The 57,671-nt window shown below is 44.7% G+C and carries 43 protein-coding genes, 4 tRNA genes and 1 riboswitch (1 of these 48 running past the window's edge); of the genes, 32 read left to right on the top strand and 15 right to left on the bottom strand.

Annotation, left to right across the window (positions count from 1 at the left end; translation table 11 throughout):
• From L4D19_RS27420 to L4D19_RS27365, 12 genes are all read left to right on the top strand, one after another.
• A protein-coding gene (locus L4D19_RS27420) for a pyridoxal phosphate-dependent class III aminotransferase (protein ID WP_428455035.1) crosses the window boundary here: on the top strand, positions 1 to 1,945 show its 3' portion. 944 nt of this gene lie to the left of the window's left edge; only the last 1,945 of its 2,889 coding nucleotides appear in the window; its start codon lies off the left edge, out of view; its stop codon occupies positions 1,943 to 1,945.
• 100 nt (positions 1,946 to 2,045) lie between these two features.
• Positions 2,046 to 3,290 carry a carboxynorspermidine synthase gene (locus L4D19_RS27415; protein WP_428455034.1) on the top strand — a complete coding sequence of 415 codons (1,245 nt, stop codon included), beginning with the start codon at positions 2,046 to 2,048 and terminating at the stop codon, positions 3,288 to 3,290.
• A 207-nt stretch (positions 3,291 to 3,497) separates the two neighbouring features.
• Positions 3,498 to 4,631, top strand: coding sequence for a carboxynorspermidine decarboxylase (gene nspC / locus L4D19_RS27410; RefSeq protein WP_428455033.1), 1,134 nt, complete (start codon positions 3,498 to 3,500; stop codon positions 4,629 to 4,631).
• Positions 4,632 to 4,895: 264 nt separating this feature from the next.
• Positions 4,896 to 4,969, top strand: a tRNA-Cys gene (locus tag L4D19_RS27405).
• A gap of 3 nt (positions 4,970 to 4,972) precedes the next feature.
• Positions 4,973 to 5,063: transfer RNA gene (locus tag L4D19_RS27400), tRNA-Gly, on the top strand.
• 227 nt (positions 5,064 to 5,290) lie between these two features.
• Positions 5,291 to 5,377, top strand: a tRNA-Leu gene (locus L4D19_RS27395).
• A gap of 11 nt (positions 5,378 to 5,388) precedes the next feature.
• Positions 5,389 to 5,462: transfer RNA gene (locus L4D19_RS27390), tRNA-Cys, on the top strand.
• A gap of 323 nt (positions 5,463 to 5,785) precedes the next feature.
• Positions 5,786 to 6,649 (top strand): hypothetical protein, encoded by an 864-nt coding sequence (locus L4D19_RS27385; RefSeq protein WP_428455032.1) that lies wholly within the window; start codon positions 5,786 to 5,788, stop codon positions 6,647 to 6,649.
• 160 nt (positions 6,650 to 6,809) lie between these two features.
• Positions 6,810 to 8,018 (top strand): hypothetical protein, encoded by a 1,209-nt coding sequence (locus L4D19_RS27380; protein WP_428455031.1) that lies wholly within the window; start codon positions 6,810 to 6,812, stop codon positions 8,016 to 8,018.
• Between the two features lie 153 nt (positions 8,019 to 8,171).
• Positions 8,172 to 8,483, top strand: a complete 312-nt coding sequence (locus L4D19_RS27375) for a hypothetical protein (protein ID WP_428455030.1) — start codon at positions 8,172 to 8,174, stop codon at positions 8,481 to 8,483.
• 209 nt (positions 8,484 to 8,692) lie between these two features.
• On the top strand, positions 8,693 to 9,538 hold the full coding sequence (locus L4D19_RS27370; RefSeq protein ID WP_428455029.1) for a sulfotransferase family protein: 846 nt from the start codon (positions 8,693 to 8,695) through the stop codon (positions 9,536 to 9,538).
• A gap of 330 nt (positions 9,539 to 9,868) precedes the next feature.
• Positions 9,869 to 10,225: a nuclear transport factor 2 family protein gene (locus L4D19_RS27365; RefSeq protein ID WP_428455028.1), complete on the top strand. Its 357-nt coding sequence runs from the start codon at positions 9,869 to 9,871 to the stop codon at positions 10,223 to 10,225.
• On the opposite strand, the gene L4D19_RS27360 is transcribed toward L4D19_RS27365, so the two are convergent.
• Positions 10,201 to 11,136, bottom strand: a complete 936-nt coding sequence (locus L4D19_RS27360) for a LysR family transcriptional regulator (protein ID WP_428455027.1) — start codon at positions 11,134 to 11,136, stop codon at positions 10,201 to 10,203. The two genes, L4D19_RS27365 and L4D19_RS27360, sit on opposite strands and share 25 nt — an antisense overlap.
• Positions 11,137 to 11,231: 95 nt before the next feature.
• On the opposite strand from L4D19_RS27360, the gene L4D19_RS27355 reads away from it, so the two are divergent.
• Complete coding sequence (locus L4D19_RS27355) at positions 11,232 to 12,167, top strand: DMT family transporter (RefSeq protein ID WP_428455026.1); 936 nt, start codon at positions 11,232 to 11,234, stop codon at positions 12,165 to 12,167.
• Positions 12,168 to 12,170: 3 nt separating this feature from the next.
• Here the strand turns inward: L4D19_RS27355 and L4D19_RS27350 are convergent, their stop codons facing one another.
• Positions 12,171 to 13,109 (bottom strand): LysR family transcriptional regulator, encoded by a 939-nt coding sequence (locus tag L4D19_RS27350; protein ID WP_160648327.1) that lies wholly within the window; start codon positions 13,107 to 13,109, stop codon positions 12,171 to 12,173.
• Between the two features lie 176 nt (positions 13,110 to 13,285).
• Here L4D19_RS27350 and L4D19_RS27345 point away from each other — a divergent pair, with 176 nt between their 5' ends.
• Genes L4D19_RS27345 through L4D19_RS27335 form a run of 3 tightly spaced genes read left to right on the top strand, consistent with a single transcriptional unit; the run spans position 13,286 to position 18,124 of the window.
• Entirely contained in the window at positions 13,286 to 14,536 is a 1,251-nt protein-coding gene (locus tag L4D19_RS27345) for an efflux RND transporter periplasmic adaptor subunit (protein ID WP_428455025.1), read from the top strand.
• 12 nt (positions 14,537 to 14,548) lie between these two features.
• Entirely contained in the window at positions 14,549 to 17,740 is a 3,192-nt protein-coding gene (locus L4D19_RS27340) for an efflux RND transporter permease subunit (RefSeq protein ID WP_428455024.1), read from the top strand.
• Positions 17,741 to 18,124: a hypothetical protein gene (locus tag L4D19_RS27335; RefSeq protein WP_428455023.1), complete on the top strand. Its 384-nt coding sequence runs from the start codon at positions 17,741 to 17,743 to the stop codon at positions 18,122 to 18,124. It begins immediately after the preceding gene.
• 59 nt (positions 18,125 to 18,183) lie between these two features.
• On the opposite strand, the gene dapA is transcribed toward L4D19_RS27335, so the two are convergent.
• The 3 genes from dapA to L4D19_RS27320 all read right to left on the bottom strand — a co-directional run bounded on the left by dapA (position 18,184) and on the right by L4D19_RS27320 (position 21,909).
• Positions 18,184 to 19,077: a 4-hydroxy-tetrahydrodipicolinate synthase gene (gene dapA, locus L4D19_RS27330; RefSeq protein ID WP_428455022.1), complete on the bottom strand. Its 894-nt coding sequence runs from the start codon at positions 19,075 to 19,077 to the stop codon at positions 18,184 to 18,186.
• Between the two features lie 133 nt (positions 19,078 to 19,210).
• Positions 19,211 to 19,382: riboswitch (Lysine riboswitch) on the bottom strand.
• Positions 19,383 to 19,545: 163 nt separating this feature from the next.
• Positions 19,546 to 20,727: a DUF3103 domain-containing protein gene (locus tag L4D19_RS27325; RefSeq protein WP_428455021.1), complete on the bottom strand. Its 1,182-nt coding sequence runs from the start codon at positions 20,725 to 20,727 to the stop codon at positions 19,546 to 19,548.
• Between the two features lie 258 nt (positions 20,728 to 20,985).
• On the bottom strand, positions 20,986 to 21,909 hold the full coding sequence (locus L4D19_RS27320; protein WP_428455020.1) for a helix-turn-helix domain-containing protein: 924 nt from the start codon (positions 21,907 to 21,909) through the stop codon (positions 20,986 to 20,988).
• 1,149 nt (positions 21,910 to 23,058) lie between these two features.
• On the opposite strand from L4D19_RS27320, the gene L4D19_RS27315 reads away from it, so the two are divergent.
• Positions 23,059 to 24,420 carry a diguanylate cyclase domain-containing protein gene (locus L4D19_RS27315; RefSeq protein ID WP_428455019.1) on the top strand — a complete coding sequence of 454 codons (1,362 nt, stop codon included), beginning with the start codon at positions 23,059 to 23,061 and terminating at the stop codon, positions 24,418 to 24,420.
• 725 nt (positions 24,421 to 25,145) lie between these two features.
• Here the strand turns inward: L4D19_RS27315 and L4D19_RS27310 are convergent.
• A complete protein-coding gene (locus L4D19_RS27310; protein ID WP_428455018.1) occupies positions 25,146 to 26,003 on the bottom strand; it encodes a LysR family transcriptional regulator in 858 nt (285 codons plus the stop codon).
• A 99-nt stretch (positions 26,004 to 26,102) separates the two neighbouring features.
• On the opposite strand from L4D19_RS27310, the gene L4D19_RS27305 reads away from it, so the two are divergent.
• From L4D19_RS27305 to L4D19_RS27280, 6 genes are all read left to right on the top strand, one after another.
• Positions 26,103 to 27,167: an HlyD family secretion protein gene (locus tag L4D19_RS27305; RefSeq protein ID WP_428455017.1), complete on the top strand. Its 1,065-nt coding sequence runs from the start codon at positions 26,103 to 26,105 to the stop codon at positions 27,165 to 27,167.
• 10 nt (positions 27,168 to 27,177) lie between these two features.
• Entirely contained in the window at positions 27,178 to 28,233 is a 1,056-nt protein-coding gene (locus tag L4D19_RS27300) for a DUF2955 domain-containing protein (protein ID WP_428455016.1), read from the top strand.
• Positions 28,234 to 28,648: 415 nt separating this feature from the next.
• A complete protein-coding gene (locus tag L4D19_RS27295; protein WP_428455015.1) occupies positions 28,649 to 30,637 on the top strand; it encodes a methyl-accepting chemotaxis protein in 1,989 nt (662 codons plus the stop codon).
• A gap of 196 nt (positions 30,638 to 30,833) precedes the next feature.
• Positions 30,834 to 32,534, top strand: coding sequence for a methyl-accepting chemotaxis protein (locus L4D19_RS27290; RefSeq protein ID WP_428455014.1), 1,701 nt, complete (start codon positions 30,834 to 30,836; stop codon positions 32,532 to 32,534).
• A 120-nt stretch (positions 32,535 to 32,654) separates the two neighbouring features.
• Entirely contained in the window at positions 32,655 to 33,131 is a 477-nt protein-coding gene (locus L4D19_RS27285; RefSeq protein WP_428455013.1) for an NUDIX hydrolase, read from the top strand.
• A gap of 155 nt (positions 33,132 to 33,286) precedes the next feature.
• A complete protein-coding gene (locus L4D19_RS27280; protein WP_428455012.1) occupies positions 33,287 to 33,757 on the top strand; it encodes a GNAT family N-acetyltransferase in 471 nt (156 codons plus the stop codon).
• A gap of 107 nt (positions 33,758 to 33,864) precedes the next feature.
• Here L4D19_RS27280 and L4D19_RS27275 read toward each other — a convergent pair whose 3' ends face one another.
• Genes L4D19_RS27275 through L4D19_RS27265 form a run of 3 tightly spaced genes read right to left on the bottom strand, consistent with a single transcriptional unit; the run spans position 33,865 to position 36,863 of the window.
• On the bottom strand, positions 33,865 to 35,115 hold the full coding sequence (locus L4D19_RS27275; RefSeq protein WP_428455011.1) for a sensor histidine kinase: 1,251 nt from the start codon (positions 35,113 to 35,115) through the stop codon (positions 33,865 to 33,867).
• Complete coding sequence (locus L4D19_RS27270) at positions 35,109 to 35,792, bottom strand: response regulator transcription factor (RefSeq protein ID WP_428455010.1); 684 nt, start codon at positions 35,790 to 35,792, stop codon at positions 35,109 to 35,111. Before L4D19_RS27270 ends, L4D19_RS27275 begins: the two co-directional genes overlap by 7 nt.
• 18 nt (positions 35,793 to 35,810) lie before the next feature.
• Positions 35,811 to 36,863, bottom strand: a complete 1,053-nt coding sequence (locus L4D19_RS27265; protein ID WP_428455009.1) for an agmatine deiminase family protein — start codon at positions 36,861 to 36,863, stop codon at positions 35,811 to 35,813.
• A gap of 360 nt (positions 36,864 to 37,223) precedes the next feature.
• Here L4D19_RS27265 and L4D19_RS27260 point away from each other — a divergent pair, with 360 nt between their 5' ends.
• Both L4D19_RS27260 and L4D19_RS27255 read left to right on the top strand, forming a co-directional pair.
• The gene (locus L4D19_RS27260; protein WP_428455008.1) at positions 37,224 to 38,192 is read left to right on the top strand and encodes an Imm49 family immunity protein; all 969 of its coding nucleotides are present in this window, start codon (positions 37,224 to 37,226) and stop codon (positions 38,190 to 38,192) included.
• 114 nt (positions 38,193 to 38,306) lie between these two features.
• Entirely contained in the window at positions 38,307 to 39,155 is an 849-nt protein-coding gene (locus L4D19_RS27255; RefSeq protein WP_428455007.1) for an immunity 49 family protein, read from the top strand.
• Positions 39,156 to 39,254: 99 nt separating this feature from the next.
• Here L4D19_RS27255 and L4D19_RS27250 read toward each other — a convergent pair whose 3' ends face one another.
• The 5 genes from L4D19_RS27250 to ocd all read right to left on the bottom strand — a co-directional run bounded on the left by L4D19_RS27250 (position 39,255) and on the right by ocd (position 46,054).
• Positions 39,255 to 42,302, bottom strand: a complete 3,048-nt coding sequence (locus L4D19_RS27250) for a molybdopterin dinucleotide binding domain-containing protein (protein ID WP_428455006.1) — start codon at positions 42,300 to 42,302, stop codon at positions 39,255 to 39,257.
• A 2-nt stretch (positions 42,303 to 42,304) separates the two neighbouring features.
• A complete protein-coding gene (locus L4D19_RS27245) occupies positions 42,305 to 43,018 on the bottom strand; it encodes a 4Fe-4S dicluster domain-containing protein (protein WP_428455005.1) in 714 nt (237 codons plus the stop codon).
• The gene (locus L4D19_RS27240; RefSeq protein ID WP_428455004.1) at positions 43,011 to 43,802 is read right to left on the bottom strand and encodes a formate dehydrogenase subunit gamma; all 792 of its coding nucleotides are present in this window, start codon (positions 43,800 to 43,802) and stop codon (positions 43,011 to 43,013) included. The genes L4D19_RS27245 and L4D19_RS27240 overlap by 8 nt, the downstream gene beginning before the upstream one ends.
• Before the next feature lie 463 nt (positions 43,803 to 44,265).
• On the bottom strand, positions 44,266 to 44,838 hold the full coding sequence (locus L4D19_RS27235) for a TetR/AcrR family transcriptional regulator (RefSeq protein WP_428455003.1): 573 nt from the start codon (positions 44,836 to 44,838) through the stop codon (positions 44,266 to 44,268).
• A 172-nt stretch (positions 44,839 to 45,010) separates the two neighbouring features.
• Complete coding sequence (gene ocd / locus L4D19_RS27230) at positions 45,011 to 46,054, bottom strand: ornithine cyclodeaminase (protein WP_428455002.1); 1,044 nt, start codon at positions 46,052 to 46,054, stop codon at positions 45,011 to 45,013.
• Between the two features lie 168 nt (positions 46,055 to 46,222).
• Here ocd and L4D19_RS27225 point away from each other — a divergent pair, with 168 nt between their 5' ends.
• From L4D19_RS27225 to L4D19_RS27205, 5 genes are all read left to right on the top strand, one after another.
• Positions 46,223 to 46,651: an Lrp/AsnC family transcriptional regulator gene (locus L4D19_RS27225; RefSeq protein WP_428455001.1), complete on the top strand. Its 429-nt coding sequence runs from the start codon at positions 46,223 to 46,225 to the stop codon at positions 46,649 to 46,651.
• A 376-nt stretch (positions 46,652 to 47,027) separates the two neighbouring features.
• Positions 47,028 to 51,185 carry a response regulator gene (locus L4D19_RS27220; protein ID WP_428455000.1) on the top strand — a complete coding sequence of 1,386 codons (4,158 nt, stop codon included), beginning with the start codon at positions 47,028 to 47,030 and terminating at the stop codon, positions 51,183 to 51,185.
• Positions 51,185 to 52,024 carry a CheR family methyltransferase gene (locus L4D19_RS27215; protein ID WP_428454999.1) on the top strand — a complete coding sequence of 280 codons (840 nt, stop codon included), beginning with the start codon at positions 51,185 to 51,187 and terminating at the stop codon, positions 52,022 to 52,024. The genes L4D19_RS27220 and L4D19_RS27215 overlap by 1 nt, the downstream gene beginning before the upstream one ends.
• Before the next feature lie 11 nt (positions 52,025 to 52,035).
• The gene (locus L4D19_RS27210) at positions 52,036 to 52,617 is read left to right on the top strand and encodes a chemotaxis protein CheB (RefSeq protein WP_428454998.1); all 582 of its coding nucleotides are present in this window, start codon (positions 52,036 to 52,038) and stop codon (positions 52,615 to 52,617) included.
• Between the two features lie 2 nt (positions 52,618 to 52,619).
• The gene (locus L4D19_RS27205; protein WP_428454997.1) at positions 52,620 to 53,633 is read left to right on the top strand and encodes a GGDEF domain-containing response regulator; all 1,014 of its coding nucleotides are present in this window, start codon (positions 52,620 to 52,622) and stop codon (positions 53,631 to 53,633) included.
• A 106-nt stretch (positions 53,634 to 53,739) separates the two neighbouring features.
• Here L4D19_RS27205 and L4D19_RS27200 read toward each other — a convergent pair whose 3' ends face one another.
• Positions 53,740 to 55,173, bottom strand: coding sequence for a coiled-coil domain-containing protein (locus L4D19_RS27200; RefSeq protein WP_428454996.1), 1,434 nt, complete (start codon positions 55,171 to 55,173; stop codon positions 53,740 to 53,742).
• A gap of 616 nt (positions 55,174 to 55,789) precedes the next feature.
• On the opposite strand from L4D19_RS27200, the gene L4D19_RS27195 reads away from it, so the two are divergent.
• Both L4D19_RS27195 and L4D19_RS27190 read left to right on the top strand, forming a co-directional pair.
• Complete coding sequence (locus tag L4D19_RS27195; protein WP_428454995.1) at positions 55,790 to 56,470, top strand: FMN-dependent NADH-azoreductase; 681 nt, start codon at positions 55,790 to 55,792, stop codon at positions 56,468 to 56,470.
• Between the two features lie 248 nt (positions 56,471 to 56,718).
• Complete coding sequence (locus L4D19_RS27190; protein WP_428454994.1) at positions 56,719 to 57,030, top strand: copper chaperone PCu(A)C; 312 nt, start codon at positions 56,719 to 56,721, stop codon at positions 57,028 to 57,030.
• Positions 57,031 to 57,671 lie beyond the last annotated feature (641 nt).

The following is a 57,671-nucleotide window of genomic DNA, read 5'->3' as shown; positions in this document are numbered from 1 at the left end:
ATTTGATAAGTCGATTGATACCTGGCGTCCGGGTGAGCACACAGGCACATTCCGAGGCAACCAGTTGGCGATGGCGACCGGTGCCAAGGCGCTGGAGATTATTCGTCGTGATCACCTGGTAGAGCATGCCGAGAAAGCTGGCCAATACCTGCGAGAGGGCTTGGAGCGCATTGCCGGATATACCGATTGTATCGCTGAAGTACGCGGCAAAGGTTTGATGCTGGGTGTTGAGATTGTTAAGCCAAACAATCAGAAGAACAAGTTCGGTGAGCCTGAAGCCGATCCGGAAATGACGGCAAACATCCAGCGCGCTGCGTTGGAGCGTGGTCTGATCATCGAAAAAGGCGGGCGTCAAGGTGCTGTGCTGCGTTTTCTGCCACCGTTGATTATTAGCTACGAGCAAATTGATTTTGCACTTGATGCGTTGAGCAAGGCCATTCTTGCTACAGCTGGGCCGGCAACAATTTCAGAAGCCAATGCTGAGTCGGAGCAGGAGCAGTGGCGTTCGTACTTCATCCACACTGGTGAAGGCGGTGCCGATGAACTTGAAACGGCGTTAAACCAGACCACACAAGTTCTGAAACAAGTTTTCGAAGCCGCTGATGCACCGTATTCCGGGTTGGAGCCGCTGGTACTGAAAAACCTGATCAACAATATCGAGTTGGATGATCAGCAGTTGCCGCTGGAGACAGTCATTGAGCAGACAGGTGAACTGATCGCCAAGAACTCGATCATGGTCCAGCATCCAAGCTGCATTGCGCATCTGCATACACCGCCTTTATTGCCAGCAGTTGCTGCCGAGGCATTTATTAGCTCATTGAACCAGTCAATGGACTCATGGGATCAGGCAAGTTCTGCAACTTATGTGGAGCAGAAGGTTGTTGATTGGCTCTGTGGTGTTTATGAGCTTGGCGAACAGGCCGATGGTGTGTTCACCAGTGGCGGTACTCAGAGCAATCTGATGGGCTTGTTGCTGGCACGTGACTGGGCGGCAGATACGATTTCTGGCCATAACATCCAAAAAGAAGGTTTGCCGGATTATGCGGGCAAACTGCGTATCCTATGTTCTAAGAAGTCTCACTTTACAGTACAGAAATCCGCATCGCTGCTTGGACTGGGTGAGCATGCTGTGGAGTGTGTCGATACCAATCCAGATGGCACAATCAAGCTGGCCTCGCTGGTGACGACCATTGAGTCGATGAAAAGCGAAGGCTTGATGCCGTTTGCCCTTGTGGGTACAGCAGGGACGACCGATCACGGTGCGATTGATGATTTGGCCGGTCTGGCGGATGTTGCCCAGCAGCACAACCTGTGGCTGCATGTCGATGGTGCCTACGGTGGCGCGTTGATCCTGAGCCGTCATAAGACGCGCTTGCACGGTATAGAGCTCGCAGACTCGCTCAGTGTGGACTTCCATAAGTTGTTCTATCAGCCAATCAGCTGCGGTGCGGTATTGCTGAAAGACAAAGAGCACTTTAAATACCTGCTGCACCATGCTGATTACCTGAATCGTGAAGATGATCTGCTGCCAAATCTGGTCGACAAGTCGATTGCTACCACCAAGCGCTTTGATGCACTGAAAGTGCTGATGACGATGCAGTGTGTGGGCACCCAGGCGCTTGGCGCGATGTATGATCATTTGCTGGGACAGGCGCAGCAGGTTGCCGATTTGATCAATCAGTCTGCTGACTTTGAGTTGTTGGCCGATCCCGCATTGTCGACGGTATTGTTCCGCTCTCTTGGCGATCAAACAGTCGATATCGATCAGTTTAACAAGCAGCTCCGTATTGAAGCTCTGGTGAAAGGTGTTGCCGTATTGGGCGAAACGGTAGTAGAAGGCAAAGTGGCACTTAAGTTCACGATTCTCAACCCGTGTCTGACGATGGCTGATTTCGAAACCTTACTTAACGATATTAATGACCTGGCCCGTACGCTGGTTGATTAATTGATTTACTGACAATAGGTGCTGCTGCGCACTGGCTGGAAACAGTTGTGGCAGCACCAGCGTTCTATAACGTATTGATTATTAACGGAAGAAAATAACGATGGCTATTCTACAAATTGGTGCTGGTGGTGTTGGCTGGGTAATTGCGCATAAAGCAGCTCAAAACAACGACGTTCTTGGTGATATTACGATTGCATCCCGTACTGTTTCTAAGTGCGAAAAAATCATTGCATCGATCCAGAAGAAGAACAACCTGAAAGATCCATCAAAGAAGCTGGAAGCACGCGCTGTAAATGCTGATGACGTTGAAGCTCTGGTTGCTCTGATCAAGGAAGTACAGCCTGATCTGGTTATCAACGCCGGTCCTCCGTGGGTGAACATGGCAATCATGGAAGCGTGTTACCAGGCCAAGGTGTCTTACCTGGATACATCTGTAGCGGTTGACCTGTGCTCTGAAGGCCAGCAGGTTCCACAGGCATATGATTGGCAGTGGGGCTACCGCGAGAAATTCAAAGAAGCGGGTATCACAGGTATTCTTGGTGCCGGTTTCGATCCGGGCGTAGTAAGCGTATTTGCCGCTTATGCGGTTAAACACCTGTTTGATGAAATCGACACTATCGATGTGATGGATGTTAACGCCGGTGACCACGGTAAGAAGTTCGCAACTAACTTCGATCCAGAAACAAACATGTTGGAAATCCAGGGCGACTCTTTCTACTGGGAAGATGGTGAGTGGAAGCAGGTACCATGTCACACCCGTATGATGGAGTTTGACTTCCCGGAAGTAGGCAGCCACAAAGTTTACTCAATGGCGCACGATGAAGTTCGCTCAATGAAGGAATTCATTCCTGCCAAGCGTATCGAGTTCTGGATGGGCTTTGGTGACAAATATCTGAACTACTTCAACTGCATGCGTGACATCGGCCTGCTAAGCCCGGATCCTGTAACGCTACAAGACGGTACTGTGGTTGAGCCGCTGAAAGTACTGAAGGCTATTCTGCCAGATCCAACGTCTCTGGCACCGGGCTACACCGGCAAGACCTGTATCGGTACTTGGGTTCAGGGTAAGAAAGACGGCAAAGCGCGTAGCGTGTTCATCTACAACAATGCCGATCACGAAGTGGCTTACGAAGATGTTGAGCACCAGGCGATTTCTTACACCACCGGTGTTCCGGCTATTTCTGCTGCGCTTCAGTACTTCCGCGGTACTTGGGCAGAAGCTGGCGTGTTCAACATGGAACAGCTAGACCCGGATCCGTTCCTGGAAACAATGCCGGGTATCGGTCTGGACTGGCATGTGCAGGAGCTGGAAGTAAGCCAGCCTTTGATCAACATCCTGAAGTAACAACTTAACTCCCTCCCGGCCTCCCCCTTGAAAAGGGGGAGGAGTACTAAAGAGTAACTATGATCATTGCTTTTAGTGCTCTTGGTTCCCTCTCCTTTTCAAGGGGAGGGTTAGGGTGGGGTTAGAGTGACAAATTAGTATTGATAAAGCTGGTATTCCGATACCAGCTTTATTTAGTTTACGGATCTGCAATACACGGACCGAACAATGAACAAGACTGATCTACAAACCCCTTTCTTCATGATTGATGAAGAAAAGCTGATTGCCAATCTGGAGAAGGCCAAGTTGCTGAAAGAGCTGTCTGGCGTGAAGCTGGTATTGGCTCTGAAGTGTTTCTCGACCTGGGGTGTATTCGACATCATCAAGCCTTATTTGGACGGTACGACCAGCAGTGGTCCGTATGAAGTGAAGCTGGGCTATGAAACCTTTGGTGGCGAGACACACGCATACAGCGTTGGCTACAGCGAAGATGACGTCAAAGAAGTGGCTGATATCTGCGACAAGATGATTTTTAACTCGCAAAGCCAGCTGGCGGCTTACCGTCATCTTGTTGAAGGCAAGGCGTCGTTAGGGCTTCGTTTGAACCCGGGCGTGAGCTATGCCGGTCAGGATTTGGCGAACCCGGCGCGTAAGTTCTCGCGCTTGGGCGTTCAGGCAGACAATATTGACCCGTCAGTGTTTGAAACGCTGGACGGTGTGATGTTTCACATGAACTGTGAGAACAAAGATGTTGATGCCTTTATCACCTTGCTTGACGCCATTTCTGAGCAGTTCGGCTCGTATCTGAATAAGCTAGACTGGGTGAGCCTGGGCGGTGGAGTGTTCTTTACCTGGCCGGGTTACCAGCTTGAAAAGCTGGCTGCGGCATTGAAGGCTTTCTCTGAAAAGCACGGTGTTCAGCTGTATTTGGAGCCGGGTGAGGCTATCATCACCAAGACGACGGATTTGGTCGTTACTGTGGTTGATATCGTTGAAAACGAAGTCAAGACCGCGATTGTAGACAGTGCGACGGAAGCGCATCGTCTTGATACCTTAATTTACGATGAGCCAGCCTCTATCGCAGAAGCAAGCGAGAGCGGTGATTATCAGTATGTGATTGGTAGCTGTTCGTGTCTGGCGGGCGATCAGTTCTGTGTGACTCAGTTTGAGCAGCCTCTGGAGATTGGTCAGCGCCTCCATATTATGGACAGCGCAGGCTATACCATGGTGAAGTTGAATTGGTTTAACGGTTTGAAGATGCCGTCGGTATACTGCCAGCGTCAGAATGGGGACATCGAAATACTGAACGAGTTTGGCTACGACGACTTTAAGCGCTCGCTGTCACAATGGAGTGTCAGCTAGTTCAGTTCCGTTTTTGAATCATAAAGGCCGCATTGCGGCCTTTATTGTTTTAAGCTGTGCGTCTTCAGTGCAAACAGGCTGTGTTGTGTTATTGATCAGTTTTTGCATGGTTTATCGCTGCTTTTGTTGCTTTTTGAGCAGTTGAAAGAAAATCGACATTTTTTCATTGACTCATTATTTAAAATCAGTAAATTACACCACGTACCGCAGCGGGGAGACTTGTTAAGCGGTAAGTCGAAAGACTGCTTTTATATGTAACACGAAGGCGCGTTGGCAGAGTGGCTATGCAGCGGATTGCAAATCCGTGGACCTCGGTTCGACTCCGGGACGCGCCTCCATTTGTGACACTAGCTCAGCTGGTAGAGCGCAACCTTGCCAAGGTTGAGGTCACGCCTAGTTCCTCGAAGATCAGGAACCTCGTGTGTCGCTCCAATTTAAAATTCATTGCCTCTATGGTGATGAATGCAGTGAAACATGTAGGTCAAGCTGGTAGAGCACAATCTTGCCAAGGTTGTGGTCACGCCTAGCTCCTCGAAGATCGGGAACCTCGTGTGTCGCTCCAAATTTTGCGATATTGATGTAGTCAGTATCAAAGATGGTGTCTAACCGCTTTTTTTATAAAGCACATTGGTTAGGAGCATCGCAATCAAGAATTGCGTGCCCTGGTGGTGGAATTGGTAGACACAAGGGATTTAAAATCCCTCGACGTTCGCGTTGTGCCGGTTCAAGTCCGGCCCGGGGCACCATCTAAATATAAGGCGCGTTGGCAGAGTGGCTATGCAGCGGATTGCAAATCCGTGGACCTCGGTTCGACTCCGGGACGCGCCTCCATATTTATGGCTAAGCCATACAAATCAAACCAGCCTAGTGCTGGTTTTTTTGTGTTTAGAATTCAGTGGCACTACGCTCTGAAATTTACCTTCCATTTTATCTCTTGTTCTTCGTGTTATTTTCCTGTGCTTACCTGTATGAAATATCAATGACCAAGGCTTATATGATGCTTGTCACGAATTATGGGTTAAATTTTGTTGAGCATTCCATTGCTTTATCATATTCAGAAACGGGAGTAGTTGTGTAGTGATGGGCGGAGTAGACTGAGCCTCTTAATAAATATATAGACTAGATTAACAATGTTCAGAATATGTTATAAGTGTTTGGTAAGTGCTGTTTTATGTTTTATTCCGGTTGTCAGTTTTGCCGGAGTTAAGATTGACTGGGAGACTGTCGAGAATAGAAACCTAGAAGTAATTATTGAGCGACACAAAGTTCAGGATTTTGTTTTTAGAGAGCTGTTGCCCTCCGATGCGAAGAAGTTTCCTACCGAACTTGAACAATTACACTCGGAAGATTGGGCGGTAGTGACAACAAATGTTAAGACCGGCTTTGAGGGGAATGATAAAGCTATTCCTATATGGATTAATTTTATCAGTCAGGAACATCGTATTTCAGACGATACCTCTGAAATTCTTATACCAAGTATTAAGTCGCATGCTAAGGACTATTCTGGTATTAGCATGAAAGGTGAGATAAGTAATCAAGGTAAGACAGTTTTTCATACTGTAAGTCCTGATGAAGTGTCTACAGAGACCAAAGAATCTCTGAAACTGGTATTTGCAAAGCTGATGAATATGCAGCCTAGAATAAGTTTGGATTTAGAATATGGTAAGCCTTATGTGGTAAAAAATGCGTTGGATGAGGATTTTTTCGGTGTGATGGGAATGCGCGGTGAGTTGGTGACCACTTACACTTTAAATGGAACTAAAGATGGCATTGCTCAGATCAGTTATGTCAGTGATATTCAGATAGATCTTACAATTACTTCAGAACAGAGTGAATTAGGTACAGATATTTCTCCTAAGGCAACTACTAAGGGGGAAATTTTCTATGATATACAAAACAGGCTGGTACGAGTTCATAAGATGACAACTTTAAGTGAAGGTGTGATCCCTTATGCTTCTGCAAAAGTTGATATGAAACTGATCCAAACGGATATTATCCGAAATAAGCTACTGCAATGAGTGTGTTGACTTATTCCTTGGAGGGGCTGGCTGCTTTTTTGCTTTTGGAATGTGGACTTACATCTCCATACACAGCAACTGGCTATTCATACACACCCGTACTTAACGACTGAATGAAAATGGCATACTTGTCATAAATCCTTCGAAGAAGAAGTATGTTGTGAATAAAGTTATTGCTGGCTCCTTGGCCATAGTTGTTGCCGCTATTTCAGGCTGTAAATCAAGCTCTGTATATCAACCTAATACTCATCGTGAGCTATCGGCTCAAACTCTGGCACTTGGAATAAACTATGTGCCTGAAGAGCTCTCTGAAACCTATAGCAGCCGACTTGGCTTTAATCGCTATACCAAGGTGACAGCGCCAAACGGTAAGGCTATTCATATCATTGCGCAGGATAAGCTTTCCGATAATCAGATTATCAGGGCGCGTTCGGTGCTCGAACACTACTTGATGCCATATCCCGGTGCAGAGTACGGCGCAGATAAAACAGCCGTAGCCAATAGGATGGCAGAGAACAAGGCGATATTACTGCTGCTAAATGGCAGTGATGATGGCACTAATCGTGCGGTTGAACTTGACGGACAACCGTTATATCAGGATGAAATTCAAGTTGAGGGGCATCAATGGTACATAGAGCAAGACTATGACCACCGAGATGCGACGTACGAAGAAATACTCCACTTGGTTCATGATACCGGTATTGGTGTTGATCAGTACGAGAGCTTTATAGGTGTTTTACCTGCTTATCAGGCGGCAATACGCAATGCTCAAGTATCAGCGCTTGCTGGTGGAATTTGGGGGATTGGTTCAGAGAGCCATGACTGGATTGAAGAGCTGAGGAATGAAAATAGCCTGTCACAGGAATATTTAGCTTCTGTTGTCGATTCCTATTATGGTCTGTGGGGCGCATGGACGGAAAGTAAGACTCATGGTATGTGGGGCGTGTATATTGCTAAAACGCGCGATGAGATTATGTCAGAGGACAAATTGGGTACGCAGTTAATGCGCAACAAATTCTTTCATCCATACCTCACTTATAATGCCAGAATCGATGACAGTTTCAGCGGTGATTTTAGTTTGCATTTTGACCCGAAGAAACCCTATACCCATCATTCTCAGTACCTGAAAGATATTACCTTGACGGGAAACAACGATGTTAATGTGATTGTGAATCAATTGGATAATAACATCACGGGTAATAATGGGAAGAATACGGTTATTTTTTCTGGGGACTTCTCTCAATATCATATATCGAGTAATCAGGACGGTAAGGTAATGGTTTCCGATCTGATTGACGGTCGGGATGGGGTAAATACCCTTAGCAATGTCGAGCAGGCTGAATTTAAAGATAAGATTGTGTCTCTGTAATGCGAATCTCTTTTGATTTCTATCTTCATGGCCATGGAGATAAGTACATACGGCTACTATTAACGATATGTTCGGCTAACACCATGTAATGCCATGGAGCGCATTTCACGTGGTGGAAGTAGCCAGTGTGGTTAAGAGTGATGGAGAAATAAAATGAGAAAGACACATCTTATTCTAGCGGCCATGGCCATGACGTTTTCGTCAGTCTCTCTGGCAGATCTCAGAATTTCGAGTATGTCGCATGGCGCTTGGGTAACAGTGACCGAACAAGGTCAGCCAGCTGCGAACGCAACTGTGTCACTGGTGAATGTGCCCCAGGTACGACAAACGTTCCAGACTGACGAAAATGGACGGGTTTTTCTTCCTATCTCGATCAACAACTCAAGATCAATCAAGTTTAAGGCCGTAACTGAAGAAGGAAATGTGTATAGCCGTTTCGCCTTCCACAGTGACAAAAGACAATAATCCTTTACTTCATATCTAACGGTTCTAGTGCTGGCTAAAGTTTAAGCTAGCACTGGCACTCACCATAATACCAAGCCTGATATTCTCTAAACTTTAGTACCATTTATAGTGGGCTAAGTGATGATTTTGACTAATTGACCCGTTTGATTGATATGACACTCTATACTGACAGTCAGTTGACTTTTACTTGCCAGGGAAGAGTGATTGCTATGAAAACCATTATCACGTCAAGGTCGCGCATTAATAACTTGTTTAAACCGTGGTTTCAGCGAGTACGTTATCACTCACATCAACAGAAAGTCATCTTTATTTTTGGCTGCCAGCGATCGGGGACGACGTTGTTAACCCATGTGTTTGATCAGCTCCCATACTCTTGTGTTTTTGGTGAATATAGCCCTCTTAGTAGCAAGGATCCTGAACGATTACGCCTGAACCAACTTGATAATGTCAGGGCAATAATAGACTCTTCACCCGCTCCGCTTATTGTTTGTAAACCCTTGGTTGAGAGCCAGCGCGCATTAGAGATCATGGAATATTTTGAAGATGCGCACGCAATATGGCTTTATCGAGATTATAGAGATGTTGCGTGTTCTAATTTGAAGAAATTTGGCCCCGATGAAGGCGCTAGAGATAATATCAGGCCTGTCTGTGATCCAGATTACGCTGTAAGTTCGTCAAGAACCTGGTTGTCAGAGAATGTATCAACAGAGTCTCAAAAGTTAATAGAGCAATATTACCATCCTGAAATGAACCCTGCCGATGCTGCCACACTTTTTTGGTACCTTCGAAACGAGCATTATTTTTCCCAGAAACTGAATACTCACAATAGGGTCCACCTGCTTAACTACGATCAGTTTGTTAATCAACCTTCTGACATGTTGGAGAGTTTGTTTCGACAAATGAATCTTCCTTTCACGCTCCCAGATTACATCTACCGTGACATACATACTGAGTCGGTTCGAAAAGGAAACACCTTGGAGTTATCTCCGAAGGTCTCAAGCCTAGCTGATGGGATGATCGAGAAGCTATTGGTAGATACCCAAAACGCTTGCTGACTTAGTTAACATACCTAATTTGCAGCCTTCAGTGTGGTCAAGAACACTTGACCACTATTTTCTGAAAGTTCCACCTTATATTTTCGATTTTCTTTACGTTACTAAACTGATTATATATATGTCTGAGGTGAATAGTTTAAAGGTAATTAAATCATTGGCTTATGTTGACGTATAATCAAATGTAATAATTATGATAGAAATTATCAAATTTTAATAACCCCTACCAATGTATAGAGTTACTAATAACAAGCGCTCAGTGGTGATTATCAATAGATTAACATTTCATCTGATTAATCTATGAAAGCCTAAATTATATATGAGGATATTAAAATGAATAGTGTTAATGATTATATGAACAAGCTATATCAAATAGTCGATAATAGGGATGCCGATAGCTTAGCAAATTTTCTGGATGAAGATGTTTGTTTTAAATTTTCCAATGCAGAGCAAGTGACAGGGAAAATGGCTGTTCTTGATATTAATCGTCATTTTTTCCACTCTATTGAAAAAATGTCTCATACGCTCGAAGGAGTCTGGCAACAGGGTACTGAGAGTATCTGCAATGGGACAGTCGATTATATCAGGAAAGATGGTAGCCACTATTCTGCTCGGTTTGCCACTATTCTTACAATTAAGGATGGGTTAATAACCAAATATCGTATTTATGCAGATGTGTCTGGACTTTGATTAGTCATAAAACTGGATGCCAACTTCGCTTTCCAGTCAAATACATGCTGGATAAAAGCTTTAACTCTTGCTGGTTGCTTATCTTTATCTCTATACATGAGAAAGACATCAATCGCTTCGCCTGTCCATTCGGGTAGCACAGGTACTAAAGCGTGGCCTTGCTGCTGTGCATCGTGAACATAATAAGGAGGCATCCAGGCGATCCCAAGTCCTTGTTGGGCCGCGTCTCTTATCAGCAGTACATCGTTGGACTGAAAGGGAGAGTTAACGTTTACAGAGAAACTATCACCGCTGTGCTGGTGATACATTTGCCAGACCTTCGAAGGGCTGATAGATAACAACCGATGCTTTGATAGCTCCGACGGGTGAGTAAGCGGAGGGTGCTGCTCCAGGTAAAGGGTAGAGGCACAAAGTGCGAATGGGATTTGCCACAGCTTTCGCGCAATCCAGTCGGGTTCAATAGGATCCCCTACACGAAAAGTGACATCGACTTGCTCCGAGATCAGGTCGATTTTTTCGTTTTGCACTTGCAGGTCAATCTGGATGGCCGGGTGCTTGAAGGCAAAGTCATATATGCACTGTTTGAGCCACACTTGAGTCATGTTGATAGGTGCTGAGATCTTGATTTGGCCTGTGAGTTCTTCGCGGTCAAGCTCAATCAGATCTTTCACGTTATTGAGACCGGTAATGAAGGGCTGACTGAGTTGGAAGTAGCGCTCGCCGTCGGTGGTTAAAGCAAAATGGTGGGCGCTGCGATCGATCAGGCGACAGTTGAGTTGCTCTTCAAGCTTTTTAATTCTCCGGCTCAGCGTAGCCAGAGGCATTCCAATCTTCGCTGCAGCCTGCGTCAGGCTCTGATATTGGGCTGTAAGTACAAAGAGGTGTAAATCATCCAGGGAGTGGCCTCTCATAATTGATAGCTACACTCTTGTTATTGGCTATTAATAATCAATTATGCAATCTATATCCTGCCATGACAATGTAAATCCATTCGGTAGGTAATTCTATGAGACATACAACTAAAATCTGGCTTGGGGTGCTATTTGCCATTTTCTTTTGGGGGAGCAATTTCAATGCTATTCAGGGGCTTAGCCCATCAATGACGCCTATTGTCGCGGCAACTATTCGCTTTGGAGTTGCATGTGCTTGCTTGCTGCTTCTTAGGTTATCGCGACGCACTCCGGAATCTAGCCTTAGCCGACGTGACAAAATCTATTTATTGCTACTGGCTTTTATTGGTGTGCTGGTGCAAAACTGTGCAATCTTTATCAGCTTGGATCATACCTCTGCGGTGAATGCCTCTATCATTATTGCCAATATGCCATTGGCCGGTTTGTTATTGTCTGCATTGATTTTGAACACGCAAACTACGCGATATCACCTTATAGGGGCTGCGGTTAGCCTTGTCGGTGTTTTATTGGTGCTTACCAAGGGGAATTGGCAGCAACTAACACTTCAATCCGGGGATGTTCTGGCTTTGTTAGCTTTGGTCAGTGGCTGTTTGTATACGGTATTGGCGAAGAAGTGGGTATCGCATATTCCGTTGAGCCAATTTTTGCGCTGGACACTGGGAGCTGGGTTTATCCAAATGGCGTTAATTGCTTGTTGGTTAGAGCACCCGCTTGTTGCCATCCAGTCGATGACTCAAAGCGATATGATGATAATTCTATATATGGGGATATGCGGCACGCTGGTGGCTTATTATTTCTGGATGCAGGGTACGCAGGTGATCGGGCCACGAAAAGTGACCTCGATGTTTAATCTAATCCCTGTTTTTACGCTTGTGATCAGTATGGCATTGGGAACAATGCCATATCTTACTCAATTGGTTGGGATTGTGCTGGTAACAGCTGGTGTAGTGATAGCAAATAGCAACGATCGTATTAAGTCGTTTGTTCAAACTAAGATGAATCTCTCCAGTGCCGTGACAAGAGAGTTATAGCCGTTACGAGCACACGCACTCAAACACTTCTCGCAGGTTTTGGTTCCAGCGAGTAACAAACTTCTCCTGGATGTGATCTCTCAGCCACTGCAGGCCTGCATCTTCGTCCTGGCGTTTGTGCCACCACATCGACACAGAACCGCGCGGGATTTCAACCGGACTGTGAGTGACTGATAGCTTGCCGCTGGCAACGTGTTTATAGGTTGCGGCGGCAGGCAGGATTGCGACGAGATCGCTATCGATGAGAAGCGGTGCGGCCGAGGCAAAATGGTTAACCGTAACAGCAACGCGGCGTGTCATGCCTAGCTGATGAAGAGCTCTGTCCGTAGCGCCATAACTGTCACCGGATAATGACACCAGCAGATGGTCGGCACTGGCAAATTCTTCAATGGTTAAATCCGGTTTAGCCAGCGGATGGTCTTTACGCATGGCGCAGACATGACAGATATCGAGAAGGTGGGTCGAGCGGATACTTTCCGGCACGGGAATCGTTTCTCCCATCACCAGATCGACTTCCGCATCATCCAGTACTTGCTGGGCATTGGTAATGGTATAGGGCACAGCATGCAGGTTAATGCCCGGTGCATGGGCTTCAAAATAACGGCGTAAGTCGAGCCATACGGTATCTACAACAATATCACTGACAGCAATCCTAAATGTGCGTTTGGCTGTTTGAGGATCAAACACATCAGGCTCAATGGCTTGATTGAGATTGTGCAAAGGATCGCGGATTTGGTCCCAGAGATTCTTGGCATACGTTGTCGGCTGGATGTTACGGCCGTCTTTGACAAACAAATCATCCTTCCATGCTGCCCGCATTCTGGCGACAGCATTAGAGATCGCTGGCTGGGTCATTGATAATCGCTCGGCAGTACGAGTGATCGATTTCTCGGTCATGATGGCATCAAAAATCACCAGCAGGTTCAGTTCTTGTGGGCGCATACTGTCGTTCTGTTTATCAATTGAGGTGCGATACATCATAGTATTTTATGTATTTAATGGCTAGTCCTGCTCAATACATCACAATAAGTTATACGTGTGATAAAGATTTAAAATTATTTGTGATGTATTAATCGACATAGAATGCCTCCAAAGAACGACATTCCATGGAGAAAAAAATGAAAACCCAACAAGGACTACGCAATCTGGTTCTCGCCACAGTCGCTGCCAGCGTGCTGATGGCCTGCCAACCACAGCGCGAAGAACAGGCCGGGATGAATCAGCCGCCTGCACCGCAAATTACGGTAGCGCAAGTGATCAGTGAAAGGGTTACCGAATGGGATGAGTTCACTGGTCGCCTTCAGGCTCCGCAGACCGTAGAGCTGAGACCAAGAGTATCTGGCTATGTTGAGCAGGTTGTCTTCGAGGAAGGGGCACTGGTCAAAGCTGGCGATGTCTTGTTCATGATTGATGCCAAGCCGCTTGAAGCGCAGGTTAACCGTTTGAAAGCCGATCTGATTGATGCAGAAAGCCAGGCGCTACTTGCTCAGCGCCAGCTTACTCGCGGTAAGAAGCTGATTAAGAAGAATGCGATTTCTCAGGAAGAGTTAGATAACCGTGCGGCAAGTTTCCAGCAAGCTAATGCCAGAGTACAGTCTCGCAAGGCGGCGCTGGATCAGGCAAAACTGGATCTTGAGTATACAAAAGTTAAAGCACCGATTTCCGGCCGAGTGTCTAGTGCACTGATCACCAAAGGTAACTATGTTACGGCAGGGCAGAGCCTGCTAACAACGCTGGTCTCGACGGATACGATTTATGCCTACTTTGATGCCGATGAGCAGACGTACCTGAAGTACAAGCGTTTGGCGCGTGAAGGTAGCCGCCTTGATTCCCATGACAACAAATCACCGGTCATGATGGGATTGGCTGATAATAAAGGTTTCCCTTACTCCGGCCATATCGATTTCATGGATAACCAAATCAACGAGCAGACCGGTACTATTCGTGGCCGCGCCGTGTTTGAAAATACTGATGGTCGATTTACGCCAGGCCTGTTTGCACGGATCAAAGTGGCAGGCAGTGCCAGCTATCAGGGCGTTTTAATCGATGACAAAGCTGTTGGTACCGATCTAAACACCAAATTCGTGTTGGTATTGGATCAGGATAACAAGGTTCAGTATCGCCCGGTTAAGTTGGGTAAAAAACACAACGGCTTACGATTGGTCAGCGATGGCCTGCAGCCTGGCGATACGATTGTGCTGAAAGGGCTGCAACGTGTTCGTCCGGGAGCCGCTGTGAACCCAACTCCGGCAGCAATGGCCAGCGAAGAGGCATTGGCACAGATAAAACGCCAGCAACAACGGGTTGATGAGCTACAGGCAGAAGTCACGATAGCCAGCAGTGATCCGCTTGCAGGTAAGCGCGGCTAAGGAACAGTAACAATGAAGTTTTCTCAATTTTTTATATCACGGCCGATATTCGCAGGGGTCATCTCTTTGATGATCATGATTGCCGGTGCCATCGCCGTCTTTCAATTACCTGTTACCGAATATCCGGAAGTGGTTCCACCAACAGTGGTGGTAACGGCCAGCTATCCTGGAGCCAACCCGACGGTGATCGGTGACACGGTAGCAACGCCATTGGAGCAGGCCATTAATGGTACTGAAGGCATGTTGTATATGTCTTCGCAGGCCACGTCGGACGGGAACCTCAGCCTGACGGTGACGTTCGAGCTGGGAACCGATATTGATGATGCGCAGGTGCTGGTACAAAACCGGGTAGCGCGTGCATTGCCGCGGTTGCCGCAGGAAGTACAGCGTCTGGGCGTAGTCACAGAGAAGTCATCGCCGGATCTGACGATGGTGGTGCACTTAACCTCGCCTGATGATAGTCATGACATGCTATACCTGTCGAACTACGCCAACCTCAATGTAAAAGATGAGCTGGCGCGTGTTGAAGGGGTGGGTAGCGTTCGTCTGTTCGGTGCCGGTGAGTACTCGATGCGAATATGGCTCGATCCGCCTAAACTCGCTGCCCTGAATATGACGGCAATGGATGTTGTTAATGCTATCCGCGAGCAGAACCAGCAGGCTGCAGCCGGTAGTCTTGGCGCCCAGCCTACGGCCGAAAATAACTTCCAGTTGCTGATCAACCTAAAAGGCCGTCTGAGCACGGAAGATGAGTTCCGTAATATCGTGATCAAAGTCGGTGAACAAGGGCAAATTGTTCGTCTGAGCGATGTTGCACGTGTTGAGCTGGGTGCCAATAGCTATTCATTACGTTCGCTGTTGAACAACAAACATGCTGTAGCTATTCCGATTTTCCAGCGTCCGGGTTCAAATGCCATCGAGATCTCTGATGGTGTCCGCGCCAAAATGGCCGAGCTCAAAGAGAACTTTCCACAAGGCGTTGATTACTCAATTGTCTATGACCCGACAGTGTTCGTCCGTGGTTCTATCGATGCGGTAGTGAAGACACTATTTGAAGCCTTATTGCTGGTTGTCGTAGTGGTGGTACTGTTCCTGCAAAACTGGCGCGCGGCGATCATTCCTCTTGCAGCTGTTCCGGTTTCGCTAATCGGTACCTTCGCTATTATGCATGGTTTGGGCTTCTCGCTTAATGCGCTCTCGCTGTTTGGCTTGGTACTGGCCATTGGTATTGTGGTCGATGATGCGATTGTGGTGGTCGAAAACGTTGAGCGGAATATCGAAAACGGCTTACCGCCGATAGCGGCATCCAGGCAGGCGATGAAAGAAGTAACGGGTCCGATCATTGCAACTACCCTGGTGTTGGCTGCGGTATTTATCCCGACAGCATTTATGTCGGGCCTGACCGGCCAGTTCTATCGCCAGTTTGCCCTGACGATTACCATTTCGACGGTGATTTCGGCACTGAACTCGCTGACCCTGAGCCCGGCGTTATCTGCATTGCTCCTGCGCAGTAAAACAGCGCCGAAAGACGGTTTGAGTAAGCTGATTGATTGGCTGTTCGGACGCTGGTTGTTCGTTCCGTTTAACCGTTTCTTTGACTGGGGCAGTAATGCCTATTCCGGTACGGTGAAGCGAGTGATCCGTGGTGCGGGTATTGTCATGGTGTTGTATGCCGGACTATTGGCTCTGACAGGCTACCAGTTTGTTGAAACACCAACTGGTTATGTACCATCGCAGGATAAGCAGTATTTAGTCGCGTTTGCTCAGTTGCCTGACGCATCGTCGCTGGATCGGACTGAAGATGTGATCCGTGAAATGTCGAGCATTGCGCTGGCGCATCCCGGTGTTGAATCGTCGGTTGCCTTCCCTGGCCTGAACATCAACGGCTTTACCAACAGTCCAAGTTCGGGGGTAGTCTTTGTTACGTTGAAGCCTTTTGCGGAGCGTCAGGAAGAGCACCTGTCGGGGAATGCCATTGCCTGGGCGCTTAACGGTAAGTTCTCGAGCATTCAAGATGCCTTTATTGCGATCTTCCCGCCGCCACCGGTGAATGGTTTGGGGAATATCGGCGGCTTCCGGCTACAGATCCAAGATAAAGGAAATCTGGGGTACGAGGAGCTCTATGCCGTCACCCAGCAAGTGATCATGAAAGCCTGGCAGGCGCCGGAGCTGACAGGTGCATTTACCAGTTTTCAGGTGAATACGCCGCAAATTGATGTTGAAGTGAACCGTGAAAAAGCGAAAATGCAGGGTGTCTCGGTGGATGACATATTTGCCACGATGCAGATTAACCTTGGCTCACTGTATGTGAATGACTTCAACAAGTTCGGTCGCAACTATCAGGTTAATGTCCAATCACAGGATAGCTTCCGACAGGAGCCCGAGCAGATTGCTCAGTTGAAAGTGCGCAATGCCAGTGGCGATATGATCCCGCTGGGATCGTTTATTTCGGTTCATCATTCAGCTGGTCCGGATCGTGTCATGCACTATAACGGATTTACGACCGCAGAGGTGAATGCGTCTCCGGCTCCAGGATTCAGCTCCGGTCAGGCTCAGGCCGCAATGGAGAAAATTCTGGCAGAAACACTGCCACATGGCATGAGCTATGAGTGGACGGAACTGGCCTATCAGCAACAGCTGGCTGGTAATACGGCGATGTATGTTTTCCCGTTGGTTGTACTGTTGGTCTTTTTGGTGCTGGCTGCACAGTACGAGAGCCTGAGCTTGCCGCTGGCCATCATTTTGATTGTACCGATGACCTTATTGTCGGCTATTACCGGCGTGATCATCTATGGCGGTGACAACAATATCTTCACCCAGATTGGCTTTATTGTTCTGGTGGGTTTGGCTACGAAGAATGCGATTTTGATTGTCGAATTTGCCCGCGAGAAGGAACATGAAGGGTTTACCGTAAGGGAAGCTATCCTTGAAGCCAGCCATCAGCGCTTAAGACCGATCCTGATGACCTCGATAGCCTTCATTATGGGGGTACTGCCGATGGTGATTTCGACAGGTGCCGGTGCAGAAATGCGCCAGGCGATGGGGGTTGCGGTGTTCTCCGGCATGATTGGTGTCACTATCTTTGGTCTGTTGCTGACGCCGGTATTCTATGTGCTGATACGCAAATATTTAGGAAGGGCCTCCCTGAATAAAGCAGAAGAGAAAAGTAAAGTTGGGCCTGACGGAGTGATTGAGGCGAGCTAAATGGATATGTTCAGATACTGTTTGATTGCATCGGCATTGTTACTGACAGCATGTAGTTGGGTAGGGGGTGATTGTGATCCGCCTGAGATATTTGCGAGTGATTTGGCCCGCATTCAAATGCGCTCGTTAGAGCAGCACTTGTGGCAAGTTGGTGATATTGAAGCCGGCACGTTACCGAACCAGCGTATTGATGGTGGACCTCAGGATTATCGACTACTGCAGGTTGGTATGAGAGGGCAAGTACATGAGGATGATAATTGCCAGAGTGACACGCCAGTTCAACTGACGGTTGGTTCAGGGTGGATTATTGAACCGATTGGAACCAGTTTGTGTGACTATGATCCTAACAGTACTGAACACCTGGCGAGTGTCGATAGCTTATAACGGCTAGATTTTTAATCAGCAACGGGGAAGCTCCTTTATAGGTGCTTCCCCGTTTTTTATTAGATATTTGCTACCCACCGATTAACAGCAGCATCTGCTTCCAGAAGCGGGGTTAGCTCCTGTAACTCTTCACTGTAAAGAGGAGGGCGAAGCTCAGCACTCGCAATGCGCCCCTGACGTTTCATTAATGCTTTCACCGGAATTGGGTTTGCGGCGCAAAACAGGCTATTCCCCGCTTGTTGCCACAAGGTTTTGAAACTTGGTTCGGATTGGTTAGCGTCGCTAGCAAGATCAAGGCTCTGTCTGACATAGCGTGCAGTGGCTTCTGGCCAGGCATTGGCAGCCACAGAAACGAGGCCGCATGCGCCTTTGGCAATAAAATCAACGAGCAGGCCGTCATCACCACAGAAGAACTCGAGCGATGGTGCAGAGTGGTAATAGCGACTGAATATATCGGCACTCCCGCTGGCTTCTTTCACAGCCCAGGTATTGGTATGCTCTGCAAGCTGCCCCAGTACTTGCTCATCGAGAGCGACACCGGTACGAGAAGGCACGTTGTAAATCATACACGGCCAGTTGCTGGCATCAAGCAGGCTGCTAAACCATTTTCGCTGACTGGTTGCGCCGGGCTTTGCATAAAGTGGCACGGGTAAGAGCAGGGCATCAATTGGATAATCTTTCAGGAAATCCAGCCACTGTAGCTGCTGGTGTAGCTGAAAACCGCCGACACCAACCATTAAAGGTACAGAAAGTGACATATCACAAACATGCCGGACAATGGCTTGTTGCTCGTCTTGGGTCATTGCCAGTGCTTCGCCGGTACTGCCTAGCAGTAGGATCCCGTTCCCGGCGGTGTCTTGTTCCTTGGCGAGTTGGCTCAGGGTTGCAAAATCAATAGACTCGTCAGGCAGGAACGGAGTGATGAGGGCCGTCCATAATGTAGTCTGTTGCAAGCGTTCATTCCCGTAAGCGGGAGTTGTAGTGTGATTAGGCATCTCTTGTCCGAACTTGTTGCTATCCGTAAAGAGAGCTTGGTATTGCGAAGGCGCCAGGGGCTAGAGGCCACAAGAAAGGCGATAAAACACAAACACCAGAAGCTCTCCACCATAGGTGACAGTCCTGGGGATTCAGCCCCAGCAACCGATAAGTATTACTTCCAAACGCAAACCTATCTCGGCGTTAATCCCCCCTTATCTGCTGTCATTGGTATTTGGATACCTCGAACAGACTCCCTGGTTAACGCACCTCTTCTGATCCCATCATTTCGGGATGCCTTGATTCAAACATCTAACATGGCAATGTGTCAATAATGTTGTGAATATTTATGCAGAAAGAGTTTGATAAGCCGTCAGGGTGCTCGAATATACAGACTAAGAGGGCACAAAAAAGGCGCTACGTACTCGGTAGCGCCGATGCATATATTAAGGACGGGTAGGTGAGATAGTCAATGGTTCAAATGTGGCAATGGCGTTTCCACCAGCTCCCGGATGATCAACATACGAGGTATCTTGCATTAACGTATAGTAAACATCGACATAGTCATCATCATTAACTAGCAGGCCATCAGGAATGGCGGCAATGATCTTGCCTGTAATTTGCGGAATGATGGCATAAGCCTGAACCTCAGGATCCGGGATCATTTTTAGCACTTCTTCCGCTACTTTTACGAGTAATTTAGCCAGTTCTTTATAATCCGTTCCGTCATCCTGCTCCATTAAAATCATGTCGGCAGCGCCCCAGCGGTAGCGAGACCAGTGGATGGCAATCTGGTTCGGATAGTAATCCTTGTTGTCATAATCGAGGTACGGCATTTCAATCAAGTCGAGTGTCGGTTCGTCTCGGCTTGGGTTAACACCGGTAACAATGGCATAGACTTCGGCCTTGCCGGAAATCCATGGTTCCTCATCATCCGCCAAGCGAATCTTTTTGATTGCGGTTGTTGAGATTGGCGACGCTGAGCTGGTTCCAAAACTGGACTTAAGCTGTGTTTGCTGGACGGTATCGCTGTCACCCTGTATTACAGCAGGCTGACCCAGTTTTTGCATCTCAGCTTGCATTGCCTGCAGACCTGCTTTTAGCTCTTTAGCACTGTTGTTGTCGACAACAAACACAGGCACGTCAGGCATTTTGTACGCATCAAGCTGATGAAGCTGCCCGTAGATGTCGTAGGCTTCGATATATTGCCATGATTCATCATCACCTTTTGGCTCAAAGGCGAACAAAGGGCTCATGCCGTCTTTCCATTCTTGTACCATGGACTTGTCAGCAAGTCTTACTTCAAGTAGTTCATCTGTATAGGCAGAAACGCCTTTCATCGTCCTTATACTGGTATCGGCTTTGTACATTTGCTGGGTAAAAGACGACTCAGGTTCTTCGATTAGCAGTGTTGATAGCGAAATTGTTAGGTTCTGATCAGAGATTTGAGATTTAAGGGTTTGTTCAATATCTGCGTAACTGGTACTCAGCTGTTTAGCCAGCCCCTGTTTGTGCTGTGCAATGACTTCGGCATTTTGATTGGGAGATTGATTGGTAGCCTGTTCATCAGACTGGCACCCAGCCACAGTCAAAGCGAGTAATAAGCATATTGGTGTTATTTTTTTCATTGTATGCCTCTGGATAGTTTCTATTGTGTATAGAGCTAAAGCTCTATGGTTAATAGTCCGTCATGGCATAGGTCAATTCAATATAATCTCAAAAACAAAGCAAATTATTGCTGACAAGATCAAATACAGCGCCCTTCAATGGCTGGTTCTTCACCCAGATGTCACACTGAGCGTGGTTTGGCAAAACCGTTGTATTCTTTAAGGGCAGGAAGCCTAAAGGCTTTAGGCTTCCTGCTATATCTTTGAGCTGAAGGTGGATTATCGGGACTTTAATGTGTTCTTAGGATACTCGCCAAACATTCTAAAGTAGTCTTTGCTAAATCGACCTTGGTTAACCACACCATACAGACTCAATAGTTGAGCAATGTTATTGCAATTTTTAGAGGCAAGATCTTGCCTGATCATATACAAGCGCCGAATTGTCAAATATTGCTTAGGTGTAACGGAAAGCAGCTGCTTAAAGGCATATTCTAATGTTCTGATACTGCAAAAACATTGTTCAGCGATATCTGGTATTGATACATAGATGTCATGGCTGCTGTTGATATATTCAAGTGCTCTTGTGACAATGGCATGTCGTTTGTTGTATGGAATGCCTGATTTTTTTAACTCGTTGCTATCATCTATAAAGAGTATTCTTATCGCGTTGGCAATATAGCATTGTATGTCCAATACGGCCATTTCAGACAGGCTGTCGCAGTGTTTGAGCGAATAATCAATGTTTCTGAATAGCTGGTTTTTGAAATTTTGGTATGAATTTAAATTCGCCTTCCCTGATCTTACAACCTCAGACTTTTGTATCAAAGTTGAATGTAGTTCATGGCCGATATGTTTAGCCAGGAACTTGCTCTCAATACTAAAGTGGTAGCCGTTTAACTCTTGTTCAAATAAAGCGACGATTTCTTCTGATGGCGGCATAATGTACAAGCTATCATCGGCATTAACCTGTATGCCATTAACTCTTATTGCTGTGTTATTACTAGGGATCGTAAATGCGAAATGATCACTATGGCAAACACCATGAAACATGGCTTGCTTCCCTATATGAATTCTCGACAGCATAGCTTTGGGGAAGAGAACTAAATCATTGGAAAAATTGAACGTACGTCCAGATAATTGTTTCACAGTCTGATCAAGATGAGCTAAAGAGGCGGCAAACTGCTCTATATCATTATGATTCAACGAATCCTTTGTAATCATATTGGTATATTGTTATTAATGCTGAGGTCTGTTTTTGGAATGAGTATCACACTCTCATATGTAAAATGTATTGTCTATTACTAAGTTAGCACTTTGTGAAATGCGGAGCAGGAATTTTCTTGCTTATCAACAGTAAGCATATATTAACGTGTTGTTTTACTGGAAAAAACCAAGTGAAACCTCTATTTCTTGGATAAATTGTACAAAACACGCAAATTTGAGTGTCACTAATTTACTATAGAAGTTAACTGATAAATCAATTGTATATGATTATTTGTGTGATGATATTGCTCACCTCTAGTCATATTTGTCATACTTTTAAGGGTTGAATAAATAATGAACTATTAATGTTTGATGTATTTTGGATTATTTTTGGCATGCGATGGATGTCTGGATTGTTAATATTCAAACCTACAGTTTAATATGTGTGAGGAAGTACAGCCTCCATAAGTATTGTACAAAAGACGCAATTATACTTTGAACCATATATTGCCCGTAAAATATATGCTAATGTGATTGGCGTTATGATACATAAATCATACAGAGTAATGTATGTTTATGAAGGTTAAGGACAGCTATGAGTGTTGATATTACTCAATTTATTTTTGATACTTTAGAAGTGTTTTTGATTTATTGTTTTCTAGGTTATTCATTTATCGAAATTCTTTAGAGTAGCCTAGTTTGTATCTCTCCTTATTGGGTATATTTAAGATACTTAACACTCCACGCGTGATCATTTTTTAACAGTCTAATAGTATCAGTGTTTAATTCTGTCTTTGACTTTACCTGTCTATAGGTGCAGTCGAGATGATGTCGGATAGTCAGCAGAATAGCACATCTGATAGTCGGCAAACCGTTCAGGTGGAGAGGTGTAAGAAAACAAATTAATCGGATCATGGTTAAAATGACCATGAAGGAAATTGGTAGACTGTTAGGGCGGTTTCTTGTTTGTTACCTACATGATCGTGACTAATATGTGGTAAATGTTGAGCTATATATGCAAGTAGTTGCTCTTATGAATAGCTTCTATTAAGCCTGTTAGCTGATAAATATATCAGTTATAATGCGGTTATTTGTTGTCTATCTATACGACAAGCGGCGCAATCTACGAATTAATCGCTCAGGAGTTTCATGTTTTCTGGCTCAAGCCCAATAGAAAAGTTTCTATTCATGTTGCTGACTGCGATTTTCGTAGCTGCTTCTGTATTTGTCGTGAACACGGTAACTGATTTTTTTGTTGAACTGGAAATCAGTAATGAGAAGGAAAGCATTCACCAGAATCTGGCTCTAGTTCGCTCCAATATAGAAGCAGGCATTTATAAAGATACTTACCTTGCCGATAGCCTTGCAACAGTGGTTTCTATTGATTCTGATTTTGCGAAAGAGAACTGGACGACTATTGCAGGAAAACTTCTTGATAAAGCTCGTTATGTTCGTAATGTCGGCCTTGCTCCTGACAATGTTATCACTCATGTTTACCCTCTAGAAGGGAACGAGGCTGCCGTTGGTTTCGACTTCAGAACTCGTTCCGAGCAATATAAAACAGTGATGTTTGCTAAAGAGTTACAGAGTGTCTACATTGCTGGTCCTGTTGAGCTAGTACAAGGAGGCGTCGCGATAATAGCCCGTTATCCAATTTTCTCAGATTATCCTACGAACGGAGATTATTGGGGGAGTGTGAGCGTGGTCATGGACTATGAGACAATACTCGATGACTCTGGACTATCAAGCTTTGAGGGTGCAGAGATTTCGCTTCGAAAACAGAGGTTAGATGCTTCTACCGGACCGGTATTTTATGGAAAAGCAAGCACATTTGGTAATTCTGATATGGAGTTTCCAATTAACTTACCGACCGGTAAGTTGCTTTTAGCAGCAAACTATCAACTTAGAAATATTGAACAGATTCAATTTACAGAAGCTGTCGTCCGATCTATTGGCGGCTTCGTGGCTCTAATTTGCTATTTCTCAGTCGTCCTTTTGTATCGAAGCTATAAGAGTGCACACAAGGATTCGTTACATGACGAATTGACACGGATACCAAACCGTCGATTTGTTATCACACTGTTGGAGCGATTAATGGCACCTGCTGATAATAAACAGCCTTTCGCTTTGCTGTATATTGACTTAAACGGTTTTAAGTTAGTGAATGATAATTTAGGTCATGAGGCTGGAGATGAATTATTAAAGTATGTCGCAAATCGGCTTGTTGATACTGTACGTGCTTCGGATACAGTATCGCGGTTTGGAGGTGACGAGTTTATGGTAGTCCTTCGAGGGGTATCTAAACAAGAGCAGATTAAAAAGATTGTTAAGCATATATACCAATCAGTTGAGTCAGATCCTCTTGTATGGTGTGGCAATCAGATTAAACCTTCTTTAAGTATTGGCTACTCTATTTATCATGGCCAAGATATTAGTATTCAACAGATGCTTGCTAATGCAGATAAATACATGTACGAGCAGAAAAAAAAGCTTAAATATCTGACAAAGTGATTAATCGGTATAGTTCAAGCGCATGGACGATCAATTAGTCGTTATTTAGTAACTTTGCTTCTCTTTGCTCGACTAATTCTTAGTAATATACCTATTATGAGGTAGGGTGAAAGTAGAATGAGTAAGTAGTTGGCAAATATTACTAATATCTCAACAACAAGCTGATATATGTCAATTCTCATGAAAACCCCAGTCCTTTCCCAATTTTTGTTAGTACAACATTGGATTTTATTGTCGTTAGTTACATCATGATCTCGCCAATGAACTGAACACTTCACGACTCACAAACCCTTGTATTAATACCAATCTACATAAGTATTTGATCATTCTTGCTGGTTAAAATCACTTTTAACTGCGTTATGAATTTTGTCATTAGAGTAACTAGTTAGCTGCAATTCATGCCTTGTTCTAAGTGATTTTTCCTGCGCAACTATCTGAACAACTACTTATCCAGATTGGTATAACTGTCATGAAGATGAGTAGTGGTATCATCAGAAAGAATTCTAATTATAGAGATCTTCACTCTCTATCTGTAGCGCGAATAATCCAACACATGCAACCTAAAAATAGGACGGTGAATGTACCTTAGTGGTATTTTGCATGTCTGTTGAAAAGGGAATATGGCATTGACTAGGCTTCGATTAGCAAGGTAAAGAGAGACTAGCAGAGTAGAGCGAGCCTTGCAGGCTGAGTGCAGTAGACTGATGAGCACCAAGCACCGACGACTAAAAATATTCCCTAAACAGTTCAATCAGAATTTTAATTTTCTCTGGAAGAAAAAAAGCTGATGGGTAGATTAAAGTGATTTGGTGATCTGGATACTCAAAGCAAGGCATCACTTCTTCGAGTAGTCCAGCTTCAATAGCTTTTCTTGAATGAGCTTCAGGAATAAATGCAATCCCATTACCGTCGATGGCCATGGTTCTTAGCAGGTTTAGGTCATCCGATTTGACTGAAACATGGAGTTCTGAAGGAATAAGATTGGCGTTATAGCGGTTGGTCAATAGACGGTGACTTTTCAGATCTTCCATTGATGTAATTGGGAGATGTTCTGATAGGTAGTGCTTTGATGCAACCAGATGACTGCGGTAAGAAAGCAGGCTAAATTGGATATAGCTATCATCGCTCACTTTAGCGACACTCGGTAGTAGTTGAAGATCAAAGGCTTGTCGTTTCAAGTCAACACTTTCCTGGTGGTTTTCAATCTCAACGCTTATGTTTGGAAAACGGCTTGTGTATTTGGTTATGATTTCTTTGAAAGCTGACAGAGTCATGATAGCCGTCGGAATTGCAATTCTAACTGTGCCAGTGAGGCTTTGCTGCTGCTCGCTAAATACGCCTATCCCTTGTTCTAACTTGGCGATGGGCTGTGATGCCAGTTCGTACAGTTGTTTACCTTTCTCTGTCAGCTCAATGGTTCGAGTGGTGCGAATGAGGAGCTGACATCCCAATGCAGCTTCAAGTTCTTGTAATCGGCGACTGATTTTTGAACGCTGGATCTTATTGGCAGCCGCCGCTGAACTAATACCACCATGCTCCACGGTTTGAATAAACAGCCTGAGGTCGTTGAAGTTTACTTTCATTGTTCTGATTTTAGGTCATAAGTGTGCTAAATGTCATTCTACTGAATCTCAATAGCTTTCTCTATAATCGGCCGAAAATTTATATTTATGGAATTCATAATGAATGCTGATCAACAGTTTAAAAATTGGATGCGTATTCTCATTGTCTGCTTTATTCTAGTATTTGCTTATATCATTGTTGCTGATCGTCATGCCCCTTTAACAACAGAAGGTCGAGTCCTGGGGTATGTTGTTCAAGTAGCACCTGAGGTAACAGGTAAAATTACTCAGGTTTATGTTCGGAACAATCAAAAAGTAAAGCAAGGCGAGGCATTATTTGAAATAGATGATCGTAAATATACCATTGCGCTGGATAAAGCTAACTTGTCTCTAAAGTCTGCATTTGAGAAAGAAGAGACGTTATATTCGCAAAGAGAGGCTGCACAGGCCAATATTAGCCGAGCACTTGCCAGCTATAATAATGCACACCGCGAGTATCAGAGACTTGAAAAGCTATCGCAAAAAAACGTGATCTCGCAATCTAAGGTCGACAATGCTGCGGCTCAGGATCATATTGCAAGAGCGACCCTTCGAGCACAGAAGCAAAATCTTAAAGTGATTGAAGCACAATTGGGGGATGGGAAAGGTCAAAGTACGGCGGTATTGTTAGCGAAAAATATGGTTAATAGAGCGCAGTTGGATTTATCGCATACTGTTGTAACAGCACCAAGTGATGGTGTGGTTACCAACCTGCAGCTTGAAGTGGGAACGACGGCGAGGGTGAATTCACCTTTGCTCACATTTGTTCCGACAGGCTCTTTGTGGGTCGCAGCTGATTTTCGTGAAAAGTCCGTTGCAGATGTTGATGCGAACTATTCTGCGTTAGTCACCTTTGATGCAAACCCGGGAAAGGTGTATCGCTTCTCTATCGTAAGCCGAGATTACGGTGTGGCTGCAGCTCAGCAGCAACCCAATGGTTCGCTAACGCAAGTAGAAAAAAACAACCGGTGGGTGCGTGATGCACAGCGTACTCGGGTTAACCTAGATAATAATGAACGTCTGCCAAATTCACTGTTTGTTGGCTCAAGGGCAACCATAGTTCTATACCCATCAGGTAATACTTTCTGGTCACTGATGGCAAAAACTCAAGTGTATCTGGCCAGTTGGCTTCACTTTATATACTGAGTTTGGTTCTATGAAGACACTACGTATATGGTTTGGCTGTTCTTTGGGGTTGGCTCTCAGCATAATATTTGATTGGTCATATGGTTTTTTTACCATCATGTTACCGTTATTTGTGCTGGGAAAACTGGAGCGCTTTAATCTACCCATGTTGCTTATGGTGGTTGCTTCCGCTATTTGGACAACATTACTTGCTACATTCCTGATCGAGCTACTTCAGCCATATCCCATTTCTCTGACAGTTGGTGTTGGCATCATGATGCTTGTCTATTGCATTGCGATGATGAAGCCCCAAACGTATCTATTTGGCTTTATGGGGTTATTGGTCGGCTCAATTGTTCTGAATTTTGCAAGTTATGACTTTATCGATATTGAAGACTTCAATGTCAATTTATGGGTTATTACGTTGGCAAATATTGCGATATGTGCACTGGCATTTTGGTTGTTTCCTGCGGATGAGAAAGATGTTGGTTTAAGTGAAATGAGTACGCCAGTAAAGCAGGATATCGATTATATCGCACAAGTTGCTTTAGGGTGGGTTGTGTCTATGGCCGCTTTCATCGTATTTCAGGTAGCCGATCTCTACGATTCGCTATCGGCACTGGCATCGATCATTATCATTATTGCACCGATGACCCTTGCTGGTTCGATGGCTGTGGCAAAGGTGAGAATAATTGGTACTGGCTTGGGGTGTATTGCTGGGTTGGCCGTGCAATTAATATTGGGGAATTGGTTTGGTCACGGAATCATCTATTGGTTAGCATTTACTATTGCAATGGGGCCATTCTGCCACTGGCAGACCAAGGGACAAATTAAATCAGCAATAGCTTTCTCTGCAATGTCGGCACTTTCAGTTCCACTTACAACAGCTGTAATACCGGAACAGAAAGATGCTTTCTTTTCAATTTTATATCGATTTAGCTCAATCTTTATCTCGGTAACCATGACTGTAATGCTGATCTGGGTTGTTCATCATGGGATCCGCCATCTGTTATTAAAACCAGTTGGAAAAAAGTACTCTGGTATGAAAAATAATCGGTATTCACGGTGTAAGGTGAGCGCTGATTAATAAATGATCGAATAGTGTGTCCATTAATTTAACCATCGCATTGAAACCAGCCGAGAGCTGGTTTTTTTGCCAGAAATTCAGATAACTGTACCCTCGAAGCTCACTTTTTTCTTCCTATCTCTTGTTCCTTGTACTGATGCGTCGTGCGTAGTTGTCTCTGGGGAATTATCAGAGTTTAAATTATTGGTTTTCACAATTTTTTTGCCTTAAAAAGCAACAAATTGTTTCAAATTATTTCTAAGAAAGAATATATTATGTGCGCAAATGAGTGGTGGTGCATAACCATTACGAACGATAGAATAAATGCCTTTATTATCAGAGGGTTAGGAAAATTAAACTTACAATTAAAAACAAGCTAACCGCCGCAATATGCATTCCGGTGCTTATAATGAGTGGTTTTTTCATTGTAAATCTTATGAACACAGAAAAATCTGTGGTTGAGACAGAGAGAGACAATGTTAATCATAAAGTTACAAGCTTATTGAATGATAACCTAAGCGGACAGGTCGACACTGTAACCCGTTCGATAGCGTATTATTATGAGAATTCGAAACAAGAAAACATCAAGAAAGAGCTGGCTGCTGAGATAACTACGTTTAGAGGTGCAATTGAGCGAATTTATAACAACAGCGCATCACCTATTGATGGAGAAACAAGTGTTATCGCGTTTATTAACGGATACCGTTGGGATAATGGTCGTTATATCTTCGCGTATGATGCCGATACGATCATTAACAAAGCAAATGGTGCTAACGTAACGATTATCGGTACGAGTGCTTACAATGAGAAAGATACTGACGGCAAGTTTTACGCTCGAAATATTGTCAATGCAGCCAAGGCCGATACGGTTGGTTTTACCAGTTATCACTTCTTGAATCCGGTAACCCATGAAGCCGAAGAAAAGCTGACGGCATCCGTTTACTTCAAGCCTTTAAATCTCGTTATAGCAACGGGTGAGTACATCAGTACTCTCAAGCAAGATGAAATTGAGGCGGCACTTCAAACTATCAATTCCTCTAAATATGGCCAGAATGGCTACTTTTGGATACAGGACAGAAACGGGAAGATTCTGGCTCACCCTAAGGCGGCTGTTGTCGGGAAGACTATTGCTAACACAACCAAGATTGCAAATAGTATAAAAAGCAAGTCCGAGGTTTTTGTAAAAATTGAGTATGAAAACCCGACGACCCAAAAAACTGAAAACAAGCTGGCCTACGCCAGGAATATTTTCCCTGAGTGGGGATGGACTATTGCCACCGGCACTTATGAGAGTGACGTAATAAATATTCAAGAAGGCTTGACGAGCGCGACAGAAGAGATATTTACCGAAAAAGTGTACATGAGCATAACGATTGTTGCTGTACTGCTCGTGCTCTCTTTGCTGGTGGGTGTATTGGCACTTAACGCAATAGTTAAAAGCCTAGTGGTGCTTAAAGAGCGCATTGATACCTTATCTACCGGAGAAGCAGACTTAACCTCTCGGATTGACATTACGTCCAATGATGAGTTGGGAGACATCGGTCAATCGGTAAATAATTTCATTATATACTTGCAATCTATGCTTCTGGAGATATCACAAGCAACAGACCATATTACTGACGGTATCAAGCAACTTAATTCTCAGTCTGAGCAAAACAATCAAGCCTTAATTCAACACGCCTCTGAGACGGAGCAAGTAGTAGCAGCCATTACTGAAATGAGCGCCACGGCCGATACGGTCGCTCAGAGCGCCACGGATACGGCCGTTAATACCCAGAAGGCCAATGACGAAGCTGTGATGGCAAAAAATGATGTGTTTGAAGCGTCTGGAAGTATGAAGGTTCTGGTTGAAGAAGTAGGTACTGCATCGTCAAGCATTAATACAATGAACGAGAATACGCAGCAGATTGTCAGTGTATTGGGGGTGATTGGTGAAATAGCAGATCAGACTAACCTGTTAGCTCTGAATGCCGCTATCGAAGCTGCACGGGCTGGTGAGCAGGGGCGCGGTTTTGCCGTGGTGGCCGATGAGGTCCGCTCGCTTGCTGCAAGAACCCAAACCAGCACGGCTGAAATTAATGAGCTTCTGACCAAGCTGCGCCAAGACACCACCAGTGCGGTTGAGGCAATGGAAGTGACGAAATCAAGCTGTGAACGTACTGCTGAAAACGCGGAAAGGGTATCAAACAGCCTGGATGCGATGACCGGCTCAATTGTTGAAATCAATGACCTCAGTAGTCAAATAGCAACAGCGTCTGAAGAGCAAAGTTCGGTAACCGAAGAAATTAGCCGTAACATGAACAACATCCGGGAGATGGTGTCGGCACTGGCTCAGAACGGACAAGCAACCGTGGACAGTACGCAAAGCCTCTCTGCTGCTAACGCTCAACTGGGGGCACTGGTTAGTAAGTTTAAATTGCATTAACCCATTGCATGCAATTTTGTTTACCGACGACAAAACACACACTCACTATCCCTCATTAAATAATGAGGGATTTTCTGTGCAGATACGACATGGGTTGAGCCAATAAATAGCACCTTTAACCGAATGAGGGGCTTACAAGCGCTAAATACGAACCCGAATAACATAATAAAAGTGATAATTATTCACTGAGGCTAGTATGCAATTTATAAAAAATTTGAAAATTGCGACCAAAATGCTGATTTTGGTCAGCACCCTACTTGTGCTTATGATGTGTATAGCGGGCTATGGATATCTAAAGCTGTCGCAAATTGGGGAAGAGCTGAAAGGCATTACTTCTGAGGATATTCCCCTTACAGATATTGCCACCATTATTTCAACTCAGCAGTTAGAATCTGCCGTGTTGGTCGAGCGGACGCTAAGGAATGCGGGACTAAAAGATGCTGATACAGAGAGTAACCTGACATATTTCAGGCAGGCTTTCGCAGCCATGAACGCTACGATTAATAACAAGATAGATGAGGCGGAAAAGCTGTTGGCACAGGCCATGACACACGCCACATCAGAACGGTTAAAGGACGAAGAAAAGTCGCTGAGCGCTAGTTTACGGCAATTGCGCTCCCAACACTTGCAATACGAGCAGTATGTTGATGATTTGATTAAGCAGGTTGAGCGAGGCAATCTTGTCGAGGCTGAAAGTCGGCTTGCTGCTCTTGAGTCGACCCAGAAGAAACTTAACCATAATCTGGAGTTGTTTCTTGTTGATGTAGAAGTGATGACTGAGGATGCGTTGCTCATTGTTGAAGAACATGAGCATGCAGCGATCACTGGTATGATAGCTATTGGTGTGATTGCTATTCTTTTTGGTGCCGCATGCGGGTACGGCTTTACCATCACGATTACTCGTCCTCTGAAATATGCTGTAGACGCGTCAGATAAAATGGCTAATGGTGATCTTCGAGTCATTATTGATGCAGATCACAGTGATGAAACCGGTCAACTATTAAAAGCCATGAATAATATGGCCAGAAAAATGGAGATGACCATTGTACGAATTCTTCAGTCTTCTGATCTTATTGCAACTTCTGCGGCAGATATGGCTGCTGCCACGGAGCAGACCACGCAGGCAATGAATGCCCAACAACTAAACACTGAACATGTCGTTTCAGCAATGACCGAAATGTCAACAACTGTTCAGCAGGTCGCTGACAATGCGTTAAATACATCTCAGCTGACACAGACAGCCAGTGAAGAAGTGCATAAAGGAAGCCAGATAGTCGCTGAGAATCAACAGGCTGTGACTGGACTGGCAAGCCAGGTCCTAGATGCATCTGGCAAGCTCGATGAGCTAAAACTTGAAAGTAATAATATTGGTGATTTTGTTACCAGTATTACTGAAATAGCGGATCAGACCAACCTTTTGGCACTGAATGCCGCTATTGAGGCCGCTCGGGCTGGAGAGCAGGGAAGAGGATTCGCCGTTGTTGCAGATGAAGTTCGTTCCCTGGCTATGCGTACGCAGGACGCGACTTCTCAGATCCACAAACTGATAGAACAGTTACAGAATAGGGCCACATCAGCGGTAGAGGTGATGGAACTTAGCCGCCAGATGGTAGAAGAGAGTTCAGACAAAGCCGTCATTGCCAGTGAATCTCTGCAAATGCTCAATCAGTCTGTTGATGAAATTAATCATAAGAATATTGAAGTTGCCACAATTTGTGAGCAGCAGTCGGTTGCCTCTGAAGAGATTAACCAGAGCATTGTCAGTATTAGCCAGTCAGGCAGAGAAGTGCTTGGTGGTGCAGAGCAGACAGCAAACTCGGGGCAGCAATTAGCTGAGTTGGCCGAAGAGCTAAGAGAATTGATGCAGCAATTTAAAGTAAGAAAGCAGGTAGGTTAAGAGCAAAAGAAGAGATAAAACCCAGCAGAAGAGCTGGGTTTTTCGTTTGAATTGGGTTAGTCAGCATGCTGTCTATCAGTTCCCATACCAGAATGTGGCGGTATGCTGCTAGGAGTCAATATGTTGAAATTTGATCAAGGGAATGTTTGTTTTATCTTCCGAAGCGCTGCAGTAATAATTCATGATAACCATGTACTGCTCCATAGAACTGTTGGAGACTCTTTTTGGGCACTTCCCGGTGGAAGGGTGGAGTTTTTTGAAAACTCAGATGACACATTAAATAGAGAGTTGTTCGAAGAGTTGGGTGTTACAGCTTTTGTAACCCGTCACCTCTGGTACGTTGAAAACTTTTTTGAGTATTCAAATAAAAAGTTTCATGAAATTGCTAATTACTTTTTCGTCCAACTTGAGGAACCTCATCAATTTCCAATGAACGAGGTCTTCAGTGGTATCGAGTCAGACGCAGATCTTGAGTTTAAGTGGTTCCCTTTAAGTGAATTGTCGGATGTAAGGTTGAAACCAGAGTTTTTGCAGGTTGGACTTATAGATTTACCTTCAGAGACAAAGTACATCAAAGTCTGTGAGATCGTAGCATAACAAGCTGTTTAAGAGTGATTCACAACGCGTGGGATTTTCAGTTTGCGCTGGTTTTAGTGTTTAAAGTGATAGCAGCGGCTTCGGTATTTCGTTTGCTAATCGCTTAACAAAACGTTAGTTTCCCGGCACAAGTTTACAATTAAGGTTAAAAAAGAATGGTTTCATACAGAAATATGACCCAAGCAGAGTTTGTGGAATATAGGTCGTATTCAAATGAATTTAGAGGTCAAGAGCTAGCTGGCGCAAAGCAAGTATCTTATAGGGAGGGCTTACAGCTAGCGAATAAGGAACTCGATGAATGCTTACCTCTTGGGTTACAGACGGAGAACAATGTTCTTCTTTGTCTTGAAGCTGAAATGGGTGATGTTACCTATGTAATCGGCTATCTCTGGTACCTTTTAGGTGATAGCTCAGTATTTATTTATGATTTTCAAATCTTACCTGAGTATCAAGGAAAAGGTTATGGGCGCCGAATTTTTCAAGCGCTGGACAACTCATGGACCGATAGTGGCATCGAGCAAGTAGAACTATTGGTCGGGTATGATAATGAGCGAGCATTCAAACTCTATAAGGAGCTTGGTTTCAAAGCCACAGGTATTAATATGGCCAAGCAAGCAAAAAACTAACAAGCTGTATAAGAGTGATTCGTAAACCGTGGGGTTTTCTGTTTGAATCAGTTTTAGAGTTTACTGCACAATGGATTAGGTGTACTAATTCAGACCTGATCTGACAGCTACCTTAGTTTCTTGATATACACCTGAAACTGTTCCATATCTTGCTGAATTTCACATTCCCAGTTCATCTTCTCGCAGAGAGTTGATACCAGATACAGTCCGATACCGTAACCATAATCATCGGGTTCATTTATCGAACTATCTAGGCTGGCGATTGGGTTGATGAGTGTTAAGCCAGAATCCGGTTGGAAATCAATGCTGATATTGCCGTCAGCACTGTATTGCAGCGCATTTCTTACCAGATTTCTTACCAACAACTGCACCAGTACAGGGTTTGCTTCAATAAACGCCTCGTGTTTAAACAGGCTGACATTAACATTTTTTTTAGCGGTCAAATATTGATTGTTTTTTATTTCCTGTTTGATGATTTCATTCAGATTGACCTGTTGAGTGTTAAATTGGGTTAAATCATCAGACCATAACCACAGCAGGACTTCACTGGTGGCACACATATTGGTATTGGCCCGTTCAATCTTGTTCAGCTTATTGGCGAGCTTTGGATCTAACTGTGGTTTGGTTTTGTTGATTAACTCTAATGAGGCTTTGGTAATTGCTAAAGGGGTCCTTAGTTCGTGGCTTAAAACCCGTAGAAACTGTTTTTCTTTATCGTTACGCTGATTGATTTCTACTATTGAGTGACGTATTTGTTCTGCCGTTTCATTCAACTCATTAAAGCGAAAATCGGGCATTGGATCTGCGCTGGTGAAGGTCTGTTTTGTTGCCGAGATCTGACGGTTCCATTCGTGTAATGCATTGATCGGTTTTATCAATGACCAACCTAAGTTGCGTATGACTCCGATGGTGAGTATGACTATGGTTAAAGCTAATAGTGAGGCGATTTCACCAACGGAAAGCCCAACCATTTCGTTATTGGACAATTCATAATTAGTATGAAGAACAAAAACTAGCTGGTCAGCACTGGAGTTGTAGTAAGGCATTAAATAGAAGAACTGATCGTCTTGAGATTGAAAGTACAGCTCTTCCTCTTCCCAGACCTGATTTCCAAATACGTGTTGGACAGGTTGGGGGAGTGACTCAAATGTAGGATATACCACGATAGATGCATTGTTGGCAGCAGGATTGCCGTGTTCAATGTAGCTTTCTGCCTCTAATGTCATGAAGTAGTGGACGGAATCATCGAGCCCCCAGTCGTATACCACAGTGATCATATAGTAAAACACGAGCAATATGACTGAGATTAGCAAGGCAATCTGCAGTGAGATATATCGGCTTATACTACTGCTTAACATTGAGCTTGATCCTCTGGTGACGCTAACATCACGCCACGTCCCCGAACGGTAGTAATTAGCGGGCTGGCCTCAGGTAAGTCGACTACTTTGCGTAATCTGTAAATCAACATTTTGAGTGCGTCTTTGGAAGGCGCCTCGCCACCCCAGATATGGTTCTCAATATCGACTTTAGATACAACGGCCGGGTTATGTTTAGCAAGTATTTCAAGCAGCTGCCATTCGGCAGCGCTTAGTGCTAATAGTTGTCCAGCCCGGTAAGCTTGGCGTTCCTTCAAATCGAGAACTAAATCGGCAATTTCTATTTTATGGCCCGGCGGTTGAGTACGCTGTGCCAAGACTTTGATGCGCGCAGTTAGCTCAGCCAGTTCGAAAGGTTTGACGAGATAATCATCGGCCCCTTTTTCAAATCCAGTGAGCTTGTCTTCGAGTTTGTTGCGCGCGGTAAGCATCAGGCAAGGTATCTGAATGTTCTTGTTGCGCAGTTTTTCCAACAGCGTAAAGCCGTCCATTTTTGGCATCATTACATCAGAGACAATGACTTGATAAGTATTCTCTTCAATGAGGTTGAGCGCCATGGAGCCGTTATATGCGATATCACATTCGATGGCTTCAGCTTCAAGATACTCGATTATCAATTCTGCCAAGTCCATATCATCTTCGACAAGTAATATCTGCATTGTTGCGGCTCCGTTTGATTAGATGACAGGTTGGTCGTTGGTCACACAGTGAATACCACCCCCGGCGTTAGCAATATCGGAGGTCTCGATGAGGAAAACATCCCGCCCCGGATAGAAAGATTCAAGCTGGGTTTTAAGGCTAGCATTGTACTGTGTTTGCTCATCGGCCATGGCGGCAACAAACCCATTTCCGACTAACCAGTTAGGGTTGCCATCATAGCGCAGTACGTTGAGCCCGGCAGCCTCTGCGTCGCTAACCAACAGGTCATCAGTCTTGCTGTCATCAAGAACGGTTACTACAAGGGTGTTGTTATTGACAAACCTTGCCGTGCCGTCAATGTGGCCAGTGGTCCCTTCACCGGGGTAGTGGCCGAAAGCCCAGATGATCGTATGCACCCCCAGTTTTTCCTTCAGAATAGCTTCATGCTCTTGCTGAGTCATACCTGGGTTGCGATTATCCTGACAGTCCCAGTTGATCACCAGAATACCATTTCCGTTAACCTCGACATTACCTTTTTCCAATATGTAATCAAGGTATTGTTCAGATTTGACATTGAGCTGCTCGGCGACATAGTCGGGAATGAGGTTATCTTTGGTATAACCGACGTCGCCGCCAAAGTTGCCGCCCCAGGCGTTAAATCCCCAGTTCTGGATCCAGGTGCTAGTGCCGTCAGTGACATAAATTGGTCCATTGTCACGCATCCAGGCATTGTCGATGGGAACGACATGCCATTCAAGGTTTGTTTCTGCAACGCCGAGGCTGGTCATTAGCTGCTGGGCTTGGTCATTTTCTTCTTGTGTACGGGTAAGCATATGCACTGGCTGATATTTCTGAATAACTGAAACGATCCGTGCAAACGCCGGGCGCATATTGGCTTCCCAATGATCTGGGTACTGCATCCAAACGGCAGCTTGCGGCTCCCATTCTGCAGGGACTCTTACATTCGTCGTTTTCGTTGAATTCGCAGTGGAATTTGATGAGGGTGTCGTTGAGTCGGCTGAACATGCGACCAAGGTGGCCGAAGCACACAAAATAGCGATATTGAGAAGTTTGCGTGGAGAGTTGAACATAAGCCTTTCCTTGTGTTTGTACCCAATGGACAAGGCTATGTTAAGAAAGGCCGGGTAACGGGAAGGTAACGTAGAAGTGCGTTAATTGAGGTTATCGTTTTATGTTGTTCAATTTAGATAGAGACTAAGCCTCCATACAATCCGCCGAAGCTCGTTACACTTGGACTAAGGTTGTTAATTCACTTTTACCTGCTTACTAACAATGAGTTATGTCTAACATTTGGTGCTGATGGCTTCTGTTCTTTGTACGGAATTGTATACTTCATCACACTTGTATGCTGCGCTTGAACAGTGATCGCTCATTGCAACAAATAGTGCCTAGGAAGAGTATATGGATAAAGGCATTAGAGGAAGAAAATAATGACTAATAAGATGAAGTTAATCCATCATGTGTTGGACAAATATGAAAATGATGGAAAGACTCAAGAACGTATTAATACTTGGCTAGATCCGATTATAGCAAGAGAGATTAATTCTGAAGTGCTTGAAGGGGTAGAGCCCAATCGATATCAAAGTCATTTAATATATGTATTAGAAAACTCTCAATCAGTACTTGGTATGTTAGTTGTGAAAGGTGCGCCCAAGCTAGAAATCGATTGGGTAACAAAAACTATTCGTGATACCGGGTTAGCTTATTACCGTATGGTGTTTAACGCGGGCAAGAGCGTGCCGATTAGCATTGATCTATCAGATTACTCCGCTAAAGGAAGGCCAACTGACTGTAATCTGGGGCTGGATGATTGGGTATTGGTGTTTGCCACCACGCTCATCTTGCAGGATTACGATGCTGCTTATGAACTATGTGAAATGAATGAAGCCTACATTGATATGGATATACGGCCAACAGGTAGCGACAGTCGTTCGTTTGACAAGGCTATGCTGAATTTGTTTAAGGGCATTCTATACCCAGATGCCGATATGAATACGCTACTAACAGACGCAGCAGAGAAGGTTTTCCAGTCAGAATGTGTGGGCCATGAACAGCGACAGGAAACTGTGAATTATAAGTATTTGCCGCTGATTTCCTTGATACATGCTATGTACAGCCCAAACCGTGAGACGGCGTACCCCGAGAAATTACAAGAAGCCTTGGCTGATCATAAAGCCTTTTTCAGTCAAAATGAGTATCCATTCGATTATGCGTATGAATCAGTCTACTGGATTGCTTTAACGATTACTGGCCTAGCTGCCTTAGCGTATCATCGGTGGGGCTTGGAACCGACCGTAGACACGCTTTACATGCCAGAGTGGATGGTGAAAGAACTTGATATTCGCACTCCACGACGTACGTATGAAGAAGTATTTGGTAATAAGTATGATTGTTTTTAGAGTTCATTCTTCATGCGGGATAATTGTAGAGAATTAGCTTTGTCTAGATATGACTCAAGCAGGTGGCAGCACTTGGTAGTGCGGTAGTGAAGGCCCAAGAGTTGAGATAAATATATGGATAGAAAAGTAGAGACACATGCCAAAGCTAGCAATATTATGATTGAGAAGGTATTAGAGGATCAAACTAGTATTTGGAGTGATATCTTTTCTAAACTAAAAACTAACGGTGGCATCTGCTTACCTTCAAATTTAGATGATGGAATAGAAGCCGCTTCAGTGGCGTTAGTAGGTAGGAAGCAAAGAAGTGATGTTATTCGCTATTTATGTATTGCTAAAGACTGTGCAGTTGCGCATTTCATTCGTGAGCAATTATCAACTGGTTGTGAGTTTGAAGTCATTTTGGATGGTGAAAGCTACTACCTAGAGGGTAAGCAAGGGCACTCTTATTTGCATTTTCAATTTTGGTTCGAAGCATTTTGCTTGACAGTTATGCTTAGAGATTGGGATAAGATGCATGAGTTGTTATCTTATGATGAATCAATGTTTGACACTGCCAACGTTCAAAGCGACAAGTTTGATAGAGCGTTGTTTGCCTTAATTAAAGGAATGTTTAAAAAGGGCTCTAATATGCAGGCACTGATGCAAGATGCAGTTACTGCTTCCGAGTCAAGATTTATAGATGAACATCGACAACCTTGGGCCTACTCCTTATTACTTCCGTTGTTGGAAATTGTTTCATATATTTTAACCACTGATGTTGAAGAGCAGTATCAGGAAGCAATGTATAAAGCCTGTCAAAGTCATAAAGACATTTGGCAGAGTAAGGATGCATCTAATTCCAAAGGATGGTTATCTATACCACTTACTGCGATGGCTGTATTGGCATATGAATATAGACAGTATGAATTAGGTTTTGATACTGATTATATTCCACATTGGATTGTGGTTGGGGATTATAAGTAGAGAACTATATTGCTTTATAGAGGATGTGATTTACCGCTCGAACTCAATCGAGCGGTTTCTTATAGGCTTTTATATTAATCAACTAATACCAATAGACCATTAGCATTTATCAATCGCAACAGGGATCCCGTGGCGGGCGGTTGAACCAAAGGTTACATCACGATAAAGGCTGGCTCCTTGGCGGGTAGGGTCTACGGCGTTAAAGGCATTAACGGCCATGCCCCCTTTTCTTTCTGGAAGCCCAGGTAGGGAGGTGCCGTCTATAGTAATGTCACTTGCACCAAAGGCGGTATGACCATATCCAAGCGGTACCGCTATACAGCCTTTCGCAACGGTATTGTCAGCCTGAACGATGCCCTCAATGAAAGTGCCTTTAGGGGATGTTAATCTCGCCTTGTCACCGGATTTAAGCCCGTGTTTTTTCGCATCAGCTTCATTCATCTGAATAAAGTTTGACTCGCCTAAGGCTGTAATGCCCTTGAGTGTGACAGAGTACGGGCTGCGCAGTTGAGGTTTGAATGTCGAGAAATAGAACGGGTAGTCTTTCTCGCTCCAAAGCTCTCGAATGGCGGTGCCGTCCCAGAATCTTTGCTTGTCACAGACCGGTAAACCGTCAAGGTATTCGCCGGAGTGGAAGTTGGTAATATGTGCAAGCCCTTCGTTATACACCTGGAACTGCGCATCCCATCGCATCATCTCGTTAAAGAATTCGCCTTCGTATCGGTTGCCTACCGGGTAATAACGGCCCCCCCGGGTAAACAGGAACATGGTTGGCCCGATTTCCTCTGCACTTAATCGCTCGGTGAGTAGCGGGAAAATGCGATCGACACTGGTGAACTTGATGTCATCTTTTGTCGGGGTCGGTAATACCTCATCACTGTGTGCCAGGTTGGCGAGTACCGGGATATAGTAGTCTTCAGGGGTGTGGATCGCTTTTGTGTTCCCTTTTACATCCTTGAAAGCGTTCTCACCAAATCCGTGTAAATTGAGGTGCTTGGCAACATCAATCAGGAACTGCTCCATACAGACTTGATTGCCTTCAGCATTGAGTGGTGTTCTCGGCGTAATAATCGGGAAGGATACAACATCACCCATTAATTCACTTCCCCATTGGCGAGAAGCGCCCCATTGCTCGTACTGGGCCAGATCCGGAACAAAGTAGTCGGCGTAGATATTGGTTTCATTGATATACGGGTCGGATGCGATGATCAGGCCTAGTTGTTTAGGATCTTTGATGGACTCTTCAACCTGGTCCTTCAGGCCAGAGCAGGCATAAAGGGGATTATTGGCCCATGCGATCCAGGCCTTGAACTGGAATGGATTCGCATTGGCATGTGCGACGAGCAATTCCCCGGCATTATCCTGAACGAACGTTTCGTTCCAGGGGTGATCCGATGGGAATGGATTAACTCCCTTGCTGACCTTTTCCTTGTACTCATTGCTTTGCCGGTAATCGCCTGAGCGCTCAACATTAAAGCCGCTGACGTGTGCGTGTTCAAAGGCCATCATGTCGTAGAGCGGTGAGGTGTTTTCAAACCCCATACTGCCAGTGTGCAGCATCCCGCCTTTGGCGTTATGGGCCCCGACAAGCGTGGCGAGCATGATCATGGCGAACCCGAACTGGCCACCGTCACTGGCGTTACAGCCGGTATTGGTCTCGATTGAGACACGACGGCCGTGTGAGCTGAACTCGTTGGCAAGCTCTTTGATTTTGTCTACTGGGATCTGGCACTCATTGGCGTATTCAGCCATAGAATGTTCATTGACACGTTTTGCCAGTAGTGAGAAGGCTGTTTCTACTTTAACGGTCTGGCCGTCATCTGTCGCTATTTTGCCACTGAACTTAATGTCGCAAGGTTTTGTACTGTCAGATGTAGTTAGCTGCTGACTTGCAGCGTCTATCACCATTTTGGTATCAGCATCGCCTTTGCCGCAGGCCTCGGCTGTGAGGAATTTACGGTAAAGGGGATGTTTCTTGTCGGTGACGACCAGGTAGGGGGCGTTGGTATAGTTGATTTCATCAGCTTTGTACGCGCCTTCCTGGCTACAGGAAGCCAGATAGACTTTGTTGTAGCGCTCATTGTTGATGATGTGCTGCATCATGGCATGCATCAGTGCAGTATCGCCACCCGAACGGATAGGTACCCATTCACAATTATCTGGCATTGATGATGTGGTGAGTGAGCGAAGGATTGGATCGACGACCACATAACGGAAGTTAGGGTTTTGTGTTCGCGCATCTGCCAATCGCTTGGAGGCTGAGTTCAGACTTATACCGCTAAGCCCGGGGTTGGTGCCGATGAAAATTGCGAACTCGCAATGTTCAAAATCGGTTGTCGGAAGGGCACCACTGTTGGCTCCGTCTTCAACGCCCAATGCGCATCCGGCGACTTGCTGGTGGCCACAGTAAGAGTCTTTGTTACCAATATTTGGTGTCCCCCAGGACGCTTCTGAGAAACGTGTGTAAAAGTCCCACCGGGCTGGGTCTTCTGAACAACCTGTCATCAATAGCTGGTTTTTCTTCGGACCAAAGTCCGGATACTCTGGGTTGGCAACGGTTTTATCATCGTGGATTTGTGCCAGGCCTTCGACATAGCCTTCACCAAAGAGATCACCGCCTTCAACGACCTCTTTTACAAGTTGCTCGTAGGAAATTGATTGCCAGCGGTTTTCGCCTCGTTTTCCAACACGTTTCAAACACTGAGTCACGCGTCGTGGATCGGTGATAGCATCAGGAACCGCATTACCTCTGCCACAAAGTGTGGCTCGGTGTTCGTTACCCTTTTCGCCAATTAATTTCTGCATCGCATCCTGAGGCGAGACTTCCATGGCAATGGGGCTGCCCGACTGAGTGGATAAGGCGTAAGGGTTACCGCATACACGCAGAATCTTATCGGTTTTGTTGTCGATACGAATGCGAACACCGCAGACGTTATAGCAACCAAAACATTTGGTAAACGCAAAGCGTTGGTCCGGATTGTTGGTCAGCTTGTTATCAGGCCCTATTGTGAATTCAGGCTCGGGGCTTAATGGTGCGTAGCGGCTGATGTCATGCTCGTGACTACCTGTCGCTGCGGTTGCTTTGCCTGCCAGTCCGCCAGTGATAGCTGTAGCAGCTCCTGCTTTTAAAAATTGTCTTCGGTCCATAATTAGCGCTGCCATGTTAGATTCGAGTTTAAGCTATACGGGTGATCACTTTCTGCTGCCGTTAAGCCAATATAGAAAACGTTAGGCTGGGTATTCTTGTCTGATTGCAGCACCAATGCTTCGTGTTGTTTGAGCAACCTGGAGACATTACTGTCGGGATTATTCAAGTCACCAAACACACGGGCGCCGCCGGTACAGGTTTCAACACAGGCGGGAAGAAAGCCCTTTGAAGTTCGCTGAATGCAGAAATTACATTTATCTACGGTTTTTGTTTTGCTATTGGTAAAGCGAACACCGTCATATGGGCAGGTGTAGACGCAGAAATTGCAGTCGATGCAGCCCGTGGAGTCGACGACGACGATTCCGTCTTCTTTGCGCTTGAACGTGGCTCCGGTCGGGCATACCTTGGTACAAACTGGGTTGTCACACTGATTACAAAGCAGTGGAAGGTTGAGGGTATATTCTTTGCCGTTAATTTGAGTGCTGCTTTGATGTACCTGGGTCCGGTGTTCATCAGGTTCCGTGCCATTTTCTTGGCTACAGGCTGTGACACAGGCTTTACAGCCGTTACAGCGGCGCAGGTCGATGACCATTGCCAGCTTTTTGTTATTGTTGTCAGAGCTGCTTGGGGCTATTGATGCAATGACGGGGGAGGCTGAAACCAATGAAACCGTGGTACCGCCAGCGAGTAACTTAATCGCTTTACGTCTATCCATTTTTTTCCACCTCATTGCTATTTTTATTTATTGTTTTGTACCAGCGATTGTGATGCTGCTTTGCCCAGTTTTCATCACATTTACCAGTGATCATGTTGCTCAAACCACCCTCGGAAATAATGGTTGCCATGAATATATGAACAATGGCAAATGCGCCGATAATCATCGCGGAAATAATATGAAGTGAAATGACCATAGGGGCATTTTCAGGAGCGGGGGCTATCTCTGAGAAAAAGAGCATTAATCCTGTTGCAGAGAGGATAATAAAATTAATGGTAAATACCCAGAACCAGAGTTTTTCGCCGCCATTAGCAAAGCCTGCCTCAGGATGCTGTTTTTTGCCAAAATTTATATAGCCTCCTGCTTTAATAAACCAGTCAATATCATATTTTTTAAATAGCTGCTTCTTCCACCACATAATAAACATGAGGAGTGCACCGAATATAAAAGGGAAAACAGCTAACTCATGTAATGTTGAAGATAGTTTGACAGCGGCTGCCCAGTGAGTGCTTCCAGGCTCGAAAATGACTTTTCCAGCGCCAATTACTACACCTGTAAAAATCAATACTAAACAAGGGATTGCACCTAACCAGTGGACTATAACGCTTCGAATTGACCAGCGCTGGATTAGCCTGCCAGTAAAACCACTCTCAAGTTTTGATGATCCGTTGATGAATACAAACAGGCCCATCAGCAGGGCGACACCCACAATGCTAGCGATCAATAACCATGAAATTGCGGATTGATACGACAATATGCTTAACCATATAGAAGATTGTTCCATGTTGAACCTTCACTCTTATCTTTTAATTATGAGAATTAATTTTCGAAATGTACTCGTGAAATTTTATACTGTTAACACCTCTTCATGCCTAAAAAGATAGCTAATCTTCAATGTCTTATCTGCAGATTAATATCTACGTATAGGGATTTAAGACAGAGAATATATCCACATTACTAATAGTAACTTAAATTTTGCGGGTGATGTTACTACTGGTAACTTGTGAAAAATGTGATTGGTATACTATTTTGGCGATATGAATTAGTTGAGTTATGCTTGCTGAGCTGATTATTAATTAATCTTTGATCAACATCATGATGATGCTTATATGAGAAGAGAAGTGAGTGTAATTTTATTTTTCAATAACGTAGTTTGGCAAAGTGGGTATAAGCCTGACGTACTTATCGTAGGCTCTTGATGAACTTGAAGGCGCAATCAAGAGCGTGCGTTAATAGTTTGTCGTTGTTTACTTAGTCAGAATGTGGTGAACCTCTTCTTTTAAGTAGCTTAATGCAGCCTCTTGCGGGATTTGGCCTGCAATTGCAGCTTCACCTACTGATTCAATGAGTCCGTAAACAGAGATCAACTTCAAACGGTTTTGATAGTTATCACCTGTGACTGGCAGTTGAAAAAGTTCCGAGTAGGCTCTAACAAAGAAGTTTTGAATATTTTGCGAAAGATCAACGTTGCTTGGGTAACACTTCAGTGCAGCAATGGTAAGGCCGTAAATCTTTGAGTTGACTTGCATGCAATCAAAGTAGGACTCACAAAGAATAGCAACAATATCGCTGATTGACTGGTTGCTTGATTCTTTCGCAGTTTGTATTGATTCAATTAAGCGGTTATCAATGTCTTGATAGATTTGTTTTAGCAGGTTTTCTTTAGTTTCAAAGTGGTTGTAGGCAATCGGTTTTGTGACTCCGGCCTCTTCCGCAACCGAGGCGAGTGTTAATGCATCTGCACCGCGGCTTTCGATAATAGATACTGCTATTGATAAAAGCTGCTCTCTTCTTGCCTCTTTATCCATACGTTTTGACATTGCGTACCTTAATACTGCTGAACAAAATCTGTCGCCATAACTTACTGATAGTAATTATACTTTTCGGTACCTGTGCTTACAAGGTTACCTTCACATATTAGCAGGTGACTGGAAAGCAGGAGAGGGGAAGCCTCTCCTGACAATGTAGTGCTTTTTGGGACATGGTCGTGATTTATGCGACTTCTTTGATAGCTGCTCTCCGAGCTTTAGTTAAACCGAACAAGTCTTTTGGATTAGTTAGCTGAGGGATCAGCTCAATTTTCTCACCAACGCCGACCTCTACCGCCTGGTCGTAGATATAACGAAGGGCAGAGAAGTCCTCCAGGGCAAAACCGACAGAATCAAAGATAGTGATCTGTTCTTTACTATCTCGTCCTTGTTCTAAACCGGCAATAACCTTCCATAGTGGATTAACCTTGTGCTCTGCAGATAGCTGTTGAATATCGCCTTCTACACGGGTTTGCGGCTCGTGCTCGACAAAAATCTTACCGGCCAGGAGTACATCTAAATGAAGCTCTGTTTTTCCCGGGCAGTCACCACCGACGCCGTTGATATGCATGCCAGGCTCGATCATATCCGGTGTCAGGATGGTTGCATACGCTTTGTCTGCTGTAACCGTAGTAACGATATCAGCCCCTTTAACACAGGCCTTGGCGGAAGGTGCCTTAATAACCGTTAGTTCAGGATAGTCTTTCAGGTGTTCAACAACCTTGTTCATTGCCTCGGGATCGATATCGAAAATACGTAGTTCTTTGATCCCGAGAATAGTGTGAAATGCAATTGCCTGAAATTCACTCTGGGCGCCGCAACCAATCATCCCCATTGACTGGGCCTCTGGCTTAGCTAGAGCCTGGGCTGCCATTACTGAAGTCACCGCGGTTCGTAACGCCGTGGATAACGTTAGTTCCGAGAGCAGTCGAGGAAAACCTGTAGATACATCGGCAAGCGCGCCAAAGGCCATTACCGTTGACATGCCCACGGTGGGATTTGATGGATGGCCGTTTACAAACTTAAATCCATAGTTGATGTTATCGGCAACCGGCATCAATTCAATTACACCGATATCGCTATGGGCTGCCGTTCGAGATGACTTGTCAAACTCTTCCCAGCGACAAAAATCACTCTTCATATAATCCAGAAGTCCGGCCATGAAGCCTTCAGTACCGCGCTCATCTACCAATGAGCCTAACGTTGCAACATCTAGAAATAACGTCATCCCTTACTCCAATAATAAACTTTATTCATATTGATTTGATCGAGTGCATTTTACTGCTCAATTGAGCCAACAAAAAGCCAGCTATATGTACAAAATATCAACCAATATTGACATAATGGCAGGTAAAGCTGGCGATTTGTCACTTAAGTGGAAAAAGGGAAGGCATGAATGAGTAAATTGGACGATACAGACAGGCAGCTGTTGTCACTGCTTAGGAAAAATGCCCGTATGCCGATAGTTAACCTTGCCAAGGAGCTTCGGGTTTCACGGGCAACGGTCCAGAATCGGATCAGCAAGCTTGAAAAAGAAGGCATTATTCTAGGTTATACCGTGAAGCTGAAAGCCGATGCGGATGAGAGTGTGGTCAAGGTGATCATGAGTATCAGTGTGGTGGCCAAGGATGAAAATAAAGTGCTGGAGCAACTTCATCATTTTCCAGAGATTTTGTCACTTCACCATACTAACGGTCATTGGGATCTTATCGCTGAGATACAAGCCAAAAATCTGACGCTGTTGGGCGCTTTGCTAGGACGAATTCGATCCATCGAAGGGATTGTTCAGACAGAAGCAAACTTGTTGCTTGATTCTATTTTTTAGTCACACATGGAGAATAACAATGAAAGATAAATAAACTATAAACCTTATCAATAGGTGCCCAATTATATGTAATTACAGTCGCTTGCTTAGAATTTTAGTACGGTTTGTGGTACATTCATTCGCCTTGGTTATGCGATTGATGTAGGGAATGAGATAGCCTGATGTTTGGTTGATATTTTGATGGAGCAACAGGATGCCTGAATCACTTTTCTACGGAATTCATATTACATTTGTTCAATGAACGATGCTTGACCAGAATAGAGCGACAATAAGTTGACATGTCTGGTTATGCTTAAGTTGCCTTCGTTGATTGAATGACAGTGAAGTTGTATCTAATTGTATAGCCGATCGTTTTTAATGCTCTCATGGAGTAACAATGATTCGCTTTGCTGATTTTCGTATTCGCCCCAAGCTGGTGGGGTTACTGGTAGTAACTGGCGTTATCCCTATGGTGATAGCGGTCTACTTCAGTAGCAAACTGGCTGCTGACGCTTTGATTCATAAATCCTTCGATGGACTGACCACTATTCAATCCATTAGAAAAGGCAATATTGATGATTTCTTCAATGAGCGCTTGGCTGATATTAGCGTCCTTGCTGATTCTGAACGTGTGACTGAACTGGTACAAAGGTTAAACCAGTATCAGCAAGATGTTGATACCCAGTCGACTGGCTCGTTAGATGTCCGGACTCGTGAGTATGCCCAGCTAACCGAAAGCTATATCCCCCATTTTGAAGACTATGTTGAAGCTTACGGTTACAGCGACCTCTATATTCTTGGTGCCGAATACGGCCACGTCATGTTCTCTCTTTCCGATACCGGAATTCAGGGTACAAACCTAAGCAATGGCATCTACCGCCGCAGTGGACTTGCCGAGGCCTGGCGCAAAGTGACTGATACCGGAAAGGTTGCCTTTATTGACTTTTCGCCTTACGAACCGCTTAACGGTACAGAAACCTCCTTTATCGCCCAGCCGCTCTCTGATCAAAACGGGAAAGTGACAGGTGTACTTGTACTACAGCTATCGGCAGAGCTTATCACTCGTATTGTTGATTCTCGTATCGGAATGGGGCAGACCGGCGAATCTTATTTGATTGGTGTCAGCAAGAAAGATGGCAGTTACGAATTTCGTAGCAACATGGAAACCATGGGCAACGGTCGCCATGTCGTAGGTTATTCGGTGGATCCGCCTCTTGATTATTGGCATGAAGCCGTGGAAAACGGTTTTAACGGTGGATTTGATACCTATATTGACAGTGCTGGTGTACCTGTATTGGTGAGCTATAACAAGGTTAATGCACCGGGTGTTGATTGGTACCTGATCTCGAAGATGAACGAGAATGAAGTGACTCAGCCTACTTATAAGATCTACCAGACAATGCTTGTCGTGGGTGGGTTGTTGCTTGCTGTGATCGTTATTGCTGCCTTTTTTATCTCCCGTGCTGTTACCCAGCCTTTGATTGAAGGAATGCGGTTTGCCCAGGCTATTGCTAAAGGCGAGTTAACAACTAGCCTGACGTTGCCGCAAAAAGATGAACTGGGTGATTTGGCCAAGGCGCTGAATAATATGGCGAGTAATCTTCAGGAGCAGCATTGGCTTAAGTCAGGCAAAGAGTCCCTTGATGATCAGCTGCGTGGTGATCTGGAAACAACGGACCTTGCGACTCGGTTCATTACCTTTTTTAGTAAGCATATGGGTGCCCAGCTCGGTGCCTTGTATTTGGCTAGTGAAGATTTTCTTGAGTTGCAGGCCAGCTACGCATTTACTGATCGCCGCGGTAACTTCAATCACATTAAGCTGGGTGAAGGTATGATCGGTCAGGCCGCACTGGAAAAGGAAGTGATTACTTTCACCAATGTGGCTGATAACGTACCTGCTATCAATTACGGTGCCGGTGAAGTGGTGCCGAACAACTTCATGGCCATCCCTATTACCCTGGATAACAAGTTACTGGGTGCCGTATTACTTGGCTCCACAGAGCAATTTACTCAGCTGCACCGGCAGTTTGTCGAGCAGGTGATCCTCAATACCGGCATTATGTTCAATGCCGCCAGCAACCGTCAGGTGATCCGAGAGCTGTTAGAGAAAGCCCAGCGCCAGCAAGAAGAATTGCGGGTAACCAATGAAGAGCTGGAAGAACAAACCTATGCGCTCAAGAAGTCCGAAGAAGTGTTGCAAACCCAGCAGGAAGAACTGCGTGTAAGCAACGAGGAACTTGAGGAACAGGCTAAAGTACTCAAAGAGTCAGAAGCTGAGTTGCAGGCCCAGCAGGAAGAGCTGCGGGTGACCAACGAGGAACTGGAAGAGCGTACCAAGGCGTTGGAAGAGCAAAAAGGCGAGATGCTCACCAAGAACGAAAAGTTGGTGCAGGCGCAGGAAGTAGTCAAAGAGAAAGCCCGCGAGCTGGAAGTGGCAAGTAAATATAAGTCAGAGTTTCTGGCCAATATGTCTCACGAACTGAGAACGCCACTGAACAGTATCCTCATACTTTCCCAGCTCTTTGCCAATAACAAAGAGGGTAACCTGACCGATAAGCAAATCGAATCAGCCAATGCGATCAATTCATCAGGCTCGGATCTTCTGTCTTTGATTAACGAGATTTTGGATCTGTCTAAGATTGAGGCGGGCAAGATCGACCTCTTTATTGAGGACGTGGGAATTGATGGCCTGATCAACGATCTTAATCGTATCTACAAAGATATCGCCGATGAAAAGGGCGTAGCGTTTGAGCTGAATATCGCTGATGACGTACCTAAATCGTTGCGAACCGATTCTCAGCGCCTGCAGCAGATCTTGCGAAATCTTCTGACCAATGCCTTCAAGTTTACTCATGAAGGAGCGGTACAGCTGGTAATATCACGGCCTTCAGCGCAAGTCTGCAAACCGCTCAATACGACACCTGAGTCTCTGATCCAGTTTTCGGTCAAAGATGACGGGATCGGTATTGCCAAGGAGAAACAGCTAGCCATCTTCCAGGCATTCCAGCAGGCCGATGGCAGTACCAGCCGAAATTACGGCGGTACAGGGCTAGGGTTATCTATCACTAAAGAGTTGACCCACCTGCTGGGTGGTAGAATTTATCTGGAAAGTGAAGAAGGTAAAGGGAGTATCTTCTCTATCGTGCTGCCACTTGCCAAGGCCGAGCAAGTGACGCCGATAGATGAGCTCCCGGAACCGGAAGTGAGCACTGAAATGGCGTCGGTTATTCACTTGGTCAAGGAACCAGATACGGCTGAACCGCAAGTTGTTGAACACAGACCACTGCCACAACCTCTTCCACCAATACATGGTACAGAGGTGCTGCAATTGCACCCGCTGGAAAGTGAGTTTGTCGATGACGACCGTAAAGAGATCACTGCAGATTCGAAGAGTTTGCTCATTATCGAAGATGATTGCGCTTTTGCCAAAGTGATGCGCGATTTCGGCAGGGAGCGGGGTTTTAAATGTATTGTTGCCGAAGATGGAGAATCTGGCCTTCATTATGCCGATTTCTACAAACCTAGCGCTATTATTCTCGATATCGGACTGCCGGGCATTGATGGCTGGACAGTGATGGAGCGTTTGAAGGACAACTCCGAGCTGCGTCATATTCCGGTGCACTTTATGTCGGCTAATGACAGTACACTTGATGCGATGCGGATGGGTGCTATTGGTTATCTGACCAAGCCTGTTGATATCAACAAGATGGATATAGCTTTCGGGAAAATTGAAGATATTATCTCCAAGCCGGTCAGCCGTTTGCTTATCGTTGAAGATGACGATGTCCAGCGCGAAAGTATCAGAGAGTTGATTGGCGACGGAGATGTCAGCATCACTGCTGTCGGATCGGGAGCAGAAGCCTTGCAGGAGTTGGAAAATGGTATGTACGACTGCATGGTGCTGGATCTCGGGTTGGGGGATATGTCTGGCTTTGATTTGCTAGAGTGCATTCGTAAAAGCGAAACGGCAGCCCGTGTCCCGATTATTATCTATACCGGCCGTGACTTGACCCGTGATGAGGAAAAAGAGCTCAACTACTACGCCGAGAGTATCATCATCAAAGGGGTAAAATCACCAGAACGTTTGCTTGATGAGTCGGCGCTGTTCTTGCATCGTGTCGAAGCCAACCTGCCTGATGAGCAGCGAGACATGCTGAAGATGATCCATGACAAGGAAGCAGTACTTAACGGCAAGACCATGTTGCTGGTGGATGATGATATGCGTAATGTCTTTGCGTTATCTAGCGTGCTGGAAGAGAAAGGTATGGAAGTGCTGATCGCCAGAAACGGACTAGAATGCCTCGATAAGCTCAAAGAAGAAAACGATATCGACGGTATATTGATGGACATTATGATGCCGAAGATGGATGGCTATGAAGCGATGCGAGAAATACGCAAACAACGCGAGTTTGCTAAGTTGCCGATTATTGCGCTGACAGCCAAGGCAATGAAGGGGGACCGCAGTAAATGTATCGAGGCGGGGGCAAGTGATTACCTTGCTAAGCCGGTGGATACCGACAAGCTGCTATCTATGTTGAGGGTTTGGTTGTACTAATGTCTAACACAATAACAATTTCAGACGAGCAGCTGGAGATCCAGCTGCTGCTAGAGGCCATATTCCGTAAATATGGCTATGATTTCCGCAATTATGCGTTCGCACATACCAAGCGGCGGCTGGAGAACAGGCGGGCCCATGAGGGGCTGAGAAGTTTCTCTGAAATGCAGCATAGGGTGATCCGTGAAGAGCCGTTTTTTAACAAGGTACTGCTCGATCTGTCTATTAATGTCACTGAGATGTTCAGAGACCCCTGGTTCTACCAAAAAGTTCGCGATACCGTGATCCCTCACCTGAAAACCTACCCATTTATCAAAGTGTGGCATGCAGGTTGTTCGTCGGGGCAAGAGGTGTATTCAATGGGGATCTTGCTTGAGGAAGAGGGAGTTAAGGATCGCGTTCAGATCTATGCGACTGACTTCAACGAGCGGATCCTTGAAAAGGCGAAGCAGGGGATTTATCCGATGGATCTTGTTCGCGAGTATACCGCCAATTATCAGAAAGCGGGGGGAACAGGCTCCTTCTCGGATTATTACACCGCTGATTATGATAACGTGGCGATAAACAGTTCGCTTAAGGATAAAGTTCTCTTTTCGCCTCACAACTTAGTAACAGACGGTGTGTTCGGTGAAATGAACATTATCTTTTGTCGTAACGTATTGATCTATTTCAATAGGGAGTTGCAGAACAGGGTGTTACAGTTGTTCTGTGATAGTTTGTGTACAGGCGGTTTTCTCTGTCTGGGTTCCAAAGAAAGTATCAGGTTTTCTGATGTCGTTGATAAATTTGAAGTGGTATGTGAACGCGAAAAAATATACCGGAAAAAACGCACATTTTAGGGAATGTTGAAATGAGCACGAGCAGGCATTATCGAGCAGTAGTCATTGGCGTTTCAGCCGGAGGCTTGGCTGCGCTAGATAAAATACTGCCTGCTCTTGACCGCTCATTTTCGCTTCCTGTCCTGGTTGTTCAGCATGTCAGCCCGACATCAGAAAATTATCTACCCATTCACTTCAGCCAACGATGTTTGCTGGAAGTTAAAGAAGCGGAAGATAAAGAGCAGATAGAGGGAGGGGTGATTTACTTCGCACCCCCAAATTATCATTTGCTGGTTGAATACAACCAGGCAATAGCGCTTTCGACAGAGGAACGGGTGAATTTTTCCCGCCCTTCCATTGATGTATTGTTTGAAACAGCAGCGGATGCTTATTTAGATGAGTTAGTTGGGGTGATATTAACCGGCGCAAACTCAGATGGTGCTGCCGGAATGGCACGAATTAAGCAGTTTGGAGGGTTGGCTGTGGTTCAGTCTCCTGAGACCGCAGAGGCTGAAGCTATGCCAAGGGCGGCTATTGAGGCCGCAGACGTTGATAACATCCTTCCCTTGAACGAGATAGGCTGTTTTTTAAATTCACTTTGTACCACTGACTGATTATGGCTATTCCCAAGATACTGATTGTTGATGATAGACCAGAAAACCTGCTGGCTCTGGAAGGCTTGCTTGACCCTTTTCATGTTGAGCTGATAAAAGCCAACTCAGGCGAAGAAGCCTTGGCGCATACTTTGGATCATGACTTTGCATTGATTTTGCTTGATGTACAGATGCCGGGAATGGATGGTTATGAAGTTGCCGAACTAATGCGGGGAAATAAAAAAAATAAACATATCCCGATTATTTTTGTAACTGCAGCCTCGAAGGCCTCTTCGCATATCTTCAGAGGTTATGAGTCTGGTGCTGTTGATTATTTGCTTAAGCCCCTTATTCCTGTGATGTTTCAGAGTAAAGTTGGTGTTTTTATCGAACTTTATGAACAAAAAGAAGCGTTACGCGAAAAAACCCAGGAGTTTGACCGCAAGCTTGTTGAGCTTGAAGAGCTTCAGCAGCAACTTGAAGAAACAAATGAGCAGCTTCTGTTGCTTTCTACCACTGATGGTTTGACTGGGTTGTTTAACCGTAGGCGTTTTGACGAAGTGCTTAATGAGGAGTGGAAGCGGGGCATACGTTCACAACAGCCGCTTTCATTTATTATATTAGATATTGACCATTTCAAGGCCTATAACGACACCTACGGGCATCAGGCAGGAGACGACTGCCTCAGAGAAGTCGCCCGTACGCTGGCAAGTGTCCCACTGCGTGAAATGGATAAAATAGCCCGCATCGGCGGTGAAGAGTTTGCCATTATACTTCCAGAAACTGACCGTGATGGTGTCATGTTGGCGGCAGAGCGGATCAGGGAAAGTATCGATGAGCTGAATATTCCGCATAGCTCTTCGTTGTCACACCAGCATCTGACGATTAGTGTCGGTGTTTCTACCGTCGTTCCTGATCTGGCATTGTCATCACGAAAATTACTGGAGGCGGCAGATGATGCCTTGTATGAAGCAAAACGTCGTGGTCGGAACTGTTGTTGTAGTACGGAAGTAATAAATCAGGCGGTGAATTTGTAATAAGCCAAACTTGTGCTGTAACAATGAGTCGTTCGAAATCAAGAGCCCTAATCAGTACCTGATTAGGGCTCTTCTTTGTGGCTTAGATTTACAACAGATTATAATATTAGGCCGTAGCTTGCGTTAACTCGACGGACTGTTTCTTATCGCGTTTGGTGGCAAGACTATGCAAATGTAAGCCTGACAGTGTCAGGGCGATGCCGGTAATAGAGCCAATAAGCGCCAGAGTACCAAACCAGAACAAACCGACAAGTGTTAGGGTTTCCTTCTTAACGTCTTTATAGTGGCTGACATTATCGACATACGATGCCATTCGATACACCTGATTAGATAGCGCAAGGGTGTTGGTTTCGATCTCGATAACCCGAATATCGTAGCGAAGCTTGTTATTGGCTTGCCTGATTTCGTTGATGTATTGCTTTTCGCTGGAAAAGGCAATGTCGATCTCATCAAGCTTGTTGTCCAAGTTCTGAAGTGCAGACTTCTTCTCTTTTAGTAGCCGGGCTTCCCTTATGGCAAGGTTCTTGTTGCTGGCGCTTACGGCTTGATTATAGCTGCGTGTAAGTGAGCTTATTTCATCTTCTTTCTGCTTGATGATGTCATCTTTGAGTGAAAGCAAATCAGAGTAATAACCATCGAGGAACTCGACAGATTCAAAGTCGGTCTTGTTTTGCTTTCCGGTGATAGTCTTGTCGTTTATGTTGTTGAGCTGCTCTTCGACATAGCGTATCTTTTCATCATAATCTCTCCTGACTGAATCAGAAGTAAAGAAGTTCGCGTCGTCCAGCGCTTGCTGTTTCTCTATAGTCAGTGAGCTTATCTGATCGAGTAGGCGGGTACGTTCCTTTTGTACCATATCAACAGAGCTTTGTGATCGCTCAAGGCTAGATTTGAATCTTTCTTCTTTCTTAAGAGAGAGTTCTCTTAGTAACTCTGATTTTTCCAACTTCAGCTGAGTGAGCTCATTGCGTGTCGTATTTAAAGATCTTCTGAGATCCGGCACATTTTTAGATAGCCGCGCATTTTGTGCCACTAAGCTAGCATGTTGCTGCCTGTAGTTCTTATCAACCGCCTCTTTGTCAGTAGAGATTTCTTGCGTTTTGACTTCATAGTCTTGTAAAGCAATTAGGATGTTTTCGTCGTTGTTCTTGATTTGGTTTTCAATTTTACTGATCTCAATCTCATTCAAATTGATTTGGTTATTAATTGAAGAGAATGCTCTTTCAAAGCCGTTTAGAAGGGTTTCGAAGGTGATTAGGCATAAGAAGCAGAGCATGAACAGATACATAATAAACGATTTTCTTGAATGCCATAGCCCGATAACAAATGGGATTTTGGTAAGTTCTACCAGTGAGATCATGACAAACGGTGCTGAGAGGGTAAATGTACCGATTAGGTTATCGCCATTCAATATCAGCGATATTGATATGCAAAGGCCGATGAACACAACAATTAGTTCAACGAACCAGGCTATTTTTCGAAGAAAACGACTGTGTTTATGGAGGTTATTTAGATCATTGTCTAGGTGTGATTCATTCATATTACTCATTGACAAGCAGACTCTCTCGATTGGGTTTATAAGCCACTGGTTTTATATTCTTTGATTAAGTTACGCCTTTATATTTGCTGCTAATGGAACAGCAAATATGAAACTAATTTAACAGTTAGTTTTTAGTTAGTGGTAAAGGGTTGTTGTTAATGAAATTTTTTACGTTTTACTTTTTGTCTGACAACAGCGCAAGTTTAAAATGTCAAAAACGGGATACTCTTGTAAACATTTATAAAACCAAGCGATTTTTTTATCGAAAACGATATAAATTGAATAAGACTGCATTTGCATATTTTTCTGTCGATATTATTAATAAAAAAGAGTTGAAAGGTTTCGGCTCTGCTGGTCTCACTCTGAATCCTGCATCTTGAGGTAGCTTGGGTATATAGCCGTTTTTTTTGTTGCACTCACTATGAAAAGCGATGATGAGTTAAGTTTTATGAACAGTATTGAAATTAACTATTTGTTTTTATTGGTAATAAATAAGGGTCTTAAACGTTCGAAAAATTCGAATAACTCTAGCTAAAATTTACGCTATCTTGATCACTACGCTGTCCCTATAGTTACTCCATCAGCAACAAGCATCGAATCTAGTAAGGATAGCAATATGTCTAAAGTTCTCGTTCTTAAATCAAGCATTCTTGGTGATTACTCTCAGTCGAACGGTCTAATCGATCACCTGGTTAGCTCTCTTGAAGGCAATGTCTCTGATATCACAGAGCGTGACTTGGCAGCTCAGCCATTGCCTGTACTGGATGGTGAAATCGCTGGTGGCTTGCGTGGGGGGGATGATTTGTCAGAGCGTCAGAAGGAAACATTGGCGCAATCTGATCAATTGATTAATGAGCTGAAAGCCCACGATACGATCGTCATTGCTGCGCCAATGTATAACTTTCATATTCCTACTCAGCTAAAGAACTGGATCGACTTGGTTGCGCGCGCAGGTGTTACTTTTAGTTATACAGAAACCGGGCCGGTTGGTTTAATCACAGGCAAGAAAGCCATTTTGGTTACTACTCGGGGCGGAATGCATAAAGATGGCCCGACAGATGTGATGATCCCATACCTGAAAACGGTACTAGGCTTTATCGGCATTACGGATGTTGAGGTGGTGTATGGCGAGGCGTTGGCCATGGGGCCTGAAATGGCAGAAAAAGCTATTTCAGAAGCAAAAACTGAGCTCGATAGCCTAAGTGTGGTTGACCGTAAGATCGGACAGGAAGATGTTGCACCGCAAAAGCAAATTCCAGTATGGAAAAAGCTTTTGAGCAAGTTAGGAATTAGTTAATAGAACTTCTTTAAGATATTGATAGATACCGTAATTAAACTCAATCTCCGAATTGATGGATGATCATATTGCGGTGTCTAAATATACACAATGTGAATTTTTTCAAAATTTCTATACGTTCAACTTCTGTTTAGCTTCAGAGAGTAACCTAAGTCTAAGCCGATTGTTTCTGAAGTATTATAAGCTTAATTTGTTTTACTTAAAGAGACTATTGGTGATTACTATAATATAAAGATGGGGAAATTAAGATGAAAAAGGTAAATATTGCGCTATCGGCTGTTTTGGTTGCATTTTCTTCAATGTCATTTGCTGATATCAGTATTTCTGATACACAAAATGGTGCTTGGGTGAAAGTAACGAACAATGGGCAGCCGTCTGCAAACGCTGTGGTATCAATTGAAAATCAACCTCAAGTTAAAGGCACATATCAGACGGATGAGAGTGGTCGAGTCTTTATTCCACTTTCTTTAAATAGCTCTAGATCTGTTAAGTACAAAGCGGTCACTGAAGATGGTAATGAATTTAACCGTTTTGCTTTCCATGGTGTACAGAAGCGTTAATATAAAGACGACCTTGTAGTCACCAAAGCCGCCTTTTCACGGAAGAGAAGGCTAGTTGTGACTTTGAGTATATATACTTTTCATTATGTTATATATTATTCATCCCGAAACGAATGATAATACTTTTATTTAAATGAATGCATTCGTTTGCCTGTTTTTCGAAAGGTAATAATATCCTTCTTTCTACATACTTAAAGCTGGTATTTTAGACAATAGTCATGTAAATACTTAAAATCTAATACGCTGCTAGCTTACTTTTGAATGCCACTACTCCCCAAGGTTAATCTTGGTCTTCCGAGTCTTTCCATCCTTGGAATCTACATTTAGCGTTTGTCTGAGGTTTCAGGTGTATACGCAATATAATTGCATCGGCTCAGCTTTCACTTCTGGTGTTTTACTCTTTTGGCCCTTCACTTTCTATGATTGGTTGGTTTGTATTCCTTAATTGTCTCCTTTTGTCAGAATTTATAGCTTTTGTTTGTTCTGCGCTTAACAAAAAAATATTTCGTTTGATAACCCTATAAATCAATTAATTACTGCTGCCCGCAGCACAGGAAAAGCTGCGGGACAAGGTTTAAAGGGGCGAGATATGGCTGGGCTGGTATTTGGTAGTGACCTGGGTTTGTATGATTCATCACTGC

This window comes from Photobacterium kasasachensis (genome assembly GCF_050336885.1).
In the GTDB taxonomy this organism is placed as follows: Bacteria; Pseudomonadota; Gammaproteobacteria; order Enterobacterales; family Vibrionaceae; genus Photobacterium; species Photobacterium kasasachensis.
Note: the sequence above shows the minus strand (reverse complement) of the source record. Positions and strands in the feature narration are given on the sequence as shown.

Bases quoted from the DNA above. Each gene is read 5' to 3' on its own strand.
- L4D19_RS27300 (WP_428455016.1), top strand. From the start codon at position 27,178: ATGAAGACACTACGTATATGGTTTGGCTGTTCTTTGGGGTTGGCTCTC.
- L4D19_RS27370 (WP_428455029.1), top strand. From the start codon at position 8,693: ATGAAAACCATTATCACGTCAAGGTCGCGCATTAATAACTTGTTTAAA.
- L4D19_RS27200 (WP_428454996.1), bottom strand. From the start codon at position 55,173: ATGAATGAATCACACCTAGACAATGATCTAAATAACCTCCATAAACAC.
- L4D19_RS27280 (WP_428455012.1), top strand. From the start codon at position 33,287: ATGGTTTCATACAGAAATATGACCCAAGCAGAGTTTGTGGAATATAGG.
- L4D19_RS27210 (WP_428454998.1), top strand. From the start codon at position 52,036: ATGAGCACGAGCAGGCATTATCGAGCAGTAGTCATTGGCGTTTCAGCC.
- L4D19_RS27365 (WP_428455028.1), top strand. From the start codon at position 9,869: ATGAATAGTGTTAATGATTATATGAACAAGCTATATCAAATAGTCGAT.
- L4D19_RS27285 (WP_428455013.1), top strand. From the start codon at position 32,655: ATGTTGAAATTTGATCAAGGGAATGTTTGTTTTATCTTCCGAAGCGCT.
- L4D19_RS27190 (WP_428454994.1), top strand. From the start codon at position 56,719: ATGAAAAAGGTAAATATTGCGCTATCGGCTGTTTTGGTTGCATTTTCT.
- L4D19_RS27310 (WP_428455018.1), bottom strand. From the start codon at position 26,003: ATGAAAGTAAACTTCAACGACCTCAGGCTGTTTATTCAAACCGTGGAG.
- L4D19_RS27215 (WP_428454999.1), top strand. From the start codon at position 51,185: ATGTCTAACACAATAACAATTTCAGACGAGCAGCTGGAGATCCAGCTG.
- L4D19_RS27205 (WP_428454997.1), top strand. From the start codon at position 52,620: ATGGCTATTCCCAAGATACTGATTGTTGATGATAGACCAGAAAACCTG.
- L4D19_RS27315 (WP_428455019.1), top strand. From the start codon at position 23,059: ATGTTTTCTGGCTCAAGCCCAATAGAAAAGTTTCTATTCATGTTGCTG.
- nspC (WP_428455033.1), top strand. From the start codon at position 3,498: ATGAACAAGACTGATCTACAAACCCCTTTCTTCATGATTGATGAAGAA.
- L4D19_RS27355 (WP_428455026.1), top strand. From the start codon at position 11,232: ATGAGACATACAACTAAAATCTGGCTTGGGGTGCTATTTGCCATTTTC.
- L4D19_RS27265 (WP_428455009.1), bottom strand. From the start codon at position 36,863: ATGTTCAACTCTCCACGCAAACTTCTCAATATCGCTATTTTGTGTGCT.
- L4D19_RS27325 (WP_428455021.1), bottom strand. From the start codon at position 20,727: ATGAAAAAAATAACACCAATATGCTTATTACTCGCTTTGACTGTGGCT.
- L4D19_RS27245 (WP_428455005.1), bottom strand. From the start codon at position 43,018: ATGGATAGACGTAAAGCGATTAAGTTACTCGCTGGCGGTACCACGGTT.
- ocd (WP_428455002.1), bottom strand. From the start codon at position 46,054: ATGACGTTATTTCTAGATGTTGCAACGTTAGGCTCATTGGTAGATGAG.
- L4D19_RS27255 (WP_428455007.1), top strand. From the start codon at position 38,307: ATGGATAGAAAAGTAGAGACACATGCCAAAGCTAGCAATATTATGATT.
- L4D19_RS27260 (WP_428455008.1), top strand. From the start codon at position 37,224: ATGACTAATAAGATGAAGTTAATCCATCATGTGTTGGACAAATATGAA.
- L4D19_RS27270 (WP_428455010.1), bottom strand. From the start codon at position 35,792: ATGCAGATATTACTTGTCGAAGATGATATGGACTTGGCAGAATTGATA.
- L4D19_RS27415 (WP_428455034.1), top strand. From the start codon at position 2,046: ATGGCTATTCTACAAATTGGTGCTGGTGGTGTTGGCTGGGTAATTGCG.
- L4D19_RS27340 (WP_428455024.1), top strand. From the start codon at position 14,549: ATGAAGTTTTCTCAATTTTTTATATCACGGCCGATATTCGCAGGGGTC.
- L4D19_RS27235 (WP_428455003.1), bottom strand. From the start codon at position 44,838: ATGTCAAAACGTATGGATAAAGAGGCAAGAAGAGAGCAGCTTTTATCA.
- L4D19_RS27350 (WP_160648327.1), bottom strand. From the start codon at position 13,109: ATGCGCCCACAAGAACTGAACCTGCTGGTGATTTTTGATGCCATCATG.
- L4D19_RS27195 (WP_428454995.1), top strand. From the start codon at position 55,790: ATGTCTAAAGTTCTCGTTCTTAAATCAAGCATTCTTGGTGATTACTCT.
- L4D19_RS27305 (WP_428455017.1), top strand. From the start codon at position 26,103: ATGAATGCTGATCAACAGTTTAAAAATTGGATGCGTATTCTCATTGTC.
- L4D19_RS27290 (WP_428455014.1), top strand. From the start codon at position 30,834: ATGCAATTTATAAAAAATTTGAAAATTGCGACCAAAATGCTGATTTTG.
- L4D19_RS27220 (WP_428455000.1), top strand. From the start codon at position 47,028: ATGATTCGCTTTGCTGATTTTCGTATTCGCCCCAAGCTGGTGGGGTTA.
- L4D19_RS27335 (WP_428455023.1), top strand. From the start codon at position 17,741: ATGGATATGTTCAGATACTGTTTGATTGCATCGGCATTGTTACTGACA.
- L4D19_RS27275 (WP_428455011.1), bottom strand. From the start codon at position 35,115: ATGTTAAGCAGTAGTATAAGCCGATATATCTCACTGCAGATTGCCTTG.
- L4D19_RS27345 (WP_428455025.1), top strand. From the start codon at position 13,286: ATGAAAACCCAACAAGGACTACGCAATCTGGTTCTCGCCACAGTCGCT.
- L4D19_RS27375 (WP_428455030.1), top strand. From the start codon at position 8,172: ATGAGAAAGACACATCTTATTCTAGCGGCCATGGCCATGACGTTTTCG.
- L4D19_RS27240 (WP_428455004.1), bottom strand. From the start codon at position 43,802: ATGGAACAATCTTCTATATGGTTAAGCATATTGTCGTATCAATCCGCA.
- L4D19_RS27360 (WP_428455027.1), bottom strand. From the start codon at position 11,136: ATGAGAGGCCACTCCCTGGATGATTTACACCTCTTTGTACTTACAGCC.
- L4D19_RS27250 (WP_428455006.1), bottom strand. From the start codon at position 42,302: ATGGACCGAAGACAATTTTTAAAAGCAGGAGCTGCTACAGCTATCACT.
- L4D19_RS27295 (WP_428455015.1), top strand. From the start codon at position 28,649: ATGAACACAGAAAAATCTGTGGTTGAGACAGAGAGAGACAATGTTAAT.
- L4D19_RS27225 (WP_428455001.1), top strand. From the start codon at position 46,223: ATGAGTAAATTGGACGATACAGACAGGCAGCTGTTGTCACTGCTTAGG.